This is a genomic window from Paucisalibacillus algeriensis (genome assembly GCF_000577245.1).
Lineage (GTDB): Bacteria > Bacillota > Bacilli > Bacillales > Amphibacillaceae > Ornithinibacillus.
Window position 1 is genome coordinate 57,672 of the sequence record NZ_CBYO010000006.1, and the last position, 57,671, is coordinate 115,342.

At 36.3% G+C, this 57,671-nt stretch carries 67 protein-coding genes and 1 other annotated feature (2 of these 68 cut by a window edge); of the genes, 33 read left to right on the top strand and 34 right to left on the bottom strand.

The features are described 5' to 3' along the window. Positions 1–155 carry the 3' end of an N-acetylmuramoyl-L-alanine amidase gene (locus TY11_RS04290; protein WP_042143269.1) on the top strand. 679 nt of this gene lie to the left of the window's left edge, so only the last 155 of its 834 coding nucleotides appear in the window; its start codon lies beyond the left edge, outside the window; it ends in the stop codon at positions 153–155. Between the two features lie 16 nt (positions 156–171). On the opposite strand, the gene TY11_RS04295 is transcribed toward TY11_RS04290, so the two are convergent. Next, a complete protein-coding gene (locus TY11_RS04295; protein ID WP_042143271.1) occupies positions 172–708 on the bottom strand; it encodes a D-glycero-alpha-D-manno-heptose-1,7-bisphosphate 7-phosphatase in 537 nt (178 codons plus the stop codon). A gap of 210 nt (positions 709–918) precedes the next feature. Here TY11_RS04295 and TY11_RS04300 point away from each other — a divergent pair, with 210 nt between their 5' ends. Together TY11_RS04300 and guaC are read left to right on the top strand one after the other, a co-directional pair. Further along, complete coding sequence (locus TY11_RS04300; RefSeq protein ID WP_042143274.1) at positions 919–1,572, top strand: YdeI/OmpD-associated family protein; 654 nt, start codon at positions 919–921, stop codon at positions 1,570–1,572. A 173-nt stretch (positions 1,573–1,745) separates the two neighbouring features. Next, entirely contained in the window at positions 1,746–2,729 is a 984-nt protein-coding gene (gene guaC / locus TY11_RS04305) for a GMP reductase (RefSeq protein ID WP_042143276.1), read from the top strand. Between the two features lie 59 nt (positions 2,730–2,788). On the opposite strand, the gene spxA is transcribed toward guaC, so the two are convergent. From spxA to TY11_RS04320, 4 genes are all read right to left on the bottom strand, one after another. Next, entirely contained in the window at positions 2,789–3,184 is a 396-nt protein-coding gene (gene spxA, locus TY11_RS04310) for a transcriptional regulator SpxA (protein ID WP_026907937.1), read from the bottom strand. 302 nt (positions 3,185–3,486) lie between these two features. After that, complete coding sequence (locus TY11_RS20375) at positions 3,487–3,630, bottom strand: hypothetical protein (RefSeq protein ID WP_155982664.1); 144 nt, start codon at positions 3,628–3,630, stop codon at positions 3,487–3,489. Beyond that, complete coding sequence (locus TY11_RS04315) at positions 3,615–4,706, bottom strand: metallophosphoesterase (protein WP_042143280.1); 1,092 nt, start codon at positions 4,704–4,706, stop codon at positions 3,615–3,617. Before TY11_RS04315 ends, TY11_RS20375 begins: the two co-directional genes overlap by 16 nt. Further along, on the bottom strand, positions 4,699–5,229 hold the full coding sequence (locus TY11_RS04320; RefSeq protein WP_042143282.1) for a GrpB family protein: 531 nt from the start codon (positions 5,227–5,229) through the stop codon (positions 4,699–4,701). Before TY11_RS04320 ends, TY11_RS04315 begins: the two co-directional genes overlap by 8 nt. Positions 5,230–5,399: 170 nt before the next feature. Between TY11_RS04320 and TY11_RS04325 the strand changes: the two genes are divergently transcribed. The 11 genes from TY11_RS04325 (at position 5,400) to TY11_RS04375 (ending at position 17,036) form a co-directional block, all read left to right on the top strand. After that, positions 5,400–5,957, top strand: coding sequence for a CDP-alcohol phosphatidyltransferase family protein (locus TY11_RS04325; protein WP_042143284.1), 558 nt, complete (start codon positions 5,400–5,402; stop codon positions 5,955–5,957). Positions 5,958–5,978: 21 nt separating this feature from the next. Continuing rightward, positions 5,979–6,434 (top strand): nucleoside deaminase, encoded by a 456-nt coding sequence (locus TY11_RS04330; protein WP_042143286.1) that lies wholly within the window; start codon positions 5,979–5,981, stop codon positions 6,432–6,434. Between the two features lie 298 nt (positions 6,435–6,732). After that, positions 6,733–7,749: an ABC transporter ATP-binding protein gene (locus TY11_RS04335; protein WP_042143288.1), complete on the top strand. Its 1,017-nt coding sequence runs from the start codon at positions 6,733–6,735 to the stop codon at positions 7,747–7,749. Beyond that, positions 7,724–8,701, top strand: coding sequence for an ABC transporter ATP-binding protein (locus TY11_RS04340; RefSeq protein WP_042143290.1), 978 nt, complete (start codon positions 7,724–7,726; stop codon positions 8,699–8,701). The genes TY11_RS04335 and TY11_RS04340 overlap by 26 nt, the downstream gene beginning before the upstream one ends. 34 nt (positions 8,702–8,735) lie before the next feature. Continuing rightward, positions 8,736–10,424 carry an ABC transporter substrate-binding protein gene (locus TY11_RS04345; protein WP_042143291.1) on the top strand — a complete coding sequence of 563 codons (1,689 nt, stop codon included), beginning with the start codon at positions 8,736–8,738 and terminating at the stop codon, positions 10,422–10,424. Positions 10,425–10,512: 88 nt separating this feature from the next. Beyond that, positions 10,513–11,514 carry an ABC transporter permease gene (locus TY11_RS04350; protein WP_042143293.1) on the top strand — a complete coding sequence of 334 codons (1,002 nt, stop codon included), beginning with the start codon at positions 10,513–10,515 and terminating at the stop codon, positions 11,512–11,514. A gap of 75 nt (positions 11,515–11,589) precedes the next feature. Continuing rightward, positions 11,590–12,453, top strand: coding sequence for an ABC transporter permease (locus tag TY11_RS04355; protein ID WP_369797386.1), 864 nt, complete (start codon positions 11,590–11,592; stop codon positions 12,451–12,453). Positions 12,454–12,723: 270 nt separating this feature from the next. Beyond that, on the top strand, positions 12,724–13,380 hold the full coding sequence (locus TY11_RS04360) for a hypothetical protein (RefSeq protein WP_042143420.1): 657 nt from the start codon (positions 12,724–12,726) through the stop codon (positions 13,378–13,380). Then, a complete protein-coding gene (locus tag TY11_RS04365; protein WP_042143297.1) occupies positions 13,373–14,086 on the top strand; it encodes an ABC transporter ATP-binding protein in 714 nt (237 codons plus the stop codon). The genes TY11_RS04360 and TY11_RS04365 overlap by 8 nt, the downstream gene beginning before the upstream one ends. Next, positions 14,055–16,523, top strand: a complete 2,469-nt coding sequence (locus TY11_RS04370) for an ABC transporter permease (RefSeq protein ID WP_042143299.1) — start codon at positions 14,055–14,057, stop codon at positions 16,521–16,523. The genes TY11_RS04365 and TY11_RS04370 overlap by 32 nt, the downstream gene beginning before the upstream one ends. Before the next feature lie 12 nt (positions 16,524–16,535). After that, a complete protein-coding gene (locus TY11_RS04375; RefSeq protein ID WP_042143301.1) occupies positions 16,536–17,036 on the top strand; it encodes a PadR family transcriptional regulator in 501 nt (166 codons plus the stop codon). A 309-nt stretch (positions 17,037–17,345) separates the two neighbouring features. Here TY11_RS04375 and TY11_RS04380 read toward each other — a convergent pair whose 3' ends face one another. From TY11_RS04380 to TY11_RS04390, 3 genes are all read right to left on the bottom strand, one after another. Further along, positions 17,346–17,960 carry a PH domain-containing protein gene (locus tag TY11_RS04380; protein WP_042143305.1) on the bottom strand — a complete coding sequence of 205 codons (615 nt, stop codon included), beginning with the start codon at positions 17,958–17,960 and terminating at the stop codon, positions 17,346–17,348. 171 nt (positions 17,961–18,131) lie between these two features. Continuing rightward, positions 18,132–18,617, bottom strand: a complete 486-nt coding sequence (locus tag TY11_RS04385; RefSeq protein ID WP_042143307.1) for a DUF4188 domain-containing protein — start codon at positions 18,615–18,617, stop codon at positions 18,132–18,134. A 12-nt stretch (positions 18,618–18,629) separates the two neighbouring features. After that, positions 18,630–19,172 carry a PadR family transcriptional regulator gene (locus tag TY11_RS04390; protein WP_042143309.1) on the bottom strand — a complete coding sequence of 181 codons (543 nt, stop codon included), beginning with the start codon at positions 19,170–19,172 and terminating at the stop codon, positions 18,630–18,632. Between the two features lie 351 nt (positions 19,173–19,523). Here TY11_RS04390 and TY11_RS04395 point away from each other — a divergent pair, with 351 nt between their 5' ends. Further along, on the top strand, positions 19,524–20,771 hold the full coding sequence (locus tag TY11_RS04395) for an MFS transporter (protein WP_042143312.1): 1,248 nt from the start codon (positions 19,524–19,526) through the stop codon (positions 20,769–20,771). A 68-nt stretch (positions 20,772–20,839) separates the two neighbouring features. On the opposite strand, the gene TY11_RS04400 is transcribed toward TY11_RS04395, so the two are convergent. From TY11_RS04400 to TY11_RS04410, 3 genes are read right to left on the bottom strand one after another with little or no spacing between them, the layout of a single operon-like run. Next, complete coding sequence (locus tag TY11_RS04400) at positions 20,840–21,124, bottom strand: hypothetical protein (RefSeq protein ID WP_042143314.1); 285 nt, start codon at positions 21,122–21,124, stop codon at positions 20,840–20,842. A gap of 9 nt (positions 21,125–21,133) precedes the next feature. After that, entirely contained in the window at positions 21,134–21,517 is a 384-nt protein-coding gene (locus tag TY11_RS04405; protein WP_042143316.1) for an SHOCT-like domain-containing protein, read from the bottom strand. An 11-nt stretch (positions 21,518–21,528) separates the two neighbouring features. Beyond that, on the bottom strand, positions 21,529–21,891 hold the full coding sequence (locus TY11_RS04410) for a DUF2089 domain-containing protein (RefSeq protein ID WP_042143318.1): 363 nt from the start codon (positions 21,889–21,891) through the stop codon (positions 21,529–21,531). Positions 21,892–22,092: 201 nt separating this feature from the next. Here TY11_RS04410 and TY11_RS19770 point away from each other — a divergent pair, with 201 nt between their 5' ends. Both TY11_RS19770 and TY11_RS04420 read left to right on the top strand, forming a co-directional pair. Continuing rightward, complete coding sequence (locus TY11_RS19770; RefSeq protein WP_052345720.1) at positions 22,093–23,907, top strand: LysM peptidoglycan-binding domain-containing protein; 1,815 nt, start codon at positions 22,093–22,095, stop codon at positions 23,905–23,907. Positions 23,908–24,044: 137 nt separating this feature from the next. Continuing rightward, positions 24,045–25,736, top strand: coding sequence for a methyl-accepting chemotaxis protein (locus TY11_RS04420; protein ID WP_052345721.1), 1,692 nt, complete (start codon positions 24,045–24,047; stop codon positions 25,734–25,736). 74 nt (positions 25,737–25,810) lie between these two features. Here TY11_RS04420 and pstB read toward each other — a convergent pair whose 3' ends face one another. The 4 genes from pstB to TY11_RS04440 form a co-directional block, all read right to left on the bottom strand. Further along, on the bottom strand, positions 25,811–26,614 hold the full coding sequence (pstB, locus tag TY11_RS04425) for a phosphate ABC transporter ATP-binding protein PstB (protein WP_231495773.1): 804 nt from the start codon (positions 26,612–26,614) through the stop codon (positions 25,811–25,813). Positions 26,615–26,667: 53 nt separating this feature from the next. Then, positions 26,668–27,552 carry a phosphate ABC transporter permease PstA gene (gene pstA, locus TY11_RS04430; RefSeq protein ID WP_042143321.1) on the bottom strand — a complete coding sequence of 295 codons (885 nt, stop codon included), beginning with the start codon at positions 27,550–27,552 and terminating at the stop codon, positions 26,668–26,670. 1 nt (position 27,553) lies between these two features. After that, entirely contained in the window at positions 27,554–28,507 is a 954-nt protein-coding gene (gene pstC, locus TY11_RS04435; protein ID WP_042143323.1) for a phosphate ABC transporter permease subunit PstC, read from the bottom strand. Between the two features lie 107 nt (positions 28,508–28,614). Then, positions 28,615–29,625 (bottom strand): PstS family phosphate ABC transporter substrate-binding protein, encoded by a 1,011-nt coding sequence (locus tag TY11_RS04440; protein WP_042143324.1) that lies wholly within the window; start codon positions 29,623–29,625, stop codon positions 28,615–28,617. A gap of 619 nt (positions 29,626–30,244) precedes the next feature. On the opposite strand from TY11_RS04440, the gene TY11_RS04445 reads away from it, so the two are divergent. After that, the gene (locus TY11_RS04445) at positions 30,245–30,808 is read left to right on the top strand and encodes a YpjP family protein (RefSeq protein WP_042143325.1); all 564 of its coding nucleotides are present in this window, start codon (positions 30,245–30,247) and stop codon (positions 30,806–30,808) included. Between the two features lie 42 nt (positions 30,809–30,850). On the opposite strand, the gene TY11_RS04450 is transcribed toward TY11_RS04445, so the two are convergent. From TY11_RS04450 to TY11_RS04465, 4 genes are all read right to left on the bottom strand, one after another. Beyond that, positions 30,851–31,030 carry an H-type small acid-soluble spore protein gene (locus tag TY11_RS04450; RefSeq protein ID WP_042143326.1) on the bottom strand — a complete coding sequence of 60 codons (180 nt, stop codon included), beginning with the start codon at positions 31,028–31,030 and terminating at the stop codon, positions 30,851–30,853. 19 nt (positions 31,031–31,049) lie between these two features. Beyond that, on the bottom strand, positions 31,050–31,238 hold the full coding sequence (locus TY11_RS04455; RefSeq protein ID WP_042143327.1) for an H-type small acid-soluble spore protein: 189 nt from the start codon (positions 31,236–31,238) through the stop codon (positions 31,050–31,052). A 147-nt stretch (positions 31,239–31,385) separates the two neighbouring features. Next, the gene (locus tag TY11_RS04460) at positions 31,386–32,528 is read right to left on the bottom strand and encodes a glycosyltransferase family 4 protein (RefSeq protein ID WP_042143329.1); all 1,143 of its coding nucleotides are present in this window, start codon (positions 32,526–32,528) and stop codon (positions 31,386–31,388) included. A 523-nt stretch (positions 32,529–33,051) separates the two neighbouring features. Next, positions 33,052–33,456, bottom strand: a complete 405-nt coding sequence (locus TY11_RS04465; RefSeq protein WP_052345722.1) for a hypothetical protein — start codon at positions 33,454–33,456, stop codon at positions 33,052–33,054. A gap of 154 nt (positions 33,457–33,610) precedes the next feature. On the opposite strand from TY11_RS04465, the gene TY11_RS04470 reads away from it, so the two are divergent. The 4 genes from TY11_RS04470 to TY11_RS04485 all read left to right on the top strand — a co-directional run bounded on the left by TY11_RS04470 (position 33,611) and on the right by TY11_RS04485 (position 37,259). Further along, positions 33,611–34,084, top strand: a complete 474-nt coding sequence (locus TY11_RS04470; protein WP_042143331.1) for a GyrI-like domain-containing protein — start codon at positions 33,611–33,613, stop codon at positions 34,082–34,084. A 119-nt stretch (positions 34,085–34,203) separates the two neighbouring features. Next, positions 34,204–35,724 carry a D-alanyl-D-alanine carboxypeptidase/D-alanyl-D-alanine endopeptidase gene (dacB, locus tag TY11_RS04475; protein ID WP_042143333.1) on the top strand — a complete coding sequence of 507 codons (1,521 nt, stop codon included), beginning with the start codon at positions 34,204–34,206 and terminating at the stop codon, positions 35,722–35,724. Between the two features lie 342 nt (positions 35,725–36,066). After that, the gene (locus tag TY11_RS04480; protein WP_042143334.1) at positions 36,067–36,621 is read left to right on the top strand and encodes an NADPH-dependent FMN reductase; all 555 of its coding nucleotides are present in this window, start codon (positions 36,067–36,069) and stop codon (positions 36,619–36,621) included. 74 nt (positions 36,622–36,695) lie between these two features. Continuing rightward, a complete protein-coding gene (locus tag TY11_RS04485) occupies positions 36,696–37,259 on the top strand; it encodes an NAD(P)H-dependent oxidoreductase (protein WP_042143431.1) in 564 nt (187 codons plus the stop codon). 113 nt (positions 37,260–37,372) lie between these two features. Here the strand turns inward: TY11_RS04485 and TY11_RS20035 are convergent, their stop codons facing one another. The 9 genes from TY11_RS20035 to TY11_RS04525 all read right to left on the bottom strand — a co-directional run bounded on the left by TY11_RS20035 (position 37,373) and on the right by TY11_RS04525 (position 43,437). Next, positions 37,373–37,489, bottom strand: coding sequence for a DUF4023 family protein (locus TY11_RS20035; RefSeq protein ID WP_081755824.1), 117 nt, complete (start codon positions 37,487–37,489; stop codon positions 37,373–37,375). 139 nt (positions 37,490–37,628) lie between these two features. Continuing rightward, a complete protein-coding gene (locus TY11_RS04490; RefSeq protein WP_042143336.1) occupies positions 37,629–37,931 on the bottom strand; it encodes a TFIIB-type zinc ribbon-containing protein in 303 nt (100 codons plus the stop codon). A gap of 1 nt (position 37,932) precedes the next feature. Continuing rightward, a complete protein-coding gene (locus TY11_RS04495; protein ID WP_042143338.1) occupies positions 37,933–39,180 on the bottom strand; it encodes a hemolysin family protein in 1,248 nt (415 codons plus the stop codon). Positions 39,181–39,282: 102 nt separating this feature from the next. Continuing rightward, positions 39,283–39,933 carry an alpha/beta hydrolase gene (locus TY11_RS04500; RefSeq protein WP_042143340.1) on the bottom strand — a complete coding sequence of 217 codons (651 nt, stop codon included), beginning with the start codon at positions 39,931–39,933 and terminating at the stop codon, positions 39,283–39,285. 55 nt (positions 39,934–39,988) lie between these two features. Further along, positions 39,989–41,155: a TraB/GumN family protein gene (locus TY11_RS04505; RefSeq protein ID WP_042143342.1), complete on the bottom strand. Its 1,167-nt coding sequence runs from the start codon at positions 41,153–41,155 to the stop codon at positions 39,989–39,991. A gap of 382 nt (positions 41,156–41,537) precedes the next feature. Further along, positions 41,538–41,954, bottom strand: coding sequence for a Spx/MgsR family RNA polymerase-binding regulatory protein (locus TY11_RS04510; RefSeq protein WP_042143344.1), 417 nt, complete (start codon positions 41,952–41,954; stop codon positions 41,538–41,540). Between the two features lie 41 nt (positions 41,955–41,995). Continuing rightward, positions 41,996–42,283 carry a hypothetical protein gene (locus tag TY11_RS04515; RefSeq protein WP_042143346.1) on the bottom strand — a complete coding sequence of 96 codons (288 nt, stop codon included), beginning with the start codon at positions 42,281–42,283 and terminating at the stop codon, positions 41,996–41,998. A 26-nt stretch (positions 42,284–42,309) separates the two neighbouring features. Beyond that, positions 42,310–42,735, bottom strand: coding sequence for a YwnF family protein (locus TY11_RS04520; RefSeq protein ID WP_042143350.1), 426 nt, complete (start codon positions 42,733–42,735; stop codon positions 42,310–42,312). Positions 42,736–42,753: 18 nt separating this feature from the next. Next, positions 42,754–43,437, bottom strand: coding sequence for a zinc metallopeptidase (locus TY11_RS04525; RefSeq protein ID WP_042143352.1), 684 nt, complete (start codon positions 43,435–43,437; stop codon positions 42,754–42,756). Positions 43,438–43,782: 345 nt separating this feature from the next. Next, positions 43,783–44,046, top strand: a binding site (T-box leader). Positions 44,047–44,123: 77 nt separating this feature from the next. On the opposite strand from TY11_RS04525, the gene TY11_RS04530 reads away from it, so the two are divergent. After that, positions 44,124–45,353: an MFS transporter gene (locus TY11_RS04530; protein ID WP_042143433.1), complete on the top strand. Its 1,230-nt coding sequence runs from the start codon at positions 44,124–44,126 to the stop codon at positions 45,351–45,353. Between the two features lie 142 nt (positions 45,354–45,495). Further along, positions 45,496–45,666, top strand: a complete 171-nt coding sequence (locus TY11_RS20380; protein ID WP_155982667.1) for a hypothetical protein — start codon at positions 45,496–45,498, stop codon at positions 45,664–45,666. A gap of 181 nt (positions 45,667–45,847) precedes the next feature. Here TY11_RS20380 and TY11_RS04535 read toward each other — a convergent pair whose 3' ends face one another. Together TY11_RS04535 and TY11_RS04540 are read right to left on the bottom strand one after the other, a co-directional pair. Beyond that, positions 45,848–47,209: a sensor histidine kinase gene (locus TY11_RS04535; RefSeq protein ID WP_042143354.1), complete on the bottom strand. Its 1,362-nt coding sequence runs from the start codon at positions 47,207–47,209 to the stop codon at positions 45,848–45,850. After that, on the bottom strand, positions 47,202–47,876 hold the full coding sequence (locus tag TY11_RS04540) for a response regulator transcription factor (protein ID WP_042143435.1): 675 nt from the start codon (positions 47,874–47,876) through the stop codon (positions 47,202–47,204). Before TY11_RS04540 ends, TY11_RS04535 begins: the two co-directional genes overlap by 8 nt. A gap of 154 nt (positions 47,877–48,030) precedes the next feature. Between TY11_RS04540 and TY11_RS04545 the strand changes: the two genes are divergently transcribed. From TY11_RS04545 to TY11_RS04560, 4 genes are all read left to right on the top strand, one after another. After that, positions 48,031–48,747 (top strand): CAP domain-containing protein, encoded by a 717-nt coding sequence (locus tag TY11_RS04545; RefSeq protein WP_369797387.1) that lies wholly within the window; start codon positions 48,031–48,033, stop codon positions 48,745–48,747. A 178-nt stretch (positions 48,748–48,925) separates the two neighbouring features. Continuing rightward, positions 48,926–49,999 carry a helix-turn-helix domain-containing protein gene (locus TY11_RS19775; protein ID WP_052345723.1) on the top strand — a complete coding sequence of 358 codons (1,074 nt, stop codon included), beginning with the start codon at positions 48,926–48,928 and terminating at the stop codon, positions 49,997–49,999. Between the two features lie 110 nt (positions 50,000–50,109). Then, positions 50,110–50,667, top strand: a complete 558-nt coding sequence (locus tag TY11_RS04555; protein WP_369797385.1) for a sigma-70 family RNA polymerase sigma factor — start codon at positions 50,110–50,112, stop codon at positions 50,665–50,667. After that, on the top strand, positions 50,660–52,135 hold the full coding sequence (locus TY11_RS04560; RefSeq protein ID WP_042143359.1) for a hypothetical protein: 1,476 nt from the start codon (positions 50,660–50,662) through the stop codon (positions 52,133–52,135). The genes TY11_RS04555 and TY11_RS04560 overlap by 8 nt, the downstream gene beginning before the upstream one ends. Positions 52,136–52,318: 183 nt before the next feature. On the opposite strand, the gene TY11_RS04565 is transcribed toward TY11_RS04560, so the two are convergent. Then, positions 52,319–52,513, bottom strand: a complete 195-nt coding sequence (locus TY11_RS04565) for a hypothetical protein (protein WP_042143362.1) — start codon at positions 52,511–52,513, stop codon at positions 52,319–52,321. Between the two features lie 163 nt (positions 52,514–52,676). After that, on the bottom strand, positions 52,677–53,429 hold the full coding sequence (locus TY11_RS04570) for a class I SAM-dependent methyltransferase (protein WP_197025055.1): 753 nt from the start codon (positions 53,427–53,429) through the stop codon (positions 52,677–52,679). Between the two features lie 219 nt (positions 53,430–53,648). Here TY11_RS04570 and TY11_RS04575 point away from each other — a divergent pair, with 219 nt between their 5' ends. The 5 genes from TY11_RS04575 to TY11_RS04595 all read left to right on the top strand — a co-directional run bounded on the left by TY11_RS04575 (position 53,649) and on the right by TY11_RS04595 (position 55,788). After that, entirely contained in the window at positions 53,649–54,059 is a 411-nt protein-coding gene (locus TY11_RS04575) for a hypothetical protein (protein WP_052345724.1), read from the top strand. Between the two features lie 41 nt (positions 54,060–54,100). Continuing rightward, the gene (locus tag TY11_RS04580) at positions 54,101–54,292 is read left to right on the top strand and encodes a hypothetical protein (protein ID WP_042143364.1); all 192 of its coding nucleotides are present in this window, start codon (positions 54,101–54,103) and stop codon (positions 54,290–54,292) included. A 174-nt stretch (positions 54,293–54,466) separates the two neighbouring features. Beyond that, the gene (locus TY11_RS21170) at positions 54,467–54,553 is read left to right on the top strand and encodes a putative holin-like toxin (RefSeq protein ID WP_491630653.1); all 87 of its coding nucleotides are present in this window, start codon (positions 54,467–54,469) and stop codon (positions 54,551–54,553) included. 290 nt (positions 54,554–54,843) lie between these two features. Then, complete coding sequence (locus TY11_RS04590) at positions 54,844–55,224, top strand: hypothetical protein (protein WP_042143369.1); 381 nt, start codon at positions 54,844–54,846, stop codon at positions 55,222–55,224. Between the two features lie 81 nt (positions 55,225–55,305). Next, complete coding sequence (locus TY11_RS04595; RefSeq protein ID WP_042143372.1) at positions 55,306–55,788, top strand: tetratricopeptide repeat protein; 483 nt, start codon at positions 55,306–55,308, stop codon at positions 55,786–55,788. Between the two features lie 141 nt (positions 55,789–55,929). Here TY11_RS04595 and TY11_RS04600 read toward each other — a convergent pair whose 3' ends face one another. Together TY11_RS04600 and TY11_RS04605 are read right to left on the bottom strand one after the other, a co-directional pair. Then, the gene (locus TY11_RS04600) at positions 55,930–56,448 is read right to left on the bottom strand and encodes a GNAT family N-acetyltransferase (protein WP_231495776.1); all 519 of its coding nucleotides are present in this window, start codon (positions 56,446–56,448) and stop codon (positions 55,930–55,932) included. Continuing rightward, positions 56,438–57,671, bottom strand: partial view of an NAD(P)-binding domain-containing protein gene (locus TY11_RS04605; RefSeq protein ID WP_052345725.1) — the 3' portion only. The gene runs 62 nt beyond the window's last position; 1,234 of the gene's 1,296 nt are visible here — the last part of the coding sequence; its start codon lies beyond the right edge, outside the window; its stop codon occupies positions 56,438–56,440. Before TY11_RS04605 ends, TY11_RS04600 begins: the two co-directional genes overlap by 11 nt.

A 57,671-nucleotide genomic window follows, 5' to 3' on the forward strand; every position in this document is an offset into this window, starting at 1 on the left:
GTACTACATGGTATCGTGTTCAAGCTGGTGCCTTTTCTAGCCGTGAGAACGCCGAGCAACGCTTGCAAGAAGTTAAACATGCTGGCATTTCTGACGCATACATTGCTGTAGAACAAAGCACTTTGGCACTGGAACCTGTGATGGCCAGCGAATAAAAAGACAGGGTGACTCTTATTCAGAGTCACCCTTTACCAACCATTCCGCAAATGTAAGTAAATCCTTAAATTTCTTATCTGCTTCACTAGATGTTTCTTCCCGTGTGCCAACTAAAATGGTCGTGACCCCAGCTTCTCTACCAGCCTCTATATCTGGATCTCGGTCTCCAACCATATAGCTTTTTTCTAGATCGATATCATGTTTCTCAGCTAAATCGATTAACATTTGAGGTCTTGGCTTTCGACAAGCACATCCTGCATGTGGTTTATGTGGACAGTATGCAATATCATCAATTCGTGCACCAAAACCAGCTAAATCATCCTGCATCTTTTGATGTACCTTCTCAAGTGCCGCTTCCTTCATAAAACCTAATCCAATTCCGCCCTGATTCGTTACAACAAACACCTTATAACCTGCATCATTTAATTGCTTAATTGCTTCACCAACCCCATACAGTAAATAGAAATCACTAGGTTTATTTACAAACTTCACACGGCGAGTTAACACTTCATTAATTACACCATCGCGGTCTAAAAATATTCCAGCTTGCATTATTTCACCTTCCTACTTTTCTATTTGTTAGTATACCCAATATTATTTCGTCATCTAATTTATATAAATTGACATCATACATAAAGAAATGTAATTTCAAAATACAAGGGATTAATAACGGATACCCAGCAATGTTGAGTTATCTTATAATCTTCCTGAAAACTGGAAAAACAATATCGCCAATACATGTACAAGAACAGGAGCATTATTATGTCTATTATTGATAAATTAAAATTAACTAAGTATAACAATATAGCTGTGCTTAACGAACCAGAAGACTATACAACTTTCAATGGATACCCTACAGAATTATCCGCAGATCATGATACAATTTTCATTTTTGTTGAAACATTAGATGAGATGGTGCAACAAACAAAGTATATAATTGAAAACGAGAAGTTCTTGAAGGAGAAAGGTTATCTTTTTTTCGCTTATCCTAAAAAGGGAAATAGACGTTATGATACTTATATTCCCCGTGATGACATGTTCCCTGTCTTAAAGGTCGATGAGGATGGATATGTAGACGGAAGCGATATTAAATTTGCTCGCATGGTCAGCATGGATGATGTATTTACAGTTGTTGGCTTGAGGCGAGAGAAAAAGAAAGCAAAGAAATCTACTCCTTCTAGCCAATGTGTTGCAGATTATGAGGGACAAGAGAATGAAGTTGAAGCACTACTAGTAGAACATCCAAATGAACTTGCATTTTACCAAAACCTAACACCAGGATACCGAAGAGACTGGGCACGCTACATATTTTCAGCAAAACAGCAAAAAACACGTGATAAGCGCTCTGAACAAATGGTAGAAGTACTTTCCCAAGGATATAAAACAATGGATTTGTATCGTGCGAAGAAAAAATAGCAGATAAAAAAGTACCTTCAAGGGATAGAAGGTACTTTTTTATTTTTCTAAAAGGATAGATTAGTATAACCCTTATAGGAATTTGACATACTACCAAATATATAGTAAATTAGCTAATGGCGAACGATTTAAATTCGCCATAAATAAAACATTCGTGTTTAGGAGTGTAAATAATGGATAACGTATTTGATTATGAAGACATCCAATTAATTCCCGCAAAATGTATTGTTCAAAGTCGTTCTGAATGTGATACATCTATCACATTTGGTGGGCGTAAATTTAAATTACCTGTAGTACCAGCAAATATGCAAACTATTATAGATGAAAATATCGCTTTACAATTAGCAGAAAACGGTTATTTCTATATCATGCACCGCTTCCAGCCTGAAAAGCGCCTTGATTTCGTTAAAGATATGCAAGAGCGCGGACTGTATGCATCCATTAGTGTTGGGGTTAAAGAAGAAGAGTACCGTTTTGTTGAAGAATTAGCAAACGAAAACGTAACACCAGAATATATTACGATCGATATTGCTCACGGTCATTCCAATGCAGTAATTGAGATGATTAAACATATTAAAAAGCACCTACCTGAAAGCTTCGTAATTGCTGGTAACGTTGGCACACCAGAAGCTGTTCGTGAACTTGAGAATGCTGGTGCTGATGCAACTAAAGTAGGTATCGGACCGGGTAAAGTATGTATTACAAAGATTAAAACCGGATTTGGAACAGGTGGCTGGCAATTAGCAGCACTTCGTTGGTGTGCAAAAGCAGCAAGTAAGCCAATTATTGCTGATGGCGGCATTCGTACACATGGAGACATTGCTAAATCCGTACGATTCGGTGCATCAATGGTCATGATTGGTTCACTATTTGCAGGACATGAAGAATCACCAGGTGAAACGGTTGAAAGAGATGGCAAACTATTTAAGGAATATTTCGGGTCTGCATCCGAATACCAAAAAGGTGAGAAAAAGAATGTAGAAGGAAAGAAAATGCTTGTTGAGCATAAAGGATCTTTACAAGATACATTAGTTGAAATGCAACAAGACCTCCAATCTTCCATTTCTTATTCAGGCGGTAACAAGCTAGATGCAATCCGAAATGTTGATTATGTGGTAGTGAAGAACTCTATCTTCAATGGCGACAAAGTATACTAAGCGAGATAATCCGACTATAGAAAAAGGTGAGCACAAAGAGTGCTCACCTTTTTTAAATACTAATCAACCATTTTTTGTAGTTGGTGTAATTGAAATGTACGAACCGATCTTGGTAAGAAACGACGAATTTCGTCTTCGTTGTACCCTACTTGCAAACGTTTTTCATCAATGATAATCGGTCTTCTTAATAAACCAGGATTTTCTTGGATTAATTGATATAGTTCCTTCATTGGAAGTTGCTCTATATCTACATCAATTTCTTTGAAAACCTTGGAACGTTCTGAAATAATTTCTTCTGTACCATCCTCTGTTAAACGCAATATCCCTTTAATTTCATCAAATGATAACGGTTCCGAAAAAATATTACGTTCCTTGTATGGTATGTTGTTTTCTTGAAACCAGGCCTTTGCCTTTCTGCAGGATGTACAACTTGGTGTAACGTATAGTGTTACCATGTAATTACTTCCTTTCTCTCTAGAAGAGATTTGACAACTCATCCCGTAATCTGTTTCCAATGGTTCAATCACTTGAAAGACTCATGTATTCCCATAATAAAAACATTATAGTTTATATTAAATATCTTTAATTCAATATAAGTTTAGTACAGCTAGACAGCAGTGTCAACCTCATATCGCTTACTAATTAACTATACATAGTTAATTATAACATTAGAAACCTGTGTTCGCTATGGCTTTTTTTATTACATATCCTATAAATTAAAACTATATTGGAAAGTATGCCCAACATGTGAGGAGCTTTATGCACTTAGTTTAGATTTTAGCTGCTTATTGATATCTTCTAATAGGTGGCCTTGCATGCTAATCATGGCCGTTTTACCTACTCCGAACCAAATTCGGATATCATTTATCATCATAGTATGGATTTCTATTTTTGAATACATTCTTTAGGAATCCATCCTACCTCTCCACTAATGTTCTTCACTAAAACAAATCCCTCACAATCATCATCTACTATTTTCACATATTCCCCGTAATGAACAGTTAAGAATGTCACGCTAAGATCATTTTTACAGTAATGCTGTCCTTTTTCTTCAATTAAATATTCATTTTTTACCCATTGGATAGTTCCTAGATTGTTATTTTCACATCGGGTGAAATACGCTTCTCGTTCCATAATTTTCATCTCGTAATTAGGATATGTAACGGTTCCTATTCTGCTTATATGATCGATGTGCTCTTTCACAATTTTTACTTCTTTTTGTAATTCATCCACATAGGTAGAAGAATATTCTTCATTATCGATAATCAAGGCATTGAGTTGCCCATCTTTCTTAATTCGATTTCCACCGTCAATAGAAATGATTCGCTTTTCATGATCCATCAAAGGGTTATGCGAACTAACCTGATGAGATCGATAGTTTACTACCGGCCAATGTCCAACTATCACCGTTTTCTCTGATTGATGTTCTTTTTCTTGGAACGACTTAGCATAAAGTGCCGTTGTTTCACTCGTATCATACCAATCTACCAGATTATCAATTCCTGCATGAATAATAATATGGTGATCTGTCTCATAAGCAGTTGCAAGAGATTCTAGCCAATTTATATCATCCTGAAAATTAGCACGGTAAAAGTTTGCTAGCTCTGTTAAATTTGTAAAGTCATCAATTGTTTTGCCATGAAGGGCCATCATTTCATTTAGGATTGAATACTTTCTATTTTTCATATAAGTAAGAATACCTTCATTTCCATCAAACACATAACGATGCACAACATCACAATTTCCCTTTGTAACAAAGACATTCTGATTGTTTTTCACTAACTCCCGTACATAATCAATAACTTCCAAACTATTAGTACCCTTTTCACAGAGATCCCCATTGATAAAGAGGTAATCACTATTTGTATAATTGACTTTTTCCAGGAGTCTTTTAAAGAGGTTAAGATTTCCGTGGATATCTGACGTAACGATTATTCTTTTGGATTTATCTAGTTTTAGCTTTTGAATCTCAATCATGTAACAAATCCCCTTTTCTATACCAAAGAAGTGCCTTTTTGTCTATTTCTAAAGCTAAATCATGCTTTCCACTAATATAGGATTCTATATCAAAAGGAAAACGTATTGCTAATTGTTCTTTAAGGCTTCCATATCGTTTAGCATCCTCTGGGTGTTCCCGCAAGTAGTTCCTGAAGGCAAGATGACGTATAATCTCCTTATTTCCCTTTCCATAAACATGTACATGATGTGTCCTCTGATCTCCGCCCTTTTGAAAATACCTACGTCCCTGTATTCCATTTTCCCCTTTGGGTTTAAAGCCTATCTTAATCATTTCTTCATCATAATTATCGATTCTAGTAATATCATAAACTACTGGCATCATATCAATGATTGGCTTTGCTGATAATCCCGGAACAGCGGTACTTCCAATATGGAAAACTTCCACTATTTCATGTCCAAAGATTTCTTTTAGTTTTAAGGCTTCCAATTGAAATTGTTTAATCCACTCTTGATTATAAGGTGTAACAGTAATCTGTCTCATAAGCACTCCTATGAATTACCATAATCTTCTATAATTAAAGTTTATCATGAATTCCTACCATTACAATGCTATTTTTTTACCTTCTACTTCCCAATATTACCCAGAAATATTACAATAACCAATAGGAACAATTGACTAACGAACGTTTAGCTTCTAGGAGGAAATGATTCATGAAACTTACATCAAAAGAAATATTTTCAATTCCTAATGTCTTATCCTACATAAGGCTACTATTAATTCCTGTCTTTGTTTATATATACATAACAGCCGATAGCACCGGTGACTATTATGTTGCAGCATTAATCATATTTCTATCTGGAGTAACGGATATGTTTGATGGACTTATAGCCAGGAAATTTGATCAGATTACAGAACTCGGTAAAACGGTTGATCCAGTTGCAGACAAACTGACACAAGCTGCTATTGTAGGTTGTTTAATGTTTCGTTTTGACTATATGTGGATATTAGTCGTACTTCTAGTTGTGAAGGAACTATTTATGGGAATCAACGGACTCATTCTTCTAAAGAAAGGTAGAAAACTAGATGGAGCAATGTGGTTTGGTAAGGTTTCAACAGCAGTTTTCTATGCAGCTACATTTATATTAATAGGTTTCCCAGAAATTAGTACTCATTTCGCATCTATTTTAATGTTAATAACGGGAATATTTTTAGGTTTATCCTTTATATTGTATATTCCAGAGTTTTTAAAGCTTTACCGAAGAGCATAATCAAAATAGGAGGCACTGCAGATGAAAAAATTTCTAAATAGAGCGGTTGAATTAGCAGTAGACAATGTAAAGAATGGCGGACAACCTTTTGGAGCAGTATTGGTAAAGGAAACCCTAGTAATTTCTGAAGGTGTGAATGAACTTCATAAAAAATATGATGTTAGTGGTCACGCTGAACTACTTGCAATAAGAAGAGCCCAAGAAAAGCTTCAAACAAATGATTTATCCGGCTATACCATGTTCGCAAGTGGTGAGCCTTGCCCAATGTGTCTAACCGCTATGTATTTTGCTGGTATTGAGAATGTTTATTACTGCCAATCCGTTGAAGATGCGGTTGAGGCAGGTTTAGGTAAATCCAATTTTATTTATGAAGAACTAAAAAAGGAACGACCAGAGCGATCAATTATTATGACAAAACTACCTTTAGAACAAAATCTAGAGAATCCAATGCAACTTTGGAAGACTGTCAATCCATGACAGTCTTTTTATTTTTGTCTATTCCCGCTTCATATTCACTGTTTTTAATACACCAATAAACCTCATATAACGACAACATTCGATTTTAGGCCTTGTCTTATTTTAGGAACCTTTGTAACGTTTCGACAAATGGCAGGACTTCAGTTTTACTATGTGGAATAAGTGATGCTAAGGTTAAAAATAATCTCGATTCTTTACGGTTAATTAACACAATTTTTTACAGCTAGTAATATCAATGGCAATTTTCTAATAAGCTACTTAAAAGGACTAGAAGATTGACATGCAGGGAGGGAAGTTAGTGTCTGATGAAATTCTAAAGATTACTAGTCTGCAAACACATTTTTTTACAGATCAAGGAGAAATTCCAGCAGTCGATGGGGTTAGTCTTACTGTACATAAGGGGGAAGTAGTTGGAATTGTTGGGGAGTCAGGGTGCGGTAAAAGTGTTACATCCCTTTCCATTATGCAATTAGTACCAAGCCCTCCAGGAAAAATAGTCGGTGGAACAATCCATTATAAAAGCGAAAATCTACTAAACGCATCTAAAAAAAGGATTAAAGATATTCGGGGAAATGAAATCTCGATGATTTTTCAGGAGCCGATGACTTCTTTAGATCCTTTATTTACAATTGGAAATCAACTTCGAGAGGCACTACAAATTCATAAAAAAATCAATAAAAAGCAAGCAAATCAAAAATCTATTGAGATGCTTAAGTTAGTTGGAATCCCACGGGCCGAAGAGGTAATGAATGACTACCCACATCAATTATCTGGAGGAATGAGACAGCGAGTTATGATTGCAATCTCAATGGCTTGCGACCCAGAAATATTAATTGCAGATGAACCAACTACCGCATTAGATGTAACGATACAAGCCCAGATACTCGACTTAATGAAAAAGCTAAATCACGAAAAAGATACCGCTATTCTACTGATTACCCACGATTTAGGAGTAGTTGCTGAAATCTGTGATCGTGTCATCGTTATGTACGCTGGTCAGGTGGTGGAAGAAGGAACAACACGAGAAATCTTAAAGAACCCCACACATCCTTATACTAAAGGGCTTATTCGCTCTATACCAAAACTCCATGAAAAAGATCAGAAATTATATTCCATTCCTGGCACGGTGCCAAAACCCAAAATGGGCATGTTAGGTTGTCGCTTTAAAGATCGTTGCGAATTTGCTCATGACCGTTGTTTTAGTGAAGCACCAGAACTATTTTCTTTAGGTAATAATCGTTATAGCCGTTGCTTTTTATTAGATGACACGGAAAGGAAGGTAGCATCAGATGCAGAGGCCAATACTGGAAGTTAGTCATTTAAAAAAGTACTTCGATGTTCGCGGTGGTATCTTTGGTAAAAAGGTTGGCGAGGTAAAAGCAGTTGATGATGTTTCCTTTACTGTACATGAAGGGGAAATTTTAGGAATTGTTGGTGAATCTGGATGTGGAAAATCTACAACTGGAAAGACAATCTTAAGATTAATCGAACCAACAGAGGGCGAAATAAAGTTCGAGGGGCAAGATATTACCAGTCTAAATTACGAAGCAATGAGAAAACTTCGTCGAGATATGCAAATTATCTTCCAGGACCCCTACGCCTCTCTAAATCCAAGGCACACCGTTGAAAAGATAATCAGTGAGCCGCTTCTCATACACGGAATGAATAAACAGGAGAGGAAATCACGTGTGAGAGAACTACTGGAGGTTGTTGGTCTGAGTAGTTACCATGCTTCCAGATATCCGCACCAATTTAGTGGAGGTCAACGACAACGTATAGGAATTGCGCGCGCATTAGCAAATCATCCCAAGTTAATTATTTGTGATGAGCCTGTATCCGCTTTAGATGTATCGGTTCAATCACAAATTCTAAATTTAATGGAAAGTTTACGAGATCAATTTAATTTGACCTATGTGTTTATTGCACACGACTTAAGTGTTGTGAAACATATTAGTGACCGGGTTGGTGTGATGTATTTAGGTAGGTTGGTAGAGCTTACGGACAAGGACAAACTTTATGACGATCCAAAACATCCGTACACAAAAGCACTGCTATCTGCCGTGCCTTTACCTGACCCGGATGTGGAAAAGGAAAGAATTATCTTGGAGGGAGATGTACCTAGCCCATCTAATCCACCTACAGGATGTGCATTCCACACGAGATGCCCGATGGCTATGGATATCTGTAAAGATATAAGGCCGTCTTTTGAACAAGTTGAGGTTAACCATTTTGTTGCCTGTCATCTATATAGTGATCCAGCGCAATAAAATAATAATAACAATCACATGAGGGGGAAGTTGTATGAGGTTAAAGTATTCATTATTATTTTCGCTTTTGCTCGCGCTATTTTTAGTACTAGCGGCATGTAATGGAGGAGATAGCGAATCAGGAGGCGACACGGATAAGCCTGCCGACAACGGAAGTAGTGAACCAGGAGATTCTGGAGATTCAACTGATACAGGAGATGCTAGTGAAGACCAGGTGTTAATCTTCGCTCGTGGTGGAGACTCGGAAAGTCTTGATCCTGGTAGTACGACAGATGGTGAATCTTCGCGTGTAACAAAGCAAGTATTAGAAGGCCTATTAACTTTTGATAAGGAATCCTTCGAAGTTCAACCGGAACTTGCACATGACTGGAAGGTTTCTGATGATGGGTTAACATACACCTTTTATTTAGAAGAAGGTGTAACGTTCCACGATGGAACTGACTTTAATGCTGAAGCAGTTAAAGTTAACTTTGAACGGTGGGCAGACCCAAGTCATGAATATGCTTACACGGATGACGGCTATGTTTATTCGATGTATGGGACAATGTTTGGTGGATTTAAAGGTGATGAAGGTCATGTAATTAAAGAAATCAATGTTGTTAATGACCATGAAATTGAGTTTGTTTTACATCGTCCATTGGGATTCTTCCTACAGAACTTAGGTATGTCTTATTTTGCAATTACTTCACCTGCTGCACTTGAGGAATATGGTGCAAGAATTAACGAAAATCCAGTTGGAACTGGTCCTTTCAAATTTGTTAGCTGGAGTAAAGATGATTCAATTATTTTAGAGAAATTTGAGGATTACCGTGTGGAGGGACTTCCGAAATTAGACAGAGTAATCTTCAGTGTAATACCAGATAACGCAGCTCGATTAATCGCTCTCAAATCAGGTGAAATCGATATTATGGATGGCTTAAACCCAGACGATGCAGCTGGCGTGGAATCAGATGAGAATTTGATTCTTTATGAACGTGCTGAGAACAACTTCGGATATGTTGGATTCAATACACAAAAAGAACCATTCACAAACAAAGAGTTACGCCAGGCAATTAGTTATGCTATCGATCGCCAAGCGATTGCAGATGCCCTATACGCTGGCTATGCTGTATCTGCAAAGAACCCACTTCCTCCAAGCTATATGGGGTATAACGATAATGTTGAACCTTACGCATATGATCCAGAAAAAGCAAAGGAACTATTAGCTGAAGCCGGGTATGAAGATGGCTTAGAGATTGAACTATGGACAATGCCTGTTGCTCGTCCATACATGCCTGACCCAGAAACTGTTGCTGTTATTGTTCAGAGTAACCTTGCCGATATTGGTATCACAGCAAATATCCATCGTGAGGAATGGGCACCTTACCTAGAGAAAACAATGAATGGAGAACATCAGATGTATATGCTTGGCTGGTCTGGTACTAACGGAGACCCGGACTACTTCCTAAGCAGCTTATTACATGGTGATAATGTTGGAACAAGTAACCGAAGCTTCTACGTCAATAATGATGTTGATGAATTGTTAGATAAAGCAAAAGTAGCGGTAGACCAAGAGGAACGTGCTCAACTATACAGTGATGCTCAAGAATTAATTTCTGAGGATGTACCAATGATTCCATTAGTACACTCTAGACCAGTCTTAGCAACAACTAGCGCTGTTAAAAACTATGTGCCACACCCTTCAACAAGTGAATCATTAGCTGAAGTTGAAATCGTGAAATAATGTAACAGATCCATAGGGTAGTAGTCTTTTCTACTACCCTTTCCTATTACTAGAATGTTAGTAATATCAGATGAACCGAGGTGAAAGAATGTTTGCCTATACAATGCGAAGATTGTTTATGCTCGTACCAGTACTTATTGGGATGACATTAATTACATTTTCAATAGTACACCTTATACCCGGAAATCCAGCTCAAGTAATTCTGGGAGAAACTGCAAGTGAGACGGCTATTAAGAATTTAGAGGAGAGTATGGGGCTAAATGAACCATACGCCCTTCAATATACCTATTATGTATCTGACTTACTCCAAGGAGATTTAGGAACATCTTTAAAAACAAAAACCCCTATATCCGAAGAGATTTGGCCGTATATCGCCGCTACCTTCGAGTTAACCTTTTTTGCCATGTTATTTGCCATTATTATTGGTGTTAATGCAGGAATTATCAGTGCTTGGAAGCAAAATTCCTGGTTTGATTTCCTAGCAATGCTCGTTGCCTTAATTGGTGTTTCTATACCTGTCTTCTGGCTTGCATTAATGGAACAGTGGATTTTTGCACAGGAGCTTAGTTGGTTCCCTTCTAGCGGAAGGCAGGACAATCGCGATCCCATGGAACCCATTACATACTTTTTTGTTTTGGACTCCATTCTTCACGGAGACTTTTCAAGAACATTCACCGTGCTAAAACATTTAGTATTACCTAGTATCGCTTTAGGTACCATTCCAATGGCAATTATCGCAAGGATGACGCGTTCTAGCATGCTTGAGGTAATGAGGTCTGACTATATTCGTACCGTACAAGCGAAAGGATCTGGGCAGTTTCTTATCATCTATAAGCACGCATTAAAGAATGCACTTATCCCAGTATTAACGGTTATTGGATTACAGACTGGTGTTCTTCTAGGAGGAGCTATCCTAACGGAAACAATTTTTAGTTGGCCGGGCGTTGGGCGTTATATTTATGAGGCGATAACTTATCGAGATTATCCTGTTATCCAATCTGGAATTCTGATCATTGCGTTTCTATTTGTCATTATTAATCTAGTTGTCGACCTGCTCTATAAATTTATCGATCCTAGGATTAATTATTAGGGGGGGCAGGTCATGAAAATAAAAGAAAAAAATCCAAAATTAAACCAAAATAATAACAACCCTATCGACCAACAAATGGAGCAAGACGACATTCAAGTTACATCACCATGGAAGGATTCCTTAAGGCAATTAAGGAAAAATCGATTTGCGATAGCTGGATTAATTATTATCTTGTTTTTTGTTTTACTAGCAATATTTGCTCCACTGTTAACATCCTATGCCTACGATAAAACCGATATTGTAAATCGCTTGCAACCACCTTCTGGTGAGCATTGGTTTGGAACTGATGATGTAGGAAGAGATATATTCACCAGAATTGCTTATGGTGCAAGAATATCACTTCAAGTAGGTATATTTGCTGTCTCTGGAGCGCTTCTATTTGGAACAATACTAGGGATAGTTGCTGGGTATTATGGACGCTGGATTGACATGGTAATATCTCGGGTATTTGATATATTACTAGCATTCCCAAGTATACTTCTAGCAATTGCCATTGTAGCTATTCTAGGCTCATCACTTGAGAATGCACTAATCGCCATTGCCATCGTTAATATTCCGATTTTTGGTAGATTAATTCGTTCTAAGGTTATAAGTCTTAGAGAAGAAGAATTTGTTATGGCAGCAAAAGCACAAGGAATGAAAAATGGAAGAATAATATTACATCACATCCTACCAAATAGTGTAGCACCCATTATTGTCCAAGCAACGTTAAGCTTTGGTACTGCTATATTAGAGGCTGCTGCTTTAGGATTCTTAGGTCTTGGAGCACAACCACCAACACCAGAATGGGGGGCAATGCTTGCAGGTTCTCGAGACTTTATTCAGCTTGCACCATGGACATTAATTTTCCCGGGAGTATCAATTATGTTGGTTGTATTAGGATTTAACCTTATCGGAGACGGACTTCGGGATGCCCTAGATCCGAAGATGAAGAATTAGCAAGTACAGAATGAATCATGCCCCATAGCTACATGTCATCGAACTTAAATAAAAAATAGTTGATAGAGGGAGTTTCCCATAACATTGGGAAGTTCCCTTTTGTTATCTTTTATGTCATACAGGACCTCCCCTCTAACCTTTGCAGGGTGTGAAAATGCTTTTGATTGTTATTACTACAATTCCTTTCTTTAAATTTCCCTGTTGACACATATACTGAGTATATATATACTCAGTATATGTACTCAGTATATAAGGAGGTGGATGTTTGGAATGAATTTTATAGTGGAGTATCAATGGGAAATCTTTATTTTTGCAGAGGTTTTATCACTTGGTACATTATTGTTATTTGGTGTAGTGCGCTATTTTTTCAGTAAACGTAAGCTAAGTCTTATATTCATCCTTTTGTTTTTGATATTGCTCATGTTAGAAGCTACACTAGCACTTTTCATCTATCGGGAAACAGGAGAGATATCAACTTTCCAAATTGTGATTATTATTTTTATCATCTATGCTTGCACATTTGGAATTAGTGATTTTAAAAAGCTTGATCGTTGGATGCGATTAAGAATCGGGAATTGGCGTGGGATTGATTTATTGACAGAAAAAGATAGATACCTGATGAAGCAGCAAAGGGATCCTAGATATATAGCAAAAAGATATCGATATAGTTCAATTATCCATTTGCTGGTATTTGTGATAGCTCAAGGGATTTTTTGGGCCTATGGCCTAAGTGGACTCGATCAAGCTCTGAATTATTTAACCGATTTAACTTGGATTGGAACTGAAAACTTTCACGAAACTCCATATCCTAATGATTTTATATATGGAATTTCGCTTGTTTGGGGATTAGTTTTTATTATTGATTTTATTTATTCATGGTCTTATACCATTTTTCCATCAAAACAAAGAGGTGAATTGCATGATTAATGTAGTGGGTTTAAAAAAGGATTACAAAACTGGAAAAGAAGTAGTGCCTATTTTAAAGGGAGTAGATCTTACAATAGAAGAAGGGGAATTCGTTTGTATTATTGGGCCAAGTGGTTCTGGTAAAACAACTCTGCTCCATTTATTAGGTGGGTTAGATACTCCTACTTCTGGAATTATTTCATTAAATGGTTCGGAGCTAACTTCCAAAAAGGAAAAAGAGCGTACTCTAATACGTCGAAAAGAAATTGGATTAGTATTTCAAAATTATCAATTATTACCAACACTAACAGTCTATGAAAATATCATTTTCCCCTTACATGCGGATGGGAGAAAAGCATCTCATGAAGATGTTCAACAGTTATTAGAAGCTGTGGATTTAGTGGGTTATGAAAAAAGATTCCCTCATGAATTAAGTGGCGGACAGCAACAACGAGTGGCAATGGCAAGAGCACTAATTCACAAGCCTAAACTCCTTCTCGCTGATGAGCCAACAGGGAATTTAGACAGACAACGCTCCAGTGATATTTTGGACTTATTAGCAAAGTTTCATCACGAACAGAAACAAACCATCGTCATGGTAACCCATGATATGTTTGCAGCTGGATATGCTGACCGGATTATTTTATTTAAAGATGGTGTCATTGAAGCAGAAGTGAAAAGAGAGGATGATGATTATGCTAAATTCCTTGCTCGTTTCATGGCGTAATGTAACCCGACATAAAAAGCGCTTCTTTTTCACGCTTGTTGCCATTGTCTTAGGTGTAGCGGTTATGACAAGTATGTTTATTGCCAAGGATACATTTTCTAATTTAATGGATGAACAAGAACGGTTATATGCAGGTGATGCTGACTTTTGGGTGCAAAGTAATGAAGGCTACTTTGCAGAGAACGAATTAGAGTGGCTAAATAAAAAAGAAGAAGTAGAAGAAGGAGCTGCACTATTAGTTCAAAAAGGTTTTCTGGAAATGGAAACAGAACTTCCACAACAAGCCTCCGTTCGTTTTACAGGGGTTTCTGATTATAATAATGATTTAATCGAATTACCCGTTAAAGAAGGCGATGTAGCAAAAGAAGGGCTTATTATAACGGAAAATGCAGCAATTCTTTTAGGAAAAGAAGTTGGCGATAGTGTTTCTTTTCTGAACATGGGGACGTTAGAAATCACGGCTATTGTACATGAAGGGGCAATGTTAACTAGTCCGAAAACGTTGGATGCTGCCTTATTTCGGGATTTTCAAGTGATGGTTCCATTGGACACTCTGCAGAAATGGACTGATATGGAAAATCAAATATCTAATTTTAGATTTAATGTAAATCAAGTTACAGATGAAGAAGAAGTGTTAAAAACTTATCAGTCTGAGTTAGCTGGGTCTAATTTATTTGTTCAACCTATTGTTGTGGACAGTCAACAACATAATGATGTAGAAGGAGTATATTATGTGTTTGACCTCATTGCCATCCTGTCCATCTTCATTAGTGCTTTTATTGCCTTTAATATGGTCCATACGAGTATTATAGAAAGAAAAAGAGAAATAGCTATTATGAAGAGCCTTGGATATACAAGCGGAAATGTCATTCGTCTTGTGGTTCGAGAAATTGGATTTCTGGCTGTGATTGGAACAATTTTTGGTTTAGGTATTGGACTTATGCTTGGAATATACGTTCAAGATATATTAATAACAGCGATTACCTCTCAAAATATTATCTATGATGTTGTAATAATAGAGCCGTTAATTATTTCTGGGATTGTAGGAATCCTGTTCCCATTTCTAGCAGCTATTGTGCCATTATATAAGGCGGGAAAAATTCCGATTTTAGAAGCGATGTTCGAAAAAAATACAACATATTCTAGTCTGAACAAATTAAATATAGTTAGAGTTCTACTAGGTATTATTTGTACTGGTATTGGATTAATTGATAATGTATGGGCATTTTTACTTTTATTCGTTGGACTTGTCCTGTTGTTTCCATTATGGATGCGAGTTATTCAAAACATTATCGGTGCGATATTAACATTCTTCTTCGGATTTTCTGGAAAACAAGCGCTTCGGTCTATCAAACAATTTGAGAGAAGAAATGCAAGTACTGCAGCAATGCTTGCAATTGGTGTAAGCTTGGCCCTGTTTATGAGTGCAGCATTAGCATCTTTACCTGAAGGCATGGAGGAAGAAATTCGGGAAACTTTTGGTGGAGATATCATAGTTGAGAAAGAAACGCCATGGACAGATTCCGATTTAGATGTTGCCAAGGGGATAGAAGGTGTAAGCGGAGTAAATCCTTTTATAGAAGTCCCTAATGTTACTTGGAATACGAAGTCCGGGGACTTAAGGGAATTTTCTATCATGTCTTTTACGGATTTAAATAGTGCTGATACGTTTGAATTAGTAAATGAATCGAAAGAAAATAGTGAATTTCCCTCTCTCTATGTTGGGGAGCGCGCTCTAATGGAATGGGGTGGTTCAGTTGGTGATGTTCTATCCTTAAATACCCCAGCAGGTGAGCAAAGATTTTATGTAAAAGGGAGTGTTCAAACCTCCCATTATTCCAATTACGTCGCCTTTATGGAGGAGAGTAATATAAGAAGCGAGTTAAATTGGCCCCATAACTTCCATCTAATGATCGATGTAGATGATGAGGATACAATTTCCAATGTACTTTTTGTACTATGGAACAGTTTTGGCGAAACAATAATAGGTGCAAATCCAATTACTGTCAATATAGAACAATCGACGAGTGCATTAGAAGGTATGGATGAATTAATGCAAGGCTTATTATTGTTAATCATTGCTATTTCGGCAATTGGTATTAGCAATACCTTATTTATGAATACGATGGAACGAGTGAAGGAAATTGGCACAATGCGAGCAATAGGTTTTACAAAACGACAGGTCCAATTTATGATTATGGCGGAAGGTTTATTCATTGGTATTGCTGGTGTACTCGTTGGAACAGTGTATGGAATTTTGGTTATTTACCTAAATTCAATTTCAGCGGATGCTGGAGGATTACTTAGCTTTATCATACCTTGGATTAGTTTACTAATAGCTATAGCGGGTGGCATTCTGTTTACACTTCTTGCTTCATGGCTACCAAGTAATTCCGCATCACGTATATCAATCAAAGAAGCGATAAATTATGAGTAAGTGGGGATCAACATGTCCGTAAAACATTCATTACTTGCCTTATTATACGAAAAACCAAGACACGGCTATGAATTAAAAACAGAGTTTGAAGAATTAGTTCAAGGAATGTGGCCATTAAATGCTGGTCAAGTATATACAACTCTTGACCGTTTGGAACGAGATCTATTAGTAGAATCACCGGGCCATGACAAGAAGGACCGGAAGCTATATACCATTACCCAAGTAGGGAAAGAGGAGCTATGGGATTGGTTAGAAAAGCCAGTTGGAAGATCCTTATTTAAGGATGAATTTTACTTTAAGTTCCTTTGTGCAAGTCATGTATCATTTGAAAATAAGCTAAGTATGATCAGGAATCAAAAGGAAACCATGCTGAAGGATATTCTGCATCTAACACAATTACGGAAACAAATGACCTTATCCGATAATAAAACGATGAAAATGTTAATAGAAGGGGCCCTGCTTCATCTAGAAGCAGATATTAAGTGGTTGGATATGATAGTGGAAAGTAATTAGGTTGTATGGTGTCATTCTCGGATATAATATCATTAGGAATTTAGACTAAAATGAGGCTGGGACAAAAGTATTAAAGTCTAAAGAAAAACCAAACTATTGGGATTGGCGCATCAGACCCGCTCCGGAAATATACTCCGCTTTTACTTCCAGCACAGGGGCGACATCTGCTTGAAAGAACCATCGCAGTGTCTACCTTGCCGTGGGCGGCTGGTGAGCCTACAGGAGTCTCCGTATATTTCTGGAGCTAATGTATTAAACCATTCGGATTCTCCCTTTTAACTTTTAGTTATGTCTCAACCTCTAATCTTATTAATTATTGATATATTTCTCAAACACATCCCCAAAGTCTTTCTTGTGGTATTGTTCACGGATGGATGTTAACCACGAGAAGCCATATTCAGTAAGTTGTTTATACTGATCTGAAAGTTGGGTGTCATTTGTTCTAGAATTATGAAGCACCGCCACTGCTTTATCAAGACTTTGTTGTGCCACTTCCTGAATGGTATTGTTTTCATGAGTTAATTCAGCGATATACAGTAGTGCTTTGTACAGATCATTTAGACGATTAATTTCCTTTTTGTCAACATCAATGGAAATGCCAACATTTCCAATTGTAAATTTGATTTCTATATCAAGGTCCACTTTACCTGCTGTTTCAAGTAAAACATTAGATATTTTATTTTGCGAATAAGAATATCTTTTTAGCACTCGTTTGGATGATACTGCATTTTCTCCATCCACATGGATTAATGCCAAGTTAGTAAAGCAATATTCATCAGACTTTGTTTTAATCAAGAAATAAATCTTCTCATTATCCTCATGTCTAACATAATCATCAGAATCTGTTTTGTCATAATCCTCAGGGCCAATAATTTTGCCAATGTCTGATAAACCTAATGCGTCAGAAGCAAGTTTCTTTAACATAATAATCCCCTCTCCTACCAATATGTATCTAAGTTCACTACCATGTTACCACATTATTGTATGTGCGAAAGGGGACTTTATGCCTATTCCAAGCCATCTTCCATCGACATATTTCATCACAATACCCCTGTTGTTTTCCCTTCCAACGTCTATGAATTGAAAGCATCTGCATTATGCTTTTCGCACTCCAGAAAGCCGTTTTCTAGCTGTTCTAATATCTGGAGTTATTAAACGATGATTCCTCGCTTTAGCTAACCCGTACAAAGGCATATTTCCAAAAACGGCTTCATAATTGCCTTTTGGAACAGAATAGGTTTCGTGGTAAATTCCAACTGCTTCATTATCGCCTATCTTCTTATTAAATTCCCTCCATGCCGTTAAGTGTCTTGGTCCCTTTGCATAAGCCAACAAATCCTCTGTCGACCTCCAATAAGTAATCATTAATGTGGTTCTCAATCCAAAAAAACTTTCCATTGAAAGAAATCCCAATTCTTCCTTATGCTCATACAGTTCTCGAATCATTGGCGGCATTGCCTTAAACACCGGTAGCCACTTTCCAAATGCCAATCTCTTATTAATCCGCATTCCGATTAAAAATACTACAATATCCTCGTCATTGTCTGTTGTGTAGCGCCCTGGAAACAATTGTTTTCCCATCTTTATACCCCCTTATGATAATTTAGCAATCGTATCTTTACACCATCCAATTTCAGCAGTTGTTATCCGCTTCCCATAATCCAAAGTGAACAGCCAATATTGCGCATCTGCACTATCCAGAGAATGCATTCGAATAGTGGATTCAATACCTTCATATGTGTCATATCTCTTTTGTAATATCTCATGGTAATTTTGTAAGAATTCAACCGTAGTATCATTATCTTGATGACGACCAAAGAAAAGCTTCAACAACACTTCATTTTTATTCACCGGTATGTCTTCTAAAGGAAACTGTAACCAATTCCTCAACTCTTCTTCTCCTTTTACCGTAAGAAAGTATTCCTTTTTATCTGGTTTTCCTTCTTGGATGGAGTCTTCAACTGTTGCTAATCCCTCCTCCACCAACTGTTTTAATGTAGGATAAATTTGACCATAGCTAATTTTCCAGAAGTGGTTCAAACTATTATCGATCATTTGTTTAATTTGATAACCTGTTCTGCATCCTGTGGTAAGTATCCCTAATATTGCATATCTGGTTTGATTTGTCTTTTTCATGTTTGCACCTATCTTTTTGATATATATCTTTATGATATATCGTACCAAAATAGACTAGTGATTTCAAATGATTTTTTGAAAATTTTAAAAAATTTTTATCATTAAAACGGAATATTTCCATTTACTTTTACCCCGATTGATTGTATATTACTTAGGGACACGAAATAAGTTTTATAAGCAGAAGTGCCTGGTTAGGGACTACGGACAGGGACTGCGATCACTCGCCCAACCGAAGACATTTGCGCCTGGCCATGCCAGGTGGGTCAACGTTGTTACGCAAAGTAACAGTTTTAGTTGATCTCGCAAGTCCCCAGGCGCTGTAGCTAGACAAAAAGGAAGGGCGAGACAACAATGGCTTTATTCTTCCAAGAATGGTCTTCGCAGCTTAGGACATATAATCAAAATATTAAACTAGCAATATGGGCCAACATTTTTTCCCAAATTGGGATGGGAATGTTTATGGTCATGTACAATATTTACATTCAAGAAATAGGACTCAGCCATGAGGTTAATGGTCAAGTTATTGCGCTAACTGCACTTGCAACAGCTATCATTCTAGTACCTGCAGGGATTATGAGTGATAAACTCGGTAGAAAACGCGTGATGATCTTTGGTGTTGTATTAACGGGACTTATATTATTTTTACGGAGTATTGTAGAGGCACAAACACTTCTATTACTAACTGGTTTTGCAACAGGTATATTCACAGCATTCCTACAGGTCTCCTCCATACCATGGTTAGCTGAAAATTCTAATCCGAAGCAGCGTGTTCATCTATTTAGCTTACACTCTGCCATCATGACAGCGGCTAATGTTATTGGTAGTTTACTAGGTGGTACCTTAACAGATTTCTTCACGTTATTTACTACAGAATTAAGTAGTATCCGGATTACCTTGATTATTGGTAGTATTTTTTATGTTCTAGCGTTTTTCCCCATTCTAAAAATGGTGGAAAGACCAAAGCAAAAACTGGATAAGAGTGAGAAGATTCCCTTTCAGGAATTCTTTCGGAGTAATAGAACAGGGTTTAAAATCATTATACTATTTGCTATATCTCAATTAATCATCGGTTTTGGTAGTGGGCTTGTTATTCCATATTTAAATCTTTATTTTGCCGATCGATTTGCTGCTTCTAATTCGGTCATTGGATTAATCATATCCTTAGGGCAAGCAGCGACTACTGTTGCCATGTTTATTGGACCATTAGTCGTGAAAAAGGTTGGCGAGGTGCGGGCCGTTGTTTACTTACAGCTTTCATCCCTACCATTCTTATTACTGACTGCCTATACCGAAAATCTACTCCTTGCAAGTCTCGGATTTCTCTTCCGACAAGCACTTATGAATGCCGGAAATCCAATTCAATCTTCTTTAATGATGTCTAAAGTAGATGACTCTGTGAAAGGGCTAGCAAACTCCATTAACCAGATGGTGTTCCAGCTCGGTTGGGCACTAATGGGACCAGTATCTACATCCATTGTTATGGTATATGGAGCTTATTGGGGATATGCACATGTCTTCTCCATTACAGCAGGTTTATATTTAGTGGGATCCTTATATTTCTTTATTGTTTTCCGCCGATTAAAGTCAACCGATGATTAAAATATATAAAGGGGACAGTCCCTCACCACTTTAACGCGCTAAATTGGTGAGGGACTGTCCCCTTCTACTCATAATCTAATTGTTATTTCTTCACCTTGTGAACTCTTTACTTCTAATATGGTTGTTCCTCGATGGTATTTTGCTTCTTTGATAGCTATCTTAAGAAGAGGTTTTAATAGTTTATTGTTGATTGGAGATTTACTAATTGGTGTTAATTCATTGGAGTAATGGTCGGATTTAGTTATTTTCTTCCAAACAAAGTTTGTTAGCATGATAGTAGTTGCAAAATTTAATGCAAAGTAAGGTACAAGAATTGTAAATTTACGATCAGATTTTACCTTTATCTTTACCATACTTTTACCCTACTCAATGAATATCGCAACTTTGTCACCATCACCTGAAGTTATATCAACAATTTGTCCTTCTACCTTTTGGTCAATTGCCTCCAAGATTAAGTCTACATCTAGATCCTGCACATACTTCTTTGAATCTGGTAAACTAGCCGCAATCCCATGACCAGCTTTAAGCACTGCATGGCACAGTCTAATAGGCAAATTAACATTTACATTGTCATTATCATGTGATTGAATACGAATTTTCAATGTCTTATCCATATAGTTGGATGAGCTTACCTTTTTTGATGGGCCTTCCTTTTCCTTTAATAAAGAAATCAATTCGGCAGCTTTATCAGCATCAATTTTCCCTTGCTCCATCATACTTAATATCCTTGCAACTTCGTCTTTCATGTTTATCCCCCTTATTCTTTTAACATTTTAATCGCTTCATCTGCTGTTATTTCTCCCCGTTCTAGCATCCCAACAATCTTACGTTCATCCATGGTGGTTTTGTCGTTAGAATCATGTCCAAGCGCTTGCACGATGTCACTCAATTTGCCTCTTACTGTTGGATAGGATATTCCTAGCTCCTTCTCCACTTCCTTTATGTTTCCTCTACAAACTAGGAAGGTTTCAATAAATTGAAGCTGCTCCTTTGAAAGTAAATGGAACTTAGGAAGTTCAAATTCATTTTCAATAACTGTATTGCAGTGGTTACATTGAAGCTTTGTAATGGTTAGTGTATCGCTACAAACAGGACAACGGGTTAATAAAGTGTGGGTCATAAATGGTTTCCTTTCCTTATTTTGGTATTATTATATATCATTATACACATATTGTAAATAACGTATTAAGATAATTAATATTTTATCTAAAAAATATTAATTAATTCAACTATCCGATTAAAATATTCAATCAACAGATATTCTGAACATACTACTCCTAGGTGAATATCTTATATAAAAGTGCTTTATTGGAGGGATCCTATGCAAACATTCTATACCATACAGTCAGGGGATACATTGGGTGCTATAGCTAATCGCTTTGGGATTGCAACTAAAGCCCTCATTGCAGCAAATAACATCACATCCCCTGATACCATATTCATTGGGCAACAACTATCCATCCCACCTGGAATAAATCGCTATAGGGTTAAAATAGGGGATACACTTTATAACATAGCTCTTCAATTTAGAATTCCAACTTCAGTCATTATTCAAGCAAATAACTTAAAAGCACCATACACCATTTTTCCAAATCAACTTTTAGTAATTCCACCTGGTCTTCCATTCTACATGGTGCAGCCTGGTGACACATTGTACCAAATCGGCTTACGCTATAATGTGATGACCGCTGGAAGAGTGAACACAGATGTTATTCGCTCTACCAACAACCTATCTTCTACCGTGATTTACCCTGGAATGCGGCTCATGATTCCATATGCTCCTCTTGGTGAAGATGGGATGATTGCCTACACCGCTGGGCAAGTAGAAGGTTTCGATATCTGGCTTTACGATCTAGCAAATGGGAATACACATAAACTTACAAATGGATTAGGAGAATCTTCCTCTGTCCCATATTGGTCACCAAACCGTGAAAAGATCGCGTTTGTGGGCAGGAACAACATTATTTATATCATTAATATTTCAACAGGTTCAGTTGCACAAATAGATCAGCTAGCTGAGGGGTTAGGTGCCTACCTAGATTGGTCGGCTGACAGTCAAACCCTCGCCTACGCAAAACAAAACCAAATTATGCTTTATAATATTAATACGCACCGTGCACAAATAATTAACCAATCAGAAGCTACGGATGTGCAATGGTTCCCAACTGGCAATCAATTACTTTTTCAGGCAACAGATGAGAATGGGTTTAGTCAACTATACCGTGTTCAAGCTACTGGTACTGGACTTACGCAAATCACCGCAAACACAGGTGGAAGATATAATAATGTCCGCCTCTCCCCAAATGGCCGGTACATTCTCTATACGACACCAGGGGTTAGCATCTCCATTATTCATATTATCGATTTAGTAACTGGAAATATATTCGAGGTTGAGGGAGGACCATTAGCGAAGAACTACTTTCCAACCTGGTCTAATGATTCCTCGTCCATTGCCTTTAGTGCTACAGTGCTAGAAGAACTAGGATATTTTTCATTTATAAGAATTGCCAACTATCAGGGGGTTAATGAACAGACAATCGCCATTTCAAACTGCTTCTCTACCCCTGTTGATTGGTCACCAAACGGTGCAAAGATAGCTTATCTATCTGGTTGTACAACCGAATCATTCGCTAGTGAACTTTGGGTAACGGATATAAGAAGCCAAGTAACAAGAAAATTAGTAACTCAACCTAACATTATGGCCATAAAATGGGCACCAATATCACCTAAAGAAACGCTAGCAACATATCGAAATAACCAGTTTCGCGTTCAATTTCAGTATCCATCACACTGGGAGCAAATCACTCCGGAGCGATACGAAGGAACCAACGGATTTTTTCAATTAGCTGCGATATCATCACCAGCTTCCATTGACATTGTTTGCCAGAATGAAGCAAACCATATGTTAATGCCCTATGGCTCTGATCCACATATCAACCCCACATTAATTCAGAACCAAGAAGCCTGTTTCATATACCCTTCTTCTGACCAGCCACCAGAAATGAACAATCAAGCGGCATTAATCATTCGTTACCCTAATCCAATTACTATTGGTGAAGACACATACCAATCCTTCATCTTATGGGCAGATAGAAAACATATTAATGTAATTGGTTCGACCGTTAGATTTCTATAAAGTTCTAGGGAGGTAAAATCCACACCTCCCTTTTCCTATGTCAAAAGCACTATATTCTTCACATTAACTTAACACTGGCTTTACATTACATTGGTATAATTTACTATATATAATTTTGGTTTGTGTGGGGGATAAAATTGAACAACAAGAAGAAAAAAACTAGTGACAGAAAAGGAATTAGTCTCAGAAAAAGATTGTTAATCATATTCCTTTCCTTATTAACAATTTCTGTTATTGCAGTTGGAATAAGCTCCTACTCCATAGCTAGGAATACTACAATGGAGGCTATTGAAAAAAGACTATTAAGTGAAGTAGATCTAACAAGTGATCTCGCTAGCAATTTAAAATTCACGTATGTTAGTGATGAAGATTACTTCTGGCAACAACTTGAAATCAGTGTACGTTCTCAAAAGGTTAAGCTTGATAGCGATGGAATGAAATCCGATTATTTTTACATAACTGAGAATAATGTAGTACCGTTTAAAATTAGTGAAGAAACCTTATTAGAAATACCAGCATCCCTAATCTCAGCCATTCAAGAAAAGGAACACGGGACCATTCATCAATCCGTTAACGGGGAAGATTATACAGTGAGCTTTGTTGAGATGGATGAAATAAATGGAACTTATGTTGTAATGGTACAAACCTCTAGCTATATGGGGAGTATCAATCAAATGGCTTATTTCATGATTGGTATTATTATTGTTAGTATTTTAATTGCAACCATCACCGTTCTTCTTTTCGTTCGCGGTATTACGAACCCATTAAGTTTGCTTAGGGAAAAGATGAAGAATGTTCGTAATGGAAACTTGCAAGAGGACACCTTTACAATTAAAACAACAATACCTGAAATATCCTCATTAGTAAAAAGCTATCATGCGATGGTTACATATATGAGGTCTATGCTAAATCAAATTAATGATACAACCACCCATCTTGAACAAACTGGAAGTGAGCTACAACAATCATCTGAAGGGACACTTGCATCGAGCCAGGACCTTATAGAGGCCATCATCGCGGTCAAAAATGGTGCCGAACAAACTGCAAGTAGTTCTGAAGGAAGCTCGGAATCCTTCCAATCCATAAAGCAAAAAATTGAAAAGATGATTAGTAGCATGGAGACTATTTTCTCGAATGCACGTGACATGGACATCTCAGCAAAGCACGGTGAAAAAAATATATCAGAACTTATTAATACCGTGGATACATTTAATCAAGACTTCGACCATCTAACTTCAACCATTCATCATGTTCAAACCTATTCTAATTCCATAAGTCAGCTGGTTGGATTAATTCAAGGTATAGCAGATCAAACAAAGCTCCTATCGTTAAACGCGTCGATTGAAGCTGCAAGAGCAGGGGATGCTGGAAAAGGATTTGCAGTAGTCGCAAGCGAGGTTGGTAAACTTGCTGAACAATCATCTAGTGCAGCAGAACAAATAACAGAATCCATTACAAATATGGACACGATTACAAATACCGCAACAAAAGAATTCGAGCAGATGCTTACCAAAACAAAAACGACATTAACTAAATCAAGTGAATCGAAACTATCCATCAATGAGATGATGCAAGAAATATTTGAAGTTAGCACCGAACTGGAACGGTTACAAGATGACCTGAAATTACTAGAACAACTCCTCCCTCCACTTGAAAGAGAGACAGTTGGATTCTTATCCGTATCCCAGGAAACACTAGCTAGTGCCGAGGAGATGTTAGCTAGTAGTGAAAGTCAAGTGAAGCAAATGGAACATACACATGAGGTTGGAATAAAGCTTACCAATATATCAAAATCACTATTAGAAAGCACCAAACAATATAAAACATAAAACAAAAGACTGGCTAAATGCCAGTCTTTTTTTATATTCATCAAGGGGGGGAAGATGAAAATTCAATATATAGTTTAACCAAAGCGACCAGAAATATAATCTTCCGTACGATTATCCGTTGGCTTTGTAAAAATAGTATCCGTAACATCAAACTCTACTACTTCTCCATTCAGGAAGAAAGCAGTACGATCTGATATCCGAGCAGCTTGTTGCATATTATGCGTTACGATAATAATGGAATAGTCTTTTTTCAATTCCTGAACTAAATCCTCAATCTTAAGGGTTGATTTTGGATCCAATGCCGAAGTAGGTTCATCCATTAAAATAACATCAGGTTCAATCGCTAATGTTCGGGCAATACATAAACGTTGTTGCTGTCCACCAGATAAACCATAAGCATTTTCCTTTAATCGATCCTTTACTTCGTCCCAAATGTAAGCGCCACGTAGACTTTTCTCAACAATTTCATCCAGTATCTTCTTGTTGCGAATCCCATGAATTCTCGGACCATAAGCAATGTTATCGTAAATGGACTTTGGAAATGGATTTGGCTTTTGGAAAACCATTCCTACACGGGTTCTAAGATTCTCAACTTTAAAGGATTTATCTAAAATACTTTGTCCTTTATAGGTTATCTCACCAGTTGTTCGCACAGTTGGAACTAATTCTACCATGCGATTTAATGTTTTTAAATAGGTGGATTTTCCACATCCAGAAGGACCAATAATTGCCGTTACTTCTTTTTCATTAATTTTTAGATTAATATCCTTTAAAGCATGTGTCTCACCATACCAAAGGTTTAAATCCTTTGTATCAAAAACAATATTTTTATTCGCTTGTACTAGGGATGCCATATCTGTATTACTATTGTTTACCATACCTATATTCTCCTTAACTGTTAAAAGACTCAAAGTTATTCATCCTCCTTCGCTTAGAAACGTTGTTGGAATTTATTACGGATAAATATTGCAGCTGAATTCAATACAAATAACAATATCAGTAGAACTATAATTGTACCTGCAGCAAGATTTGCATATTCGGCTACTAATGATGAATCAATAGTCCAGTAATAAATTTGCATCGGAAGGGCTGTAAATTTATCAAAGATTCCCTCTGGGAAAGGAATAATTAACGCAGGGATTCCGATTACAGTTAGTGGCGCTGTTTCTCCAATGGCGCGTGAGAGCGCTAAGATCGCTCCTGTTAACATACCCGGTAAGGCAGCTGGTAAAATTACGTTCTTAATCGTTTGCCATTTTGTTGCTCCCATACCATAAGAAGCTTCACTTAAAAACCCCGGTACGGCACGTATTGCTTCTTGAGCTGCAACAATTACGATAGGAAGAATTAATAGAGATAGGGTTAAACCACCAGCTAAGATAATATTCCCCATTTCCATCGCCCGAACAAATATGGTTAGTCCTAAAATCCCATATACAATTGATGGTACACCTGCTAAATTAGCTATATTAGTTTGAATAATGGATTGCAGACGACCTTTTTTGGCATACAACTCAAGATAAATTGCCGTCCCAATACCGAGGATCAGTGTAACTGGTGCTACGACTAACATCATCCATAATGTTCCTAGCAGTGCACCCATGATTCCTGCACGTTCAGCATCAGTAGATTGTCTACCCGTTAGAAAGTTCCAATCAATCCAACCAATACTATCCACTACCACTCGATAGATTAATATAGCTAATACAATAAGTCCAAAGAGAGTTGCTAGTAAGAACAAAACTTTTAATATATTATTTTTGGCAATTCTTCCATCCATGCGCTTTGTTACTTGTTCTGCATTTAAATACTTCATTTTAGTATTCCTCCCTAAATTTACGAGAGACATATCTTGCAAGTAGATTCATTAATAATGTGAATACAAATAACGTCATTGCAACAGCATACAGGCTATAATAAATCGTTGTTCCGGCTGCAGCTTCCCCGCCAGATACTTCTACAATGTAAGCCGTCATCGTCTGCATAGATTGTGTAATATCAAAGGTAAAGTTTTTCGAGCTACCACTTGCAATTGTAACAATCATCGTTTCTCCAATGGCACGTGAAATTCCCAGTACAAAGGACGCGATAATTCCTGAAAGAGCAGCTGGGATAACCACCTTAAACGTTGTTTCTAACTTTGTAGCACCTAGCCCTAATGCACCTTCACGCATTGCGTTTGGAACAGAACTCATAGCATCCTCAGAAAGAGAAGCAATCATCGGGATAATCATGATTCCCATTACAATACCAGGACTTAATATATTAGTCGCTGCAACATCTGGCCAGATGGAACGAATAAGTGGAGTCACAAAGGTAAAAGCAAAGAATCCATAAACGATTGTCGGAATCCCAGCTAGAATTTCTAGCATCGGTTTTAATACTCTTCTAACTCGGTCAGATGCATATTCACTTAAATAGATTGCAGCCATTAAACCAATAGGACCCGCTACTAGCATAGCAATTGCCGATGATATAATCGTTCCATTTAACAACGGCAATACACCAAACTCAGGGTTTTGACTCATTGGTTTTAGTACAGTCCCTGTAAAGAAGTCCCAAATGGGAACGAGTTTAAAAAATTCAATTGTCTCAAATAATAGTGTCATCACAATTCCAACAGTTGTAAAGACAGTAATGATCGCAAATAAAAATAGTACTACTGGAATCAGTTTTTCCGTTAGACTAGATAAACTTTTTCCTTGTTTGTTTTTGGCGATCATTTCCTTTACATCGATGGAGGTATTTTCAAATTTGTTGTTTGCTGCCATTTTACGCAGCTCTCCTTCCAAATCGTAAAGTCAATAAGATGAGAGCATATTTGTGCCCTCATCTTATGATATTCTGTGAGAAAATCTTTCTATGTTAGTCTATTTAATTATTGAAGTGCTTTTAATTCCTCAACTAAGGTTTGAGCTTCTTCTTCTGGAATTGGAGCAAACCCAGTCTCGCCAGCTACGTCATTAGCACTTTCCATTACATAGATTGCATAGTCAAGAACTTGTGCTTTTTCTTTTGCATTGTTTACGTTCAAGTAAGTGAATACCGGACGAGTAAATCCTGCATAATCTCCATCTTCAGCAATTGTGTCTAGTGATGGAACTACTGCACCTTCACCAAAGTCAATTCCTACAGCGTTAACTTTCTCTTTATTGCTATCATAGTATCCAAATCCGAAGAAACCAATTGCATTTACATCTTCAGAAACTAGTGTAACTAGAGTTGAGTAGTCTTGTTGAAGATTGATATCACCAACTAAATCTTGTTCTTCCAAAATATTTTCATAGAAGAATTCATAAGTTCCATGATTTTCGTTTGGACCGTACGTTTGGATTTTTTCATTTGGCCAATCAGCATTAACATCAGACCAATTAGTGTATTCGCCAAGGAAGATTCCTTTTACTTGATCAGTAGTTAATTCAGTTGCCCAATCATTTTCTGGATGTGTAACAATTGTTAAACCATCTAAAGCAACTTTTAATTCTTTTACGTCAATTCCAAGCTCTTCTGCTTTCGCTTTTTCTTCATCTTTAATTAAACGTGATGCATCGTTAAAGTCTGTACCATTTTCTTGCAAGAATTTTTCAAAACCTGCAGAAGTTCCAGCGCGGCTTACTTCTACAGAGACATTTGGTTGTACATCAAGCATATAATTTTCAGCTAATTTAGACATTAGTGGAAATACAGTACCAGATCCATCAATTACTACGCTACCTTCTAATTCTTCAGAAGCACCTTCTGATTCACTTCCGCTATCTGTGTTTTCTGAAGCTTCGTTGTCTGAAGCGTTATCCCCAGAATTGTTGTCTTCTTCGCTATCCCCACATGCAACAAGCATTATTGCTAAAGCTGCTACAAATAGAAACATTAAATACTTTTTGAATTTCATCTAAAATTGTCCTCCCCAAAGTGCAATTTATGTTTTTAGAGGGTTTGTATTTCCCTCTTACAAACCTAAGTATAGGGGACGAATGTTAAGTAGATATGGAGTAAATGTAAAGGGTTTGTAAATTTATTATTCTATTTAGAAGGCTGTTTTCTGAAAGAATTGTTGTTAATTATATAGTTGATAGAAACTATGTGGTTCTTATGATTACTGTTACAGCATCTAACCCGCTCCGGAAATACACTCCGCTAGTTTAAGGTATTCAAGCTAAACACGTACCCTTTTTATGAAAGTTAACACTAGCACAGGTAGAATAAAGAGACTCCTGCGGAAATATCACGTGTCCGAAGACCCCGCAAAAGATGCACCTGCGTCTTCTAGTAACGCTACGGAGTGTATTTCCTTAGCGGGTATGTTGCTCAACCATAAATCTCTAGTTACGCACTGTTTCTATCAACCATGAAAACAAAAGCAACAATCATTTCGAAAACTGCCTTTTAGAAAGACATTCTTTTCTTAAAATAAGACTAAATTCCTAATTCACCATGGAATCCGCGAATATAGTAGACAACTTTTAAAATCGTGATAAAATTTAAATAAGAGATTAAAAGGGGAAATTGCTATGAACTTGTGGATGAGAAAAATAGCCGTTGCATTAATTGCTATATTGACTTTTGGTTTATACACACCTACTTATTTAATTGCCGATGAGGAAAGTAACGAGGTTGTTTCTCCAAAAGATCATAATCATAGTGAAATTGACGTTGAAGTTGTCTCTGATGAAATAGAAGACATCGATGTTATAAGTACCTTTACGGAAAAAGCAAAACAGCAAAGCCTAACAAAGTTTGGTCCAAAAATTTCTGAGAAAGTCGAAGTGGAATTTAACCAGATTATTTTACCCAAAATTGAACAAGCACTAGCAACCATTCTTGAAAATGAAGATACTTCTTTTATTTCTATTACAGAACAACCATCTAATGGATATGGAGAACGAATTTTTAATATCTTTAATGAATTAACAAAGGAAGATATTGCAAAGTTTCACGTAAGACGTGATAACAGACCACTAGAAGGGTATTGGTTTAACTTCCATTATCATCTAAAAGATGACAAATTTGAAACGCATCATACATTGGGCGAGATTTATTGGGATAAAAACACACCACCAAAATGGATGTCCTAATCCATATTATTACAAGAAAAACCTCCAGGAATGGAGGTTTTTTTATAGCTGTTCATATAAGTTTGTAAGTTGAACATCAAATTCATTTTGAGGATCATCAAGTGGAAAAATTCTAGCAGTATTATTTTCATTTACTTGTTGGATATATACTTGCCTACCATTGTAAGTAACTTGTTTCATCTCTGGTGACTGTGAAATCTCTTCAGCTCTCATACGATGCATTTCCATAACCCTCCATTATTTATAACGATATTGGACCAGATTCGTTCAATCCATCTAAATCAACTTCTTGTTCATGATGAATTGCATCCAAGGGAAATACTTTGGCAGTCTCCCCCTTGACCTCCTGAATATAAACAGGGATGCCATGATAATTAACATTTACAAATACCTCTGAATCAACTATCTTCTCTGCACGCTGTATATCCATTTTTTCTTCTCTCCTTCTACTTCCCCTCATAGTACAATTATTTTTAGCAAATAATAATGTACTATACGAGGTTAAAAAGGGATGATTTGATACAAATTTCCAAATCCAAATATACCTTATAAAGAGTGTCATGACATCTAGATATATTCACGCCAATACACTAATTTTCTTTTCCTCAATGGAGGATTGATACTTTTTAATAAGCACATGGAATATACTATCCCAGGACTGTGTTAAAGCATAGTTCCTACCGTTCACTCCCATTTCTTTCCGCTTTGACTCATTATATATAAGCGAGACAATTACTTTTGCAAACTCTTCACTATTATTTTTTTCACATAATATTCCTGTTACTTGGTCCTTTATAATGGATCGAACGCCTCCCGCATTTGCACATACGACTGGTGTACCACTTGCAAGTGACTCCAATACGACATTTCCAAATGTTTCTGTCGAAGAAGGAAAAACAAATAGATCCGCAGCAGCATATACATGGGCTAATTCCTGACCTGATAAGAATCCGGTAAAGGTCATATTATTCGGCGCTAGTTTTCTTAATTCCTCCTGATTAGGTCCATCCCCCACTACTAACCAATGCACTTTCTCCTTCAGATTCTCTGGTAGTTGATTATGAATAGAGGGGATAAGCATTACATCCTTTTCTGGTGCGATGCGACCTACATATAACAGTATATGCTTTTCTTTTATGTGATACTTTTCCCGTATATCGTTTGGGTTAAAGTTAGGGTGGAAAGTAGTACAATCTATTCCTCTTGGCCATATATCCAAATCCATAAATCCATGCTTCTGCAAATGCTCCATTGTGTCTATGGAGGGAACAAAAACCTTACGCATTGGACGATGAAACCACCGCATATAACGCCAAAGCACTTTCGTTAAAAATTGAAGATCATAATATCCCAAGTACTTATCAAAGTCTGTATGATAAGAACCTACTAGTGGGATATCTAACTTTTTAGCATAATGTAAACCACATAACCCTACATTAAATGGGGTTGCAACATGAATAATATCTGGCTGAAATTGTATCAATTCCTCTTTCACATGATACATATTGGGAAGCGCAAGCCTACATGCAGGATATAAGAAAAATGGGAGGCTTTTAAATCGATGAATGTCACTAGAATAAAGACTCTGACTAGAACTTTTCGGTGCAAAAACCCTATATTCAAAACCTCTGTCCTTTAAATAATCTGTAAAGCGTTTTAATGTCTTTGCTACCCCATTGACATCCGGTGCAAATGTATCAGTAAAAATTACTATTTTCATCTATAGTCCCTCCATGGTGAGTATTAAGAGAACATATCCACCGGTTAATAAATGGATACAGATAATACCAGAGCTAGAACCCAGTAAGCTAACCAATAATAATATCAGATGAGTAATGTAATCCAAGATAAACATGTGAAATAGTAACGTGAACCAATCGGAATTTAAATAACACATAGGACAGGTACATAAGAAAGGTAATTTTACGGAAGAAAGCATTTAGAAGTTTGTAAATAAAGAATTGGTTTAAATAGTTGAAGGATTTACAACCTAACCTATGCAAGTGATAAAAGTATTTAACCTTTCTACCAACTTCGTATGTTTAGTAGGTCAAATAAATTAATACTGCAGTTAGACTGACACATACTTTGAGAAGGAACTTCATTCTCCCACCCCCACCAGAAAGGTACTTTAACCTAATTATAAGGAAGAAAGATTAAGTAATTGCTAATTGAAGGTGAATTTTCTGTAAATTTAGTCAAAAAAAAACTAGCCAGTTTATAATCCAGCTAGTTTCATCTATTTATTTCATACTTGAAAATGTTTCTTTCACAATAATGGATTGTGTTACTCTTACTTTTTTATATTCTTTAAAATCTTCTTCTTCTACAAGTCCTAAATTTAACGCAGACTCTAATTTTTCTGTATCTGGAATTTTCGTTTCAATAATAAACTCTTTCAGATTGAGTTGCTCTAATTGTTTAACGGTTCCTGCATCATCGTAACTAACTGCGGAACGTATTTGGCGTTGTAATTTATAATTACCTTGCCTGATTTCCCCCTTATTCTGTTTCCCAAATGATAAATCCAAAGCCTCGTGAAATCTCTTTTTTAATTCATTCATTTCTTGTTCTATTTCTTTTTTATACATATTTAATTCTACATACCGCTTCATTTCCTCTTCCGTTATCGATAAGACTTTACCCACGGTTCTCCCCTCCAATTAATACGTATATTCATTCCTATGTACGGGGAGATAACTTCATTCCTAAAAAAATGGACATACAATGGAAGCAGTTTAGAAGCATTTTTTAGAATATCTTGAATAAAATGGTGGATAAAATTATGGAGGTGTATTTAGTTTGGGGCCAAAAATAATAAGGAAAAGTTCATTTAAACTAATTGGATTTCGCCTTCCACCAAATTATGATAAGACTAAAGAACAACACGTTATCAAAAACACCGTATCCCAGTTAAAGGCTATTTCTGAAAAAATACCCAATAAAGTGAGGGATGATGTTTTAGTCATTCAAATCTATCCAATGATGGAGCAATTTAATCCTTTTCATCATAAAGACAGTTTACTTATCGGTTATGAAGTAGAAAATACTGAAAATGGTCCAGAGCACACAGAACTTTACACGATTGAAGAAAATATGTATGTTAATTGTAAACACAACGGTTCCCGCTCAGATATTTATAAGACGTATGATTACCTATATAATAATTGGATACAAAAAAACCGCTGTATCCCATTAGGTTTTGACATGGAGGTTTGGAATGAGCAAGAGGAATCGAATGTAGATATCTGTGTTGCAATTAATAAGCCACGCTAAACAGATTATTGTTCTAAACCTTCTCTTCCAATGAAAATAATGTAATAGATACTTTTGACCTAGGATAAGCTATTTATTAATTTCATATAATTGTAAAAAATGGATTAGGGAGTGAAAAAATGGATACGTCAAAGATTTGGAAGAGAGGACTTTTGGCTTTCTTGTTAGTTATCCTGATGACTGTACCTCTTGTAGCACATCATCAATCACCATTAGTAAATGCCTCAGATGAAACCACCCAAGAAGAATCATTAGCAGATAAACTAAATCAAATATTAAATAACAATGCACTTAACGGGGCGACAACCGGTGTAAGTATTCGAAATGCGGATTCAGGAGAAGTTTTATACTCTTACTATGGTGACCACCGGCTACACCCTGCATCCAACATGAAAATACTTACAACAGTAGCAGCACTAGAAACTTTAGGACCTGACTATCGTTTTAATACAGAAGTGTTAACAGACGGCAGAATTAGAGGAGATGTGCTTCTAGGTAATCTTTATTTACGCGGTAAGGGGGATCCGACTTTATTAAAGGAGGATTTAGACCAATTTGCTGCTGATTTAAAAGCTAAAGGTATTAAAAATATACAGGGTAATTTAATTGGGGATGACACATGGTATGATGATATCCGCCTCTCGCAGGACCTAAACTGGTCAGACGAACCATTCTACACAGGAGCACAAGTTTCAGCACTAACCCTCTCACCAAATGAAGATTATGATGCAGCAACTATCATCGTTGAGGTGTACCCTGGAAAAGAAGTTGGTGATAAGCCAATAGTAAAACTTACACCTCAAACGGACTATGTCAACATTATAAATAATGCATCCACAGTTAATACAGACCATAGCAGAGCAATTTCAATTGAAAGAGAGCATGGTTCTAATAATATTGTTATAGATGGAGTTATTCCTTTAGAAGGATCTAATGCAAGATCTTGGGTATCGATTTGGGAACCAACAGGTTACGCAGTAGATGTTTTCAAAAAGTCCTTAGAGGAGCATGGGATTAAATTAAATAGAAATCCGAAAGCCACAGATCCACCTGAAGCCACCCCAACAAATGCAACTGTTCTTACATCTAAGGAGTCTATGACATTAGAAGAGCTACTAGTTCCATTCATGAAACTAAGTAACAATGGCCATGGCGAAACACTTGCTAAAGAAATGGGCAGAGTAATGTATGATGAAGGTAGCTGGGATAAAGGTCTAGACGTTATGGAAGAGATTGTCACCCAATTTGGCGTTAACGGAAATACCATTCTTCTTCGTGATGGTTCTGGAATGTCCCACAAAAACTTGATTCCGGCAAACGAACTTTCACAATTACTTTTTGAAGTGCAAGATGAAGAGTGGTACCCTGCATTTGAGAATTCCTTACCAGTTGCCGGTAATTCTGAGCGATTGGCTGGCGGAACTTTGCGTTACCGGATGACAGACGGACCCGCAGCTAATAATGTAATGGCCAAAACAGGGTCATTAACTGGAGTATCTAGCTTATCTGGTTATGTTACATCTAAAGACAGTCAAAAACTAATCTTCTCTATTATGGTTAATAATTATATAGGGTCTTCTACAGCTATACGGGGAATAGAAGATGCCATTGCAACTGAATTAGCTAATTTTGAATTTTAAATTGGGGCTACCTATTATGGTGATAAACGATAATAGGTAGTTTCTTTGTTTAGGTTAACCGTGTATGAATTTCTCTCATCAAAAAATAGCTTTATGTTCATATTTATTAAAACTATCCGCTACTCATTTCCAGCGAATTTATGAATGTAGGGTAGTTTTTTCTCTGTTCTATAATTACTTTTTGTAACTTAATAATAAATAGTTGCAATTGCTTAAAAGTCATGATAAGATTAGTAACGTTGAATTCAAATATATTGAATTAAAGATAAACTATTTCGAAACATTATGAATTATCTTATCTTTAATTCGGCTAATAAACACAACTCAGAGGAGGAAATAATTATGTTAAGAATTGGTATTGTACAAGGAAGTGTACGTGAGGGACGTAACGGTGCTGCAGTTGCAGACTGGATGTTAGACTTCGCAAACAATCGTAATGATGAAGGAGTAGAATATGAGCTAGTAGATCTTGCTGATTACGATCTTGCTTTCTTAGGCTCAAAAGCATCTCAAGCTGAGGAAGCTCAAGCTGCAGCTAAAGCTTGGTCTGAAAAAATGGCTTCATTTGATGGTTATGTATTTGTAACTCCAGAATATAACCACACAATTGGTGGTGCATTGAAAAATGCTTTAGATTACTTAAACCCTGAATTAAACAACAAAGCTGCTGGTTTTGTAGGATACGGAAGCCTTGGTGGTACTCGTGCACATGAAAACCTACGTCTAATCTTAGGTGAACTTCAAGTGGCAGACGTTCGTACTGCTGTTACATTCTCACTAATGGCTGACTTTGAAAACTTCTCCGTATTCAAACCAGCTGATTACCATGCAGATAATGCTAACGGAATGTTAGATCAAGTTACTGCATGGAGCCGTGCTTTAAAAACAGTTCGTTAAGAAGGATAGAGGAATATACTATGGGATTATTTGATAAATTATTTGGAAAATCAAAAAAGAAAGAGGTAGAAACCATGGCTGAAACTTTAAGAATTGCAGTTGTACAAGGAAGTGTACGTGAAGGACGTAATGGTGCTGCTGTTGCTGACTGGACGTTAAACTTTGCAAAGAATCGTAATGATGATGGTGTAGAATATGAGCTAGTAGATCTTGCTGATTACGACCTTGCTTTTCTAGGTTCTAAAGCATCTCAAACAGAAGAAGCTCAAGCAGCTGCTAAAGCTTGGTCTGAAAAAATGGCCTCATTTGATGGTTATGTATTCGTAACTCCAGAGTACAACCACGCTATCGGTGGCGCCTTGAAAAATGCTCTAGATTACCTAAACCCTGAATTGAATAACAAAGCTGCTGGCTTTGTTGGGTATGGAAGTCTTGGTGGTACTCGTGCACACGAAAACCTACGTCTAATCCTTGGTGAACTTCAAGTAGCTGACGTACGTACTGCTGTTACATTCTCACTAATGGCTGATTTTGAAAACTTCTCCGAATTCAAACCAGCTGACTACCATGCTGACAATGCTAACGGAATGTTAGATCAAGTTACTTCATGGAGCCGTGCTCTTAAAACAGTACGTTAAATAGACAGATTGTTTTAAGTGCCAGACACAGGTGGTGTCTGGCACTTTTTTTGGTTAAGGTATTCTTCTTTTCAACCACTTTTGAATATCCAAATGATGTAGCTTAGATAAAACTAATGACGTTTACTAGGTAGATTTGCTTTATTTCCTCCACCTTGCTTCTTTCTGTTTTGTTCATCTTTTCTTTTTCGTTCATTAAACCTCGCTACAAAGGTAGACGTATCTTCCACAGTCTATTCCTCCTTTATCATTTTTAACTTAGTATTTCCCTAAACAATGGAAATATGCGTGAGATAATCCCATAAGGCCTCTAAACGAATCTAACGCAACAAAAAAAGCCCTCTGTTTTCACAAAGAGCTTTTTCTGTATTAAAATAGATCTAGCAAATCAAGCACTGTTTTTTTCTTCTTTTTCTTATAACCGTATGGACCATACTTTGGGTCATATCCCTTATGATAATCCTTTTTATAATCTGGTCGTTCACGAAATTCGCGTTCATAGGAATCAAATGTTTCTTCATAATACTTTTGTTCTTCTTTTAAACCAGCAGTTATTTTCTCTAACTCACCGCGATCCAACCATACACCTTTACAGTTCGGACAAACATCAATTAAGACATTCTCTTTTTGAACTTCCCTCATCCTAACATTATCACAAACTGGACAATTCATATTATCCTTCCTCCACTTCGACTAGATCTTCTTTTACGATTTGTATTTGTTTTAATGTTCTTCCATCTACTTCTAATATTTTAAAATGAAGGTTATCCTTTTCCAGTACATCGCCTTGCTGTGGGAATTGATTAAATTCCGTTAAGAGATAACCTGAAAGAACGTCTTCTTCCTCTGGTATATCGGTATTAAATATCGAGTTCAAGCGATGAAGTGTAATTTTTCCATCACAAATAATTTCCGTGTCGGTTAATTTTTCAACAAGCTTTTCACTTTCTAAATCCATCTCATCTTCAATTTCCAAGCCAATCATAGCCTCAATGATGTCCTCATGCGTCAGGATTCCTTCCGTACCACCATATTCATCAAGTACAATTGCCAGGTGTTTACGATCCCTCGTCATTTGTCGAAAGACCATTTCAATCGAATGAAATTCGAAGAACACCATTGGATCTAAATCACAATATTCCTCTAGTCTTTTCTCCGGCTCAATCGACCAGCTTAATAAATATTTCGAATGAAAGACACCTATAATATTATCAATTTCCCCATCATAAACAGGATATCTCGTATATTGATTTTGAATAACTATATCCCGGACTTCCTCATAAGTAGCATCATGTGGTACAGCCACAATATCAATACGTGGTGTTTTCAAAACATCCTTCACATTTAAATCTTGGAAGTCAAGAACACCTTTGATTCGGAAAGACTCTTCACGTTTAAAGGTACCCTCTGTACCCGCAATATCTACCATCGTTCTTAAATCTTCTTTTGATATAGATATGTTATCTTCATTATTCTTTGATAATACTTTGATAATGAATCCTGTCATGCCATTTAACAGAAGTGTTAATGGCTTAAAGAGAATGGTAAAAAATCGAATTACTGGATATACAATATATGCAATTTTATCCGAAAAAGCAGCTGCAATAGATTTTGGTAATACCTCAGAGAACACAATAATGGTTATCGTCAAGATAGCAGATGCTATAGCAACATTCATTCCATACTCTAATGCGACCATCGTCACAAGCGTCGGTAAGAGTATGTTTGCAATATTGTTCCCAATTAAAATAGCTGTAATAAACTCACTTGGTTTGGATACCAAATCCAATAATTTTTCAGACTTTTTATCATTGTTACTTGCTTTTGTTTGTAGCTTCATCTTATTTGCAGCTGTAAGAGCAGTCTCACTTCCTGAAAAGAAAAACGATACAAACAATAATATGATGATCGCAATGATCACTAGATAGTTCCCCCTTAAAAAATCTACAATCCTTGATATTAAATGGTTACTTTTACTTTAAAATATTTAGAACATGGATTAAAGAAAAATGTATTGGCTTTATCATTTAGGTAAGTCGATAGTTACTTGTAGCCAATTTCTAAAATCTTGGAAGTTCTGTTGCGAAACTTGATGCCCAACCGTGTAGGCATGAAATTCAACCTTAGCTCCCAATTGATTATATAAGTCTTTTGCTTCATTTGCCCAATCAAATGGTAACACCGGATCCAGTTCACCATGTGAACAAAAAAGCGATAACCCTTTTAGATTTTGATCTCGATAGTCATGTTTCATAAAATCAGGTATATAACCACTTAATGCAGCTATTCCTTTTATTTGTTGTCCTAATTTGAGACCGATACTCATGGATAGTATTGCACCTTGGCTAAATCCCATTAAAAAGATTTGAGAGGAATCGATTGGGTGCTCTTCACACATCTCTCCAATTAAACTAATAATGTTTTGTATCGCCTGATCAAATACAGTCCTATGTGGCTTACCAAATCCTTCAATAGTGAAAAATGCATAGCCTGGTGGCTGTTCAATTGGGCCACGCACACTAAAAATAAACGTTGAATCAGCTAAATCATGAACCAATGGTAATAAATCATCTTCATTACTACCCATTCCATGCATTAAAAATATTGCCGGGTACGTTTTCCCCGAATCAATCTTATTTGGCTTAAGTAGCTTATAGTACAAAGGTGTTCCCAATATATAATCATCCTTTTTATATCTTTACATATGGACAGCAGATTAAAAATTTACATTACAAGTGTTCGATAAATAATCGAATGACATCTGCTCCACCAATAAAAGTTCCAACAGAGCTTCCGATATTAGCAAAAATCACAACGAGTAGTACTCGGGTCACCTTGTTATTCCAAAAGCCTTTTAGACTATGAACATCATCCGATAATCTTTCAAAATCGTTTACACTTGGCCTTCTAAAATACGCTTGGACAAATCCAGCAAACCATCCAGCAGCAAGAAAAGGTTCGAGTGATGTTATTGGTGCTGCAACAAACGCTGTTAGTACCGCAAGTGGGTGTCCAAATGCTATAAGTGTTCCTAGTGCAGACAGTGAACCATTCCATAGAATCCAACTGATGATTTGTGCCATACCTGCTTCTGCATTAGTTATAAATGTATAAATAATTAACGAAATAATAAAGATTGGTATAGACCAACCGATAATCTTGGGAATTTTTGATTTAGGTGGGAGCTGTGCTAAATGCTCTAGATTATGATCCTGATTAATTTGCTCCTTAATTCCAGGTACATGAGCCGCACCTAATACTGCAACTACCTTATCACCTGGTGCTTCTTTTATCTTTTGCGCAAGATATTGGTCACGCTCATCGATAAGAGGCTTTTTCAGTTTTGGAAAGTTATCCGTAAACTCCTGTAGCATGGAATCAATCATATCTTGAGACTTCATCTTCTCTAGCTCTTCTTCGGAAATCGTTTCCTTTGTAAAAATACTTGCAATAACTTGTGCTAGCAGCATTGCTTTTCCTTTTAGGCCGATTCCGCGCCAAATTCGAGAAAATGTGGTTTGAATATCACGGTCTGCCAAAACTAGATTAGCATCTATTTCCTTTGCTGATTCAATTCCTTGAATCATTTCTTGTCCAGGATTAATACCAAACTGGTTTGCCATCCGTTTTTGAAATGAGGATATAGCAAGATTCATTAATAATAATGTTGCTTTGCGATCTTTTATTACTTGAAAGATATCTGTTTCTTTCCATTTTTTACCTTCTGTAATGGATTTATACCTCTGCTCATCTAGCTCTATACAGACGGAATCGGGTTGTTCTGCTTCGATTACTTCTTTTACTTGTTCGGCGCTGTTTTTGGAGACGTGTGCTGTGCCGATTAAAATGATTTCTTTACCATTTATATCTAAACGGGATATATTTTCTTCCGACATATGGTACCTTCCTTTTATATAACTGTATAGATATAATAATAAACTAGTTTGGTATAAATTTGAATAATTTTAATAAAAACATACTTTTGTTAACTAATTATATTATTTCGCTCACTAATCATTTACGCGGCCCGAATACACTTCACTTTAACTTCCAGCTCAGGGGCGACATCTGTTCGAATAGACCTCACAGTGTCTGCCTTGCCCTGGGCGGCTAGTGAGCCTACTCAAAGCTAAAACTCTTCCGGGGTCTCACCGATGCCTATCCCCCATGGGAGTCTACGTGTATTCGGGCCGCTCCGTGCAATAAACCAATTTATTTTTCAAAGCTTAAAACAATCATTTCTTTCTTAACAATTCCTTAATAATATAAACCCTACCCTTACTTCACTATCTCTGTCATTGGGAGGTAGTTCATGCGCCAGTTGTTCCATTGTCTTTCGCGTGTTTTTCTTGGTAGGAATTGTCTTATGTCGTCGATGTGAAATCCTACTTGTAATCTTTTTTCGTCTAGCATGATTGGGCTTCTTAAGAGTCTTGGGTGTTTATGAATTAATTCTAGTAATTCTTGAAGTGGAAGGGAGTCGATATCCACATTAAGTTCTTTGTATACCTTTGATCTAGTAGAAATTATTTCTTCTGTTCCTTCTACAGTTCTACTTAAGATTTGCTGTAATTCTGGAACCGTTAATGGTTCTTTTAATATATTTCGTTCCACAAAATCTATATGATTCTTTCTAAACCATTCTTTTGCTTTTCTTGTTGATGAGCATGCAGCACCATAAATCATAACAGACATAACCATTCCCCATTTCTATCTAAATTCGAAAACTTAGCGAGTTATTTTTTAACATACTGCTTAAAGACTTCTATAAATGGCATTGGAGAGGATTTCACCGTATATGAGTAAACGCCACGAGTCGTATGTAAGTAAAGAAGACCAGCTCCTTCACCACCTATTTGACGATAGGACATATCGAGCACTTCTTGGATGGGAAATTCACGATGGTAACTCGTGATTTTATCGGTGTAAAGACTTAGAAAGCGTGTATGCTCGATATCAATTTGCTCAAGGCTATTAACTTTGCGTTCTATCTTTATATATTCCTGTTCCGCTAATACTTCCACCAAATCCCTCCAAAGACTAAAGCTTATTAATCCATTAAACGATTTTCTTCTTCTAGGAATCTAATAAAGTGATTCATTGCGAATCCAGGTTGCTCTTTAACATTCTGGATATAACGATCTTTTACTGTATCTGTCACAACGTCACTTCTCTTGATGCGCTTGACTATAAAAGCTTCACTCACTTTAAGAATTTCTTTACGCTGATGCTTTGCCTCTTTTGATAGAGCAAATCCAAATGCTCCCATAACAGCGTAGAAAATTAGAGCTACAGTTGTTCGTGTATCCGGCATGATAACCAGCATGAAAAATAGATTTATTAATGAAAAAGTAATTAATGGAAATGCCCAAAATGAATATTTGGATACTTTTTTTATGAAAGGATAAATGGTGTCATTCAATTTATCTACTTCTTTTTTGATAAAACTTGGCATATCAGTCATTGGTAGATTCATGTCAATCCCACCTTTTTTTTAATTTTCTCTTTCTCTGAATATCATAATATATTTAACGAGCTCCAGTACGGCAATCAATGTGCTAGCTACATAGGTTAAAGCTGCTGCATTTAAAACCTTTTTAACGCCTCTCTCTTCTTGGTTTGTAATCATACCAAGCTCAAGTAACTTATTTCGAGCACGACTCGAAGCATCAAATTCTACTGGTAAGGTTATGAGTTGAAATATGACAGCTGCCGAAAATAGTATGATACCAATCCCAATTAAATTCAGCATATCTAATAGAAATCCAGCAATTAACAAGAATGGTGCCAGTTGCGAGCCAATATTCGCAAATGGGACAAACTTATGTCTAAGTACTAGCATGGAATAGTTATTGGCATGTTGAATCGCGTGCCCAACCTCGTGAGCAGCAACTGAAAGTGACGAAATAGAATTCCCTCGATAAACTGGCTCAGACAAACGAATTACTTTAGCGGTGGGGTCATAATGATCTGATAGGGCTCCTCTTCTGGAAAGCTCTATCCTTACATCTGAAAGCCCCTCACTATCTAAAATTCGTCTAGCCACCTCTACCCCTGTCATTCCAGATGAAGCCCTATTCCTGGAACCCTTGTTGAAATTACTCTTCACTTTTGCTTGTGCCCACATGGCAAGTCCAAAAGCGATAAGTATTATAAAATCCATTGGATGAAAGAACACGTCAGATCCCCCTGGTGTCTCATATTTCTATATATAAGGCTTGACAATATCCTCCCAGATTTATACATTAAATTATCTCCTCATAGTTATATACGATATAACTTTGTGTTTTGTTGCACATATTTAAAAATAATTTTATTTTTCTGGGTGTAACATGATTATAAAAAAATAATATGAACTGAATATGAACTATAAAAGACTAAAAAAATTTGTATAGATTTTAAGTGAATACTACTATTCATGAGATATAGCAGATGATTTATCATTAGTTGTTGAACTGAAAGTTGATGATGGGTATTGTGTTGAATTTTCTAAAATGATACAATATATAAAATTTTATATGTGTGACATGCAATGAAGAGAAGAGTAAATGAAATCAAGTCATGACAGAGAGCTCCAGATGCTGAGAAGGAGTATGAGTTATTTCATGGAAGCAAGCCTCTGAGCATCACGTTGGATTCTAGTTTGATGATGGCGTGACAGGAGCTCCTGTTAAAGAGCTAAAGTATAAGCATTTTTATTGCCGTACTTAAAGAGGTTAATATGGTGACATATTAACAAATTGGGGTGGCACCGCGAATATAAACAATTCAAAATCTCGCCCCCAAGACTAATGTCTGTCTTGGGGGTGGGATTTTTTTCGTTTGTTGATTTTACTTCTTTGAATAGGAGGTCTGTGATTGGTGATGAGAAAGATAGTGGATTACTGGAAATATCCTTCCATATTATTATTTGGAATGGGGATATCAAGTATTGGGTCATGGATATACTTTCTTGCATTAAATGTAATCGTATTTAATATGACTAGTTCTGCCCTTGCAGTATCAGCTCTTTATATTATTAAACCCTTAGCTACTTTATTTACTAACCTATGGGGTGGCAGCGTTATTGACCGTGTAAATAAAAAGTACTTAATGATCGTGTTAGAAATGATACAAGCAACTCTTATTGCTTTTTTACTCTTAACCATCCATTCATTATGGATCGTTTATGTACTTGTCTTTTTAATTAACATAGCTACTTCTCTCTATGAACCAACTTCTGTTAGCTATATAACAAGATTGATTCCAAGAGAACAAAGGCAACGATTTAATTCCTTAAGAAGTCTACTAGATTCAGGAGCATTTCTACTTGGCCCCGCGATTGCTGGGGTATTGTTTTTAAATGGAACACCCCTTTTTGCTATTATGATTAATGCAATATCTTTATACTTTTCTGCGCTTGTCACCTTTTTTATGCCTAATGTTGAAAAGCACAACCTAAACAATGAAACAACTCAAAAGTTATCATTAAGTATAGTAAAGGAAGACTTAAAATTAGTGTTACTATTTAGCCGTCGTTTCGTGTATGTTATGACTGTTTATTTTTTATTTAGTGTGTTTATCGTCATACAAACGGCTGTTGACTCACTTGAGGTAGCATTTGCAAAAGAGGTGATTTCTCTTTCAGACAGTGAATATCATTTCCTTGTAAGTATTGCAGGCTCAGGAATATTAATCGGTTCATTAATTAACGCCATTTTCACGAAAAAATTAGCTATTTCTTTTATTATTGGTATAGGATCATTAATGGTATCAGTTGGATACATTATTTTTGCGTTTTCTAATACATTTATGAGCGCATCCGTGGGAGTCTTTGTTTTAGCATTCTCACTTGCTTTTGCCAATACTGGCTTTTACACCTTTTACCAAAACAATATTCCAGTAGAGGTTATTGGTCGAATCGGAAGTTTTTATGGATTTTTGGAGGCACTGTTAATCATAGTAGTTACTTCTACATTTGCCGCTTTAACTATCATTTTATCTATTAAGTTAGTTGTTATTTTAGGGGCTATTTTTATGTTATTGCTAACGAGTGCTTTGCTATTCATTAATCTGCAGCCATCCAAGGGATCATACTATAAAACTGTTTCATGAAAGCATATGAAGGTGTACACTCAGGTTAGAAGTGCTTTTAGAAAAGTTTGGCGTTTTGGTGGTAAGCTTGGCTCGTGATCAAGCGGACTGGTTTTTGAAAAGAATATTTGCTAAAGATTAATAGAATTTAGGAGGAGAAAAAATGCAATTTGATTTTTACTTGCTGATGGCCATTTTATTTATTGGACTTATCATTTACGGTATATATGATACAAAAAAGAAAAACGAGGTCAAACTTGAAGAGATTAAATTAGAACGAGAAAAGATTGCTTTAGAACAAAAAAGAATAGACATAGAAAATCAATTAAAGTAATGTATTTTATTGCAGTTTACTTACCCTAGAGATAAGATTAGTCGAGTCATAATTTAAGAAACGCTCTGAGTTTTTGAACTCGGAGCGTTTTCTCACTGGAAGATTCTATTGTTAATTCTCTTTATATATAATTACCATTAAAAATTTAATCTGTTACATCTTTTACATAAATAGTCTTTTCTTACTGACGCAATGGAATATTCACTGTAAATGTAGAGCCTTTTCCTTCTTCACTATCAACCGTAATACTAAATTTATGGATGTTTAAAATCTTCTTTACAATAGATAATCCTAAACCATTTCCATCGACAGATCTATTTCTTGAACGATCCACTTTATAAAAACGTCCAAACAAGTTAGGGAGTGCTTCTTCCGGAATTCCAATACCAAAATCCCTAACACTCACTTTAATTTGACTAGAGGTTATTCGAATTATTATCTCCATAATACCTTCTTCGTCCGTATACTTAATGGCATTTGTAATTAAATTTAACCATACCTGTTCCATTAAGTCCTTATCTGCATAAATTTCTACAGGTTCTATTGACAATTGCATATCAATTTTCTTACCACTCCACAAGGGCTCTGTAGTTAACACAGAATTTCTAATTTGTTCATCTAAGCGATAGGACCTTGGATTATACGGATGATGTTCTGAATCCAATGAGGCAATACGTAGTAAGTTATCGCTTAATCGAGACATTCGCTCAATTTCCTGATAAATAATTTGTAAGTATTCCTTCTGGTTATCTTTAGGAACCACATCATCCATAATTGCTTTCGTAAAACCTTTAATTGAAGTTAGTGGTGACTGGATTTCATGCGAAACATTACTTACAAAATCAGCTCGCATCGCATCAATCTTTTCTATTTCTGCTGTCATATGGTTAAAACTATCAATCAACTCCCCGACCTCATCTTGATTCTTGCGGTTCGTTTTGTCGACGCGCACAGAAAAATCACCTTTTGCTATCTTACGCGCGGCATGGGTTAATTTTCGAATAGGATTAACCAAATACGTTGATGAAAGTAGAATTAATATACTACCTATTAATAAAACGATTACTAAGGAAATGAAAATACCTTGCTGGATATCCTCAAACTCATCCTCATAATCAATGCGAGTTATTAATGCAAACTTTCCACTAGATAGTTCGATGGGTACACCAATAATTCTTGCCGACCTGTTATTCCTATCTATTAATACCACTGGATCATCGAACGAGTGCCTCAGAATTTCCTCTACAACTTCTATCTTTATTGGGATTGATGTGTTACCCTGCTTTTCATATATTACATCTCTCCCATTTGTTATTAACACATCAAAATCCATATTATCAAAGTCATCCAACAATTTCGGAATACTTTCCGGTCCCGTCATTTGAATAACTTCAGCTAATCCAATTGATATTTTCGATAATTCTTCTCGGAAAATTTGCTCCTGATTTAAGGAGAATGGCGTCAGAAAGTAAGAAAGTAAAATACTGACAATAACGACACTAATAAACGTACCTACAATTTTTAAATAGAGGCTTTTAACCATGACTTTTCTCCAACCGGTAACCTAGGCCTCTTACAGTAGTTATGGCAATATCTTCATAATTCTCTAGTTGTTCGCGCAAACGTTTAATATGCACATCAACCGTGCGTTCGTCCCCTTCGTAATCATATCCCCAAATTTTTTCAATCAATTGATTACGTGTAAATATCTTCCCAGGGGAGCTTGCCAGGACAAATAAAAGTTCACATTCCTTCCTTTTTAGGGTAATTACTTTTTCACCCGATTGAACGGTAAGTCTGTCCTTATCTATGATTACTGAACCTACTTTCACCTTCTCTTCCACACTTATATTGTACCGTTTCAATAGTACTTCGACCCGTAGAATTAACTCAACCGGATCAAATGGTTTTACTAAATAATCATCCGTCCCAGCGCGAAACCCTTTTACTTTGTCTTGGGATTCACCTTTAGCAGTTACCATCAATATCGGAATATCTAGAAAGGATCGTATATCTTCCGTTAATTCATAGCCATCAATTTTGGGCATCATTACATCTACAATCGCTAAATCTATGGAATATTTCCCGAGGAGGTCTAATGCTTCCTGACCATCTGCAGCTTCAACCACTTTATAATTACTATTTTCTAAATATAGTCTAATTAATTTTCGAATGTGAGCATCATCATCAACAACAAGTACCGTATTCATCATCAATCACTTCCTATTATTATCTAATTTAAGTTTAGCGCAGGTCAATGAAACCGTAAAACTAGAAACCCTCATTTTTCCAAAAAATAATTATCAATATTTTTCCAGAAAAAACAAATACTATGACTAAACGATAAAAGGAGTGATTTTTATGATAAAAGGAATATCAGTTAAACTGTTTTTTACATTTTGCTTGGTTATTGTTCTTGTTGCTTGTACCAATGATAACGCGGGTGATAATAATGATAATAATAATGGTAATAATGGCAACAATGACAACATCTCTAGTATGAGCACAGATCAATCTAGCAATGACTATCCGGAAACACAACCAATTAAAACTCAGGATGCTAAATACGAATTTCGTGCTGCACCACAAAGGGGACAAACTCAAAATGGGGAAAATGTTCCGAATACGAATAATACACCAAATAATAAACAACAGCCTGCTCAACAACAGCAACAAGCACCACAACAAACGGAGAATCATGGACTTAGTCAATTTGAGAATGATGTCGTGACATTAACCAATAAAGAAAGAAGCCAAGCAGGTTTATCAGCATTACAAATTGATGCTAAACTAAGCCAGGTAGCTCGAGAAAAATCAAATGACATGCAACGCAATAGCTACTTTTCACATACAAGTCCAACCTATGGTTCTCCTTTTGATATGATGCGCGATCACGGAATTACGTATCGATCAGCAGGTGAGAATATTGCCCAAGGACAAACATCACCTGCAGAAGTTGTACAAGCATGGATGAATAGTCAAGGACACCGTGAAAATATCTTAAATCCAAACTTCACACATATTGGTGTTGGATATGAATCACAAGGACAGCACTGGACACAGATGTTTATAACAAAGTAATTACAAAAGCCTAGACGCCGTGAACTTATTCATGGCGTTTATTTTTTTATAAACTCTACCGTCAGTTGAATCCCATATATACTATCATTCAACTAATAGTTGATAGGCGAATGAACCCTCCTGTGCTATTCTCTAATTAACAGAGCGCACTGTTTAAACTATTACGGAGGTTCATTTAATGTTAAATAGCCAATTAATCGGATCGTATATTTCTAAACTAAGAAAAGAGAAAGACTTAACCCAAGTAGAATTAGCGGACAGACTAAATGTTAGCCACCAGGCTGTATCTAAATGGGAAAAAGGAGATTCTGTACCGGATGTTGGTACATTAGTGTTACTAGCAGATGAATTTAATATATCTGTTGACGACATTTTAAATGGTGGTAAAAAAGGTGATAAGTCATTTAAAAATGTTGGATCAATTGTTTATAACATTGCTAAAAAAGATACCAATAAAGCTGCAGAATTATTGAACACAGGGGAAACAGAGGTAGATGACCTTATATCAATCGCTCCAGTGCTAAAGACAAGTTCATTAGATCATGTAACGAAAAATCTGGACGATAAAAAATTTACCATTAAACATATCGTTCAATTGGCTCCATTCTTGAGTGAGGATTCACTTGAAGAACTTTTTAATAAGATAAGTGACGATGATTCCTATTCTATTAAGGACATTGTCCATCTAGCCCCATTTTTAAGAAGTGAGCTATTAACAAAGCTTTTAATGGAAAAAAGAGATTCACTAAGCATCGGAGATATCGCACATCTCGGCCCTTTTATTGGTGGAGATATGGATGAACTTATTAAAGAGATTCCTTTAAAAGATATCCGATTTGAATTTATCATGGGGCTCGCACCTTTTGTATCAATTGATGTTTTGAAATCCCTTGTAGAAAAGGCAATGGATGAGGAAATTTCCTTTAATAAAATCGTTGCTGTCGCTCCGTTTCTTGATCAAGAAACGACCGACCAACTCGTATTACGTATCAATGATCAAAAGGCAGAAAGTCATCAATTATCTGCACTAGCACCTTTCGTCAGTAAAAATGTACTTCAAGAAATTGCTAAGTCAGTTGAAATAGATAACCACACCTTAGTTACCATTGCACCATTTATTGGACACAACGAACTTGAAAGATTAATAGAAGAAGCTGATTTAAATGAATTAAGCCCAAATGCTTTAGCGAATCTTGCACCTTTTCTTAGCCAGGAAACTTTAGTAAAACTAATAACAAAGATTAAAAACTGAAAGGAGCAGCCAGTTCATTCTGGCTGTTTTTTTATTTCTTAAAAAGTTTCGGGACTTTTTTTGTGTACAATCGTCTTTATTAGTACAATCGATTGTAAAGCTAAAGAGAGGTGAAAGCCTTGAACGGGAATATGGATTATCCCATCTATATCCACACCCTAAGTCGCGACGAAGCAATGGAGTGGATTATGGATGAGTATGGGGAAAGTTTAAAACGTTTTATATATACCTATGTTAAAAATAAAGCTCAAACCGATGATATCTTTCAAGATGTCCTTTTTACAGTTTATCAAAAGATAGATACCTATCAAGGTCGTGCGTCCTTCAAAAACTGGTTATATCAGGTTACAGCAAATAAATGCAAGGATTATTTACGTTCTCCCTTTCATCGGATTTTCATATGGAAGGAAGAGATAACAGGAGTAGTTTCTGATTCAACTCCCGAAACTAGGTATCTTCTCGACGAACAGAAACGATCGGTAATAGAAGCTATTCTTAAACTTCCAATTAAATATCGCGAAGTACTTGTTTTGCAGTACTATAAAGAGTTTAGTATTCAAGAAATTAGCGATTTATTGAAAGTAAATCCATCGACGATTAAGACCAGAATTATGCGGGCCAAGGAAAAGCTGAAAGATTTGTTAAAGGAGGATTTTCTCAATGAGTAATCTTTCAAAAAAAGACTTTGAAGCCTATTTCGGAAAGAATTCTTTATACTCTGAGGAAGATAAGAAAAAGTTCTTTAATCGAGTTAATAAAACAAGTCGCAAAAGACATCTCATACCACAACTATTAACAGCAGCATTACTGTTAGGCTTTCTAGCAATCGGAATTTCCTTGATAAAAGATGGTTCCTTATTGCTTACACCTGGTGATAAATCTTCTCATGAGTTAGAAATTGAATTAGAGGAGATGTATTCATTAGCTGAAATAGAAAAGTATTATGAGGATTTGACGCCTGGACTAGCTAGAGCAAGTGAGCTTGGATTAGTCACGAATATCAATAAGACCATTCCAATTAAAGATGGCTACAAGATTCATATTGACAGAATCTGGTATACATCTGAAGATATTCACATGTACTATAGCATTGAGCTACCTGGAAGAAGAACAACTTTTCAAGATGGAATACCAACCATTTCTAACATTCAAATCCTAGAGGATCCAGACGCTCAGTACCAAGAGTTAAATTTCGATACGTATGATATCCATGCGGTAACATTTAACAATCGAATATATGACCATGTAGCATTACCACCATTATTAAATGACGATTTAGAACCAATAAGTAAATTAGAAGAGTTAGTAGCAGTAAAACTTACAGCAGCTTTACCTAACGAGGATTATTATGAATTAGACGAAGTTCAAATCCCGATTAACTATGATCAAGGTAATGAAAGTAAAATTTCTACACCTATTGACGAGACAATCCCATTCCCCGGGGGAACAATTAATCTTCATACATTTGAGATGGGCACTACTAAAAATCGGATGTATGGAACCGTTGAGCTAGAAGACGATATTAACATATTAAATGGAGATGGAACAATTGATATCGGTGGGGATAATCCATTAATCTCACTTTACTTTTATAATGAAGACCCAGATAGTAATACAATTATTATGGAATCAGAAGCTTTTAATCAAGTTCCTGATGATATTACGATTACCATCAATAATATACACTTATATGGAAACGACTCCTATCAGTTTTCCATTGATATTTCAGAACTTAACGATTCAGCCACCCTGCCTAGAAAGGATATGCGCCAAAAGATTACTGAAATTAAAGACACCACTATCTTTTTAGATAGAGCATCATATACAGAAGATGGACTGCAATTCACTATTGTTTATGAGGCTAAAAAAGAAAATCAACCGATTGAATTAGCAAGCTATTCCATAAACGAATACCTTGGTGAAGAGAGTGCAGATTTCCCAAATTTAATAACCGCTAGGAATAATAACGGGGATATTGGAAAAGTTCTCGGAGGAAGCATAGCTGAAGGAATCTTCTCCCAAACTTATTTAAAAAGTTTTGCCGAATCCTCGGAATATATCGATGTTACCATGGAGAATTTATTGTACCTTGTCCGAGTTGATGAATCGGTTAACATTAAGCTTATAAATGAATAGCGAAAAGCCCTCTAATTGAGGGCTTTTCATCTCGATTTAGTATAGTATTCCTATGACCTAGTCTATGATTCTAGTTGTTTTCAGTATTATTTGAAACGTCCTAATTGTGAGCATTCTTATAAAAAATATAGTACTTTACAGTTTATCCCACAAATCTCTTTGTGGGATTAATTATAATTGCTTTTATATTGGATTGGATTTTTCCTTTGTTATTACATGTAGGCAAATAGCAGTAAAGATAATACCACTGATTAAATTACCAACAGTAACTGGTATTTGATTCCATAACCACAGAATATGTAGTACGGGTAAGTTAGCTTTCTTCTCTGCAGCAATTGCAATTGATTGAATGACTTCATTAGGTTTTATGTAATCCAATTTAATTTCCTCCCAAAAAGGAAATTTTTATTAATTTTATATAGGGAGGAAATTTTCACCTGTGAATAATGTCACAGATAAGTAGCGAAAATGCTTTGCGTGCAATATTGTTTAAAATAAAGTCAAATAGTAGTACTACCAGTGTTATTGGTATGACCAATACTTACTTTTTCTTTTTTGCTTTTATGATAAAGGTTGTTGGAAGTAGCTTCGCCTTTTCAACAGAATACCATCTTAGATGGTTATCCTCTGGAACAACATCTGGCAAAGCTACGTCATCTATAACTTTTTCAATCTCAAATCCTACTCCAATTAGTGTATTGATATAAGTAGTTAATTTCCGGTGATAGATAATAACGGAACGATTCCATGCTTCATTAAATTCTGGTCCTTCGATTAGATAGGATTTTTCCAAAACAAACTTGGAATCCTCACGCTTCATACGGTCATGCATAGGGTGCTCCCAACTGAAGATAAAGATTCCACCTGGTTTTAAGTAGCTATGAATGTTAGCCAGTGTTCTCTCTAAATCCACTGTCCAACCAAGCGCATAAATGGAATAGGCAATATCAAAGTAATTTGTTGGTAGGCCAGGGTTTTCTTCCATTGGAGATTCGAACAAATTCACCTTTACTTGTTGCTCCCTAAGCAATTCAGTTGCAGTCTCAATTTGTTTTGTTGTAAGATCTATTCCCCAAAGTTCTTCTGCCCCTTTATTTCCCATGTACTGTAGTGAATGGCCGCTTCCACAACCAATATCAAGTACTTTTTTACCCTGTATTTTACCAAAAAGGTTTAGGTCATCTTCAGTTGGCGCAAGTGGTCCAAATTCAGGAAGGGCAGTTCTTCCAAAAAAGCGTTCGGCGGACTTTTCCCATCCATCTTTATTGATTTGAAGCATTTCTAGTGTTTTCACTCCGTTACCCCCAAATACTTGTTTCTAATATTCTAACAAATAGTTACAATGAAGGAAAAGTTATTTTGTTGCAACCAAAATCCAATTCCGTATGTCTAACATTAAAAAACAAAGAAACAAGGTGGTTGCCATGCATAATGTAAAACCTGAATGGGATTTTGAATTGATTTTAACAGAGTATGGCGAGAAGTTAATTTATATTGAATCGAGGGCCAAATAATGAGAAGCCATTGGCTAGTATTTTTGTTAATAATCTTGGTAAGCCTTTATGGTTGTAGCAACACAGAAATGGATTTGGATTCGACCACAAGAATTGACATAGAATTTACTACAGGCGAAAATAAGATGATTATTGAGGAAGATACAATCAATCTTTGTACATCAATCTGGAAAAAAATACAATGGAATCTGGAAGAGGGAAAGCCGGAAGAGATGGAACCTGTAAAGTTAACTCTATTTATTTTAACCGATAAAGATATGCCCGAGAGACTTTACGAGTATTCCATTTGGTTTACAGAAGCCGGTGCTATAATTTTGGATCATGAGACAGCTAGTTTGGGAAGACTTGAATTAGATTCAACAGTAGAACTAAAGAAAATTCTGGAAAATTATTCGAAACCTGGTGTATAGAATGTTACAATTACTTTAAAAGCTAAATAGGGGGAAATAATTTGAAACTTATTTTAGTGTCTATCAGTGGATTCCATGTTGGGGACATGTTAGTACAATTATTCTTTTTCCTTTTTATCTTATTAATGGTTGTTTTAGTTATATCCTTAATACTTTCCTCTAAAAAACGTAAAAACAAACTGGATAGATTGGAAGAAAAAATAGATTCACTTCACTCCAAAATCAACAAGTAGGTTTATTTTACCATTTTGCCACTTATGACTAATGAACGATTACCTAAAGGTTGTTTTAGGCTACAATAGAAATAGGCATGGTAAGTCGTTAGGGTGGGATTTTCACTCCCCTCTGGATCCAATTTATTGGTGAAAGGAGGGGTGCCTTTGGAGAATTTAGTAATATCAATTTTGATGTTACTAGTTGCAGCGGGTTCATTTTTGATATCTTTGCTGGAGTTCGTAAGGCGGTTAATTGACGATAAGATTAACAAAAAGTGAACCCCCACCCGTGACGGCTAAATCACTATAGGGTGAGGGTTCTTCTGTTCATTTTTCAATTGTAAGGTGTTCAGAGGGGATTCCACACCTGAACTTCTAACCATGCGGGGCCGGGGATGTACGGTAGCATCCTCGGTTCATTTTATGCTGATTTTAGTCACATTATACCCACAACTTCCTCAAATGTCTACACCTCTTACTATTTCTAAAATAACTAACACCCACTTAATAATAATATTCAAAATATTTATGATATAATTTTTATAAAGTATTTTAGGGGGAAGAATTGTATGAGAAGTTTGGAAGAAGTTATAGGAGAATATTACAATAGCTGGAATAATGGTTTTAGATTGAAGCAAGATGATGGAGTTAGAAGCTTTATGTCAAGAAGTTTTACTGGATACTGGGCTTTTTCTGGTATTGAAAAACCGGAAGAATATGACTACAACTATGATATTATTTCAGTCTTAGAACAATACGACGAATCAACACATAAAGAATTCGAAATTATCTCCACAACAACACGAAAGGGTGGAAAGAATTATTTAATCTTTGGTACGGAGACTAGCACGATCCAAGGGCAGCTACACAGGGCTAAATGCATGTATATCTGGGAAATTGAAAATGGGGAATGGAAATTAGTTAGGGAATATATTGAAATGGAGAATTAACGGAACGGTGATTGTTTAAAACTTATTATGGAACTTTTGGCTCTAACAATAAGTCCGACTAAATAATGAAGGTAGTAGAAAATGATGAATAAATTAGATCAAGCAATTTCACTAAGAAAACAGAAAAAGTTAACCGAATCCAATGTACTAATGGTAGAACTTGTGGAAAGACACCCAAATAATCCAGAGATAAATTATCAGTGTGCATGGAGTTTTGATGTATTGGGTGAGGAAGCAAAAGCTGTACCCTTTTATGAAAAGGCTATTGAATTAGGTTTATCTGGTGCAGAATTAGAAGGAGCCTTACTCGGGTTAGGTAGTACATACCGTACACTTGGAGACTACGAAAATTCAAAAAGAACGTTTGAAAAAGGAATAGAAGCATTCCCTAGAAATCGCGCATTTCAAGTCTTTTATGCGATGACTATGTATAACTTAAAGAAACATGACAAGGCAATGGAGTTATTGTTGAATTGCTTAATAGAAACCACTTCAGATAAAGACATTTTGAACTACGAGAAGGCAATTCGGTATTATGCGGATAAGTTAGACCAAGTATGGTAGCAAATAAAAAGAATCCTCACTAGTGCTATCAATAGCACTAGTGAGGATTTTATTTTCTCTAAAAAGAAATTCCTGCTTTCATTATCTTTTTTTACTGGGTGGCAATCTCTAATACGATTTGCGTATAAACCGCTCCGGAAATTAGAATCTCTTCTCAAGGAGAATAACATCTCTCCATATTTCATCTAACTGTGCAATTTTTTCGCGAAACCCAACCTCACGAAAGCCAAACTTCTTATGCAATGTAATGCTTGCTAGGTTTTCAGGAAAAATACTAGATTGTAGCATCCAACAACCACTATCTTTAGCGGATTCCATGATAATGTTCATTAACTTAGAACCAATGCCTTTTCCAGCATGATCCGGATCAATATAAATACTTAGTTCAAGTACACCTCGATAAACCGAGCGGCTTGAATATGGTGTTAGAGCACTCCATCCAACTATAGCTCCATTTTCAGTAGCAACGAATCGGCTATGTGATATATGATTTGCATTCCAAGCTTCCCAGCTCGGGGTTTGTGTTTCGAAAGTAGCATTTTTAGTTCGGATACCTTTTTCATAAATTTGCAGTACCGCATCTCCATCTTCATTTCTCATTGGACGAATCAATATATGGTTATCATTCAAAGACATATTCAAAGAAGGATTAACAGCCACAGCTTCCATCTCCAAATCCATGAACACTAACTATTTGTAATTGATTTTTCGGTGCTAAATTTACTTTACACACTCCTGTTTCTGGCAGTTCTAACTCAACTTTTTTGGCTGCTTCTAGGTCACCAGAAATATACGCAACAATGGAACGAACTTGTTCATAACCAGTTGTCATAAGGAAGGTAGGTGCACGTCCATAACTTTTCACACCAGCAATATAAAAGTTATGTTCCGGATGACGCAATTCTTCCTCTCCATGAGGTCTAACCGTTCCACAACTATGAAGGTTAGGGTCTATTAAAGGAGCAAGTTTTGGCGTACTTTCAACGGCCGAATCCACTTCTAAACGTAGTTCCGTTAAGAAAGAGAAATTTGGTCTCGCCCCAGTATTAACAATAATTTCATCTACACCATGTACTTCAATACCTTCTGTAGATAGAATGTTATACCCTTCATCACCTTGCTCAATAGCTTCCACGTAAAAGTTTGAAAATAGATGTACTACACCATTGTCTACGATGTTGTGCGTTTTTGTTCCAAGTGCTCCTCTCGCTGCTAAGGTGTCACTTTCTTCTCCACCAAATGCTTCCTGCGCCCGTTCTTTCCGTACTACCCATGAAATTTTTGTTTTTGGATATTGTTCCTTTACATGAGATAAGTCAATTAGCGTATTTAACGCTGAATGCCCACTTCCAATAACTGCAATATGCTTATTTTTATATTTCTCTTCTTCCGCTTTAATGTTAGGAATGGTTGTAATGACGCGTTTTTTTAAATCCTCATCTCGCCATACACCATCAGCAAACGGAGGATTCGGATTATTCCATGTTCCACTAGCATCAATAATTGCTTTCGCCTCTAGCTTCTTTGTTTTGCCATTTGTTTTAGCATAAATAACAAACGGACTTTCTTCACGGAAAGAAGATTTCATTTTATCTTTGTTTATTCTTGTAATCGCAATTACCTCTGTAAGGAGAAGAATTTTCCCTGAAAACTGGGGAAGTGATGATAATGGTTCAAGGTATTCCTCCACGATTTCCTTCCCAGTAGGAAGTTCATCTGCTGCAGGCTCTCTCCAATCCGTAGTATGTAGTAGTTTTTTTGCAGCCGAATTGATGTTATATTCCCATGGTGAAAATAATTGTATATGCCCCCATTCTAAAAGGTTACTTCCTACTCTCCCTCCTTTTTCTACTACTAAGAAGTCCTCATTTCGTTCATAAAGA

Coding starts and splice junctions, on each gene's coding strand:
- TY11_RS04295 (WP_042143271.1), bottom strand. CDS start 708: ATGCAAGCTGGAATATTTTTAGACCGCGATGGTGTAATTAATGAAGTG.
- TY11_RS04300 (WP_042143274.1), top strand. CDS start 919: ATGTCTATTATTGATAAATTAAAATTAACTAAGTATAACAATATAGCT.
- guaC (WP_042143276.1), top strand. CDS start 1,746: ATGGATAACGTATTTGATTATGAAGACATCCAATTAATTCCCGCAAAA.
- spxA (WP_026907937.1), bottom strand. CDS start 3,184: ATGGTAACACTATACGTTACACCAAGTTGTACATCCTGCAGAAAGGCA.
- TY11_RS20375 (WP_155982664.1), bottom strand. CDS start 3,630: ATGTATTCAAAAATAGAAATCCATACTATGATGATAAATGATATCCGA.
- TY11_RS04315 (WP_042143280.1), bottom strand. CDS start 4,706: ATGATTGAGATTCAAAAGCTAAAACTAGATAAATCCAAAAGAATAATC.
- TY11_RS04320 (WP_042143282.1), bottom strand. CDS start 5,229: ATGAGACAGATTACTGTTACACCTTATAATCAAGAGTGGATTAAACAA.
- TY11_RS04325 (WP_042143284.1), top strand. CDS start 5,400: ATGAAACTTACATCAAAAGAAATATTTTCAATTCCTAATGTCTTATCC.
- TY11_RS04330 (WP_042143286.1), top strand. CDS start 5,979: ATGAAAAAATTTCTAAATAGAGCGGTTGAATTAGCAGTAGACAATGTA.
- TY11_RS04340 (WP_042143290.1), top strand. CDS start 7,724: ATGCAGAGGCCAATACTGGAAGTTAGTCATTTAAAAAAGTACTTCGAT.
- TY11_RS04345 (WP_042143291.1), top strand. CDS start 8,736: ATGAGGTTAAAGTATTCATTATTATTTTCGCTTTTGCTCGCGCTATTT.
- TY11_RS04350 (WP_042143293.1), top strand. CDS start 10,513: ATGTTTGCCTATACAATGCGAAGATTGTTTATGCTCGTACCAGTACTT.
- TY11_RS04355 (WP_369797386.1), top strand. CDS start 11,590: ATGGAGCAAGACGACATTCAAGTTACATCACCATGGAAGGATTCCTTA.
- TY11_RS04360 (WP_042143420.1), top strand. CDS start 12,724: ATGAATTTTATAGTGGAGTATCAATGGGAAATCTTTATTTTTGCAGAG.
- TY11_RS04365 (WP_042143297.1), top strand. CDS start 13,373: ATGATTAATGTAGTGGGTTTAAAAAAGGATTACAAAACTGGAAAAGAA.
- TY11_RS04370 (WP_042143299.1), top strand. CDS start 14,055: ATGCTAAATTCCTTGCTCGTTTCATGGCGTAATGTAACCCGACATAAA.
- TY11_RS04375 (WP_042143301.1), top strand. CDS start 16,536: ATGTCCGTAAAACATTCATTACTTGCCTTATTATACGAAAAACCAAGA.
- TY11_RS04380 (WP_042143305.1), bottom strand. CDS start 17,960: ATGTTAAAGAAACTTGCTTCTGACGCATTAGGTTTATCAGACATTGGC.
- TY11_RS04385 (WP_042143307.1), bottom strand. CDS start 18,617: ATGGGAAAACAATTGTTTCCAGGGCGCTACACAACAGACAATGACGAG.
- TY11_RS04390 (WP_042143309.1), bottom strand. CDS start 19,172: ATGAAAAAGACAAATCAAACCAGATATGCAATATTAGGGATACTTACC.
- TY11_RS04395 (WP_042143312.1), top strand. CDS start 19,524: ATGGCTTTATTCTTCCAAGAATGGTCTTCGCAGCTTAGGACATATAAT.
- TY11_RS04400 (WP_042143314.1), bottom strand. CDS start 21,124: ATGGTAAAGATAAAGGTAAAATCTGATCGTAAATTTACAATTCTTGTA.
- TY11_RS04405 (WP_042143316.1), bottom strand. CDS start 21,517: ATGAAAGACGAAGTTGCAAGGATATTAAGTATGATGGAGCAAGGGAAA.
- TY11_RS04410 (WP_042143318.1), bottom strand. CDS start 21,891: ATGACCCACACTTTATTAACCCGTTGTCCTGTTTGTAGCGATACACTA.
- TY11_RS19770 (WP_052345720.1), top strand. CDS start 22,093: ATGCAAACATTCTATACCATACAGTCAGGGGATACATTGGGTGCTATA.
- pstB (WP_231495773.1), bottom strand. CDS start 26,614: ATGGTAAACAATAGTAATACAGATATGGCATCCCTAGTACAAGCGAAT.
- pstA (WP_042143321.1), bottom strand. CDS start 27,552: ATGAAGTATTTAAATGCAGAACAAGTAACAAAGCGCATGGATGGAAGA.
- pstC (WP_042143323.1), bottom strand. CDS start 28,507: ATGGCAGCAAACAACAAATTTGAAAATACCTCCATCGATGTAAAGGAA.
- TY11_RS04440 (WP_042143324.1), bottom strand. CDS start 29,625: ATGAAATTCAAAAAGTATTTAATGTTTCTATTTGTAGCAGCTTTAGCA.
- TY11_RS04445 (WP_042143325.1), top strand. CDS start 30,245: ATGAACTTGTGGATGAGAAAAATAGCCGTTGCATTAATTGCTATATTG.
- TY11_RS04450 (WP_042143326.1), bottom strand. CDS start 31,030: ATGCATCGTATGAGAGCTGAAGAGATTTCACAGTCACCAGAGATGAAA.
- TY11_RS04455 (WP_042143327.1), bottom strand. CDS start 31,238: ATGGATATACAGCGTGCAGAGAAGATAGTTGATTCAGAGGTATTTGTA.
- TY11_RS04460 (WP_042143329.1), bottom strand. CDS start 32,528: ATGAAAATAGTAATTTTTACTGATACATTTGCACCGGATGTCAATGGG.
- dacB (WP_042143333.1), top strand. CDS start 34,204: ATGGATACGTCAAAGATTTGGAAGAGAGGACTTTTGGCTTTCTTGTTA.
- TY11_RS04480 (WP_042143334.1), top strand. CDS start 36,067: ATGTTAAGAATTGGTATTGTACAAGGAAGTGTACGTGAGGGACGTAAC.
- TY11_RS04485 (WP_042143431.1), top strand. CDS start 36,696: ATGGCTGAAACTTTAAGAATTGCAGTTGTACAAGGAAGTGTACGTGAA.
- TY11_RS04490 (WP_042143336.1), bottom strand. CDS start 37,931: ATGAATTGTCCAGTTTGTGATAATGTTAGGATGAGGGAAGTTCAAAAA.
- TY11_RS04505 (WP_042143342.1), bottom strand. CDS start 41,155: ATGTCGGAAGAAAATATATCCCGTTTAGATATAAATGGTAAAGAAATC.
- TY11_RS04510 (WP_042143344.1), bottom strand. CDS start 41,954: ATGTCTGTTATGATTTATGGTGCTGCATGCTCATCAACAAGAAAAGCA.
- TY11_RS04520 (WP_042143350.1), bottom strand. CDS start 42,735: ATGAATCTACCAATGACTGATATGCCAAGTTTTATCAAAAAAGAAGTA.
- TY11_RS04530 (WP_042143433.1), top strand. CDS start 44,124: ATGAGAAAGATAGTGGATTACTGGAAATATCCTTCCATATTATTATTT.
- TY11_RS20380 (WP_155982667.1), top strand. CDS start 45,496: ATGCAATTTGATTTTTACTTGCTGATGGCCATTTTATTTATTGGACTT.
- TY11_RS04535 (WP_042143354.1), bottom strand. CDS start 47,209: ATGGTTAAAAGCCTCTATTTAAAAATTGTAGGTACGTTTATTAGTGTC.
- TY11_RS04540 (WP_042143435.1), bottom strand. CDS start 47,876: ATGAATACGGTACTTGTTGTTGATGATGATGCTCACATTCGAAAATTA.
- TY11_RS19775 (WP_052345723.1), top strand. CDS start 48,926: ATGTTAAATAGCCAATTAATCGGATCGTATATTTCTAAACTAAGAAAA.
- TY11_RS04560 (WP_042143359.1), top strand. CDS start 50,660: ATGAGTAATCTTTCAAAAAAAGACTTTGAAGCCTATTTCGGAAAGAAT.
- TY11_RS04575 (WP_052345724.1), top strand. CDS start 53,649: ATGAGAAGCCATTGGCTAGTATTTTTGTTAATAATCTTGGTAAGCCTT.
- TY11_RS21170 (WP_491630653.1), top strand. CDS start 54,467: ATGTTACTAGTTGCAGCGGGTTCATTTTTGATATCTTTGCTGGAGTTC.
- TY11_RS04590 (WP_042143369.1), top strand. CDS start 54,844: ATGAGAAGTTTGGAAGAAGTTATAGGAGAATATTACAATAGCTGGAAT.
- TY11_RS04595 (WP_042143372.1), top strand. CDS start 55,306: ATGATGAATAAATTAGATCAAGCAATTTCACTAAGAAAACAGAAAAAG.